The following is a 46,854-nucleotide window of genomic DNA, read 5'->3' on the forward strand; positions in this document are numbered from 1 at the left end:
ACGCCTTTTGCAGCTTGTACAATGATAGCCGCGTCTTCTTTTAGTGCTTCTGTAATTTCTTCAGAGCATACTGTAATTGTACGTGGTAAACCAGTTACCATGTCACGTCCGCGAATTTCAAGCTCTTCACTACGTGCACCTGGGAATACTGTACCAATTTTAATTTTAATATTTTCTGAAGTACGTTCTCCAATCAATAGCTTATACTTACGTTTAACGTAGTTTAAGATCTCCATATCAAACTTATCGCCAGCCATTTTGATAGAGGAAGAGGTAACAATGTCACCCATAGAAAGTACGGCAATATCTGTTGTACCTCCACCAATATCAACAACCATGTTTCCGCTTGGCTGGAAAATTTCCATACCAGCACCAACTGCAGCTACTTTTGGTTCTTCTTCTAAAAATACTGTTTTACCACCTGAACGTTCAGCAGCCTCACGAATTGCTTTTTGTTCTACAGATGTGATATTTGTTGGGCAGCAAATTAAAATGCGAGGTTTTGAAAGGAAGCTCTTCACGTCCAATTTGTTAATGAAATACTTTAACATTGCTTCTGTAATTTCGAAATCTGCGATTACACCATCTTTAAGCGGACGAATTGCCACAATATTACCAGGTGTACGTCCCACCATACTTCTTGCTTCTTCACCTACTGCTAATACTTTTCCACTATTACGATCAATTGCCACAACAGATGGCTCATTTAATACAACACCCTTACCTTTAACATGAATTAATACGTTAGCCGTACCTAAGTCAATTCCGATATCTCGCGCAAACATTCCCGTCTTTTCCTCCTCGATATTCAAAATCAGGTTACACCCGAATTCTTTTACACCTAATTTCTGATTTTATCATAAATTTAACAGAAACGTAATATTCGCAAAAAGAATTTTTCTGAAAAACATTACCGAATCTGTAAGGAATGTTTGCTGTTTTGCATTTATTGACGTACAGGCTTTTCTATATCTTCTTTTCTATACTTCTGCTTCGTTGCTTCTCCCCCTCTTAAATGACGAATAGACTTATGATAATCAAGAATTTCTTTCACTTCATTTGCGAGCTCTGGATTAATTTCTGGCAAACGTTCTGTTAAATCTTTATGGACTGTACTCTTTGATACCCCAAACTCCTTTGCAATTACACGCACTGTCTTTCTTGTCTCCACGATATACTTGCCAATCTTGATAGTTCTCTCTTTGATGTAATCGTGCACACCACTCGCCTCCCTAAATTGGATGTGAGAAGTGTGAAATGAGACTCGCTGCATACGACTATGAAGTAAATGTGAGTGCTGTTTGTAAGCGTTAAACATTCTTGGATTTATAATGAAAGGATTCACGATTTCTCACCTCAAACACTCTCTTTGCATTGGTTTATACCATTGTATTGCCCGCACTACTGATATATGCTACATGTTCACTATTTTTGCGGACTAAGTTAAGAAAAATTACGTTTTTTTGTGAGAAATACGTTAAAGATGACAATTATAGCGAAAAAAAGTGACACCTCTTTATAAAAGGTGTCACTCTTCTCGATCACAATCTTCTTTCAACAACTGATGGTGGGGAACTTCCTTCTTACCGGCAATATAATAATATAAAGCGAATAAAACAAACAATAAAATAATAGCAATCGACAGAACAGATAAAAATGACACAGTATCCCCTCCCTTTTGTAATATATATTCGAGAATCTCGTCATTTTTCCTTGTTATTGCAACTTTTTTCTCGAAATTGATTGTTTTTATATGAAAGTGAAAAAATCAGCTCTCCTAATGAGAACTGATTTTTTCACTTTATTATTCTTGTGAAGAAGAACCGTTAGATGATTCTGTAGAACCATTCGTTGATTTTTCTTCTTTTTGAGATTGCTCATCTTGTTTGCCATTCGTTTCTTTATCACTAGTCGAACCGCTTGTTGATTTCTCTTCTTTTTGAGACTTATCTTCTGTTTTACTTTCTGGTTTCGTGCTTGTTGACTTTTCTTCTTTTTGAGATTTGTCATCAGCTTTTTTACCAGAAGCATTTGTCGCCTTTGCAGCACCTGCATCAGCTTTAATTTCTGCTACTGATTTATTTAAATAACGCTCAGGATTCACAGCCACATTGTCTTTACGTACTTCAAAGTGAACGTAAGAACCTGCATCTTTATTCATTGCACTTAGACCTGATTTCCCTAACACTTCACCTTGCGCAACTCTTGCACCTTTTTCTACTTTCACACTGCCTAAGCTTTGATAAGATGCTGCTACACCATTTCCACTATCTACTGTTACAACATAACCAAGAAGTGAATCTTTTTCAGCTTTCGTTACTGTACCACTTAAAGCAGCTGTAACATCAAATTCTTTTCCGTTCTTCGCAGCAATGTCGATTCCTTTATTAGGGGAATATGTGTTGTTATAAAAGACAAGTGCTTTTTCTTGTTCCGCCTCTGATGCTGCATCTTCATAGAATTTCTTCTGTACTACTACTTCTGCATTTGCTGCAGCTGGCATTTTCACTACTTCTGAAGACTTTGTTACTGGTACTACTGGATCTTCCGTTTGTGTATACGGCGTTGCTTGATCTTGGTTCGGAGCTTTCTTTGGATTAGCTCCTTGGAACCATAGCGCAACCATTAAGATTACCGCTGCACAAGCAATGTATAGTGCCGGAAACACCCATCTTCTTTGAAATAAATGTACTACTTTTCGCGACTTTTTATTATTTCTTCCTCGCATTCCATCATCACCTCAGCAATCATTTTGAACAATATTCAATCATCCTATACAACCTATAACTAATTAATTTTCGACAAAATATGTGAAAATATGTATAGGAATTGCAAAATTTCCGAGGAAATGATAGAAAAAGGAAAAAACTGACCGTTTGAGCTCAGTTTTTAGTCCATTTGTTTCTTTCTATAAATGAAGAGCGTAATAACAAGTACTGCAACTAACCAAATAGTTATGTTCAATAAATTACTAGTAATTGCACTTAAACCTCCACCTTTTATAACACCGCTAACTGCAAGACCGATATGACGAGTTGGTAAATAATCGATTATTTTTGTAACGACTTCATTCTTCACAAACATTCCAATTAAATCACCGAAAAGAAATGTCATTAATATTGGTAATCCAATTGTTGATGTTTGCGGCACATTTTGAGCTAATAATCCAATACAAGTACCAATGAGGTTAAATATTAGCATTCCAAGAACAAAGATGAGTAATAATAATGCAAAATTACCTTCTAATTTACCTAAAATAAGTAGATTAATAAAACAGATTGCAACTGTAATCATACCTGTTAATGAACTTTTACCAATTAATACTTCAATAGATGATGCTGGTGATAGCATAAGAACACGAAGCGTATTTTTTTCCTTTTCTTCAGCGATAAGCATCGCCTGTACAAAGCCTCCAACCATAACTAACGCCATCGCAGTTAACGTACTTGCTCCAACTTCTCTCATATTATCTGAGCGACTAAATAATACCGAAAAGACAAGTGGCATTACCAACATAATTAAAGTTTGTGAATTCGTTTTAAAATCCTGTAACTCTTTCCGGAAAATCGCTGAAAATCGTCTCATTGAAAATGTCATTATAATCCCCTCCCAGTAACTTCAATAAAAATATCGCCTAACGTTGGTTCGTGCGAATGAATAGATAGTAATTCGCCTTTTTTCATCCATTCTGAAATGCGTTTTGCCCCTAATTCATCTTTTTTCACAATTTCTTTCTTCTTATCTGTTAACACAACTTGTATTTGATCTTTCGCATATTGCAAACGAAGGTTTTCTGGTGTATCAAGAGCTACTATTTCTCCTCCACATAGAAAGGCAATGCGGTTACAAAGCGTTTCTGCTTCGTCCATGTTGTGCGTTGTTAAGAAAATCGTTGTTCCTTCTTTATTTAAGTCTTTTAAGATTTTATGAATGTTTTGTACGTTTACTGGATCAAGTGCAGATGTTGGTTCATCTAAAAAGAGGATATCTGGTTTATGAAGAATTGCTCTCGCTAGTATGACGCGCTGCTTCATTCCTTTTGATAACTTTTTCACTTGTGTTTTTTTATCATCTAGTAAGTTCACTTGTGCTAACACTTCATCAATTCGTTCTTTTTTACAATCGTATAAGTCACAAAATAATAGTAAGTTATCATAAATGCTAAGTCTTTCATATAAGCCGCTATTGTCTGTTAAAATACCAATTCGTTTGTAATCGATGCTACTTGGTCCCGTAATGTCTTTCCCTAACACTCTTACTGTTCCAACGCTATGAAGCAATTGAGATGTTAATATTTTTACTGTTGTTGTTTTCCCGGATCCACTCGGTCCGAGGAATCCAAAGATTTCTCCTTGCTTCACCTCAATATTTACATTTCGAAGGGCCGTTTTTCCATCGAAACTTTTCATTACATCTTTCATTTCAATTGCCAATGTCATTTCGTCATCCCCTTTGTTTTTTCTTTTTATAGATGAAAGTCGCCTTAGCGCTTTTCGTTTGTTTGTTTCGCTTTTCTTGACTCAATCATATGAAAAACAAAGGGTTTACGCAGTAAAATACCGGTAAAAGGAGTATTTTTACCGGTGAACGAATCGTATTTTGAGCTTATTGGAGCATTTTTTATAGCCCAATTACACCTTTTAATTCATCCATTCGCCCTTTCGAAAGCGGAATCGAACTTTTTCTTTCATCATCCAAAATTAAACTGAAACTATTACGTGTCCACGTAATGACTTCTCGCACTCTTTGTAAATTAACAAGGTACGAGCGATGACATCTAAAGAAACCGAATCCTGTTAATCTCGTTTCTAGTTCACTTAATGTTAATGCACATACGAAATCGCCTTCACGAACGTGAATATGTGTTACTCCGTTTTGGGTTTCAATAAAATGAATCTCCATTGGGTCTAATAAAATGATTTTATCGTTCACTTTCGCTGGTATTCTTTCTAACTTCATTTGCGGAATCATTTGAACGACTTTTTCTCCATCCACTTCTTCAACTTCTTCTTGCTCAATTTCTACTTTTTTCACACCATCGTTATTTAATATGTATACATCTTCTGTTAACGAAAGGGCGTCCGATAAGAAAGATGACGTAATAAAGATTGCCTTTCCTTGCTCTTTCATTTTCATAATCGCTTTTCGAATAATAATTGTGCTCTCTGTATCTACGTTTTGCTCTGGTTCTTCCAAAATAACTAAATAAGGATTATGAATCATAACTCGCCCGATATGAAGACGGCGTTTCTCTGAAAAGGACAATTTTTCTATTTTAACGTTTAACTTATCTAGGAGACCGACATATTGTACTACTTCTTCTATACTCATATGTGATTCATAAAGCCCTAATAAGAACTTGAAGTATTCCTTCACCTTCAAACGGTCGTATGCTTCATCTTTCAAAAAACAAAAACCGATGCGTGAATATACTTTCTTTCCAATCGGCTCCCCTTCAAATAACACACTGCCCGAAGAAGCCTCTTCTTCTCCGATAATAATGCGATGCAACACTTTAGCTGTATGATTATTACACTGCAAAACAACACATTGTCCTTTTTCAACCTTCAATTCAACTGCCGGTAACTGGTTCGTCTTCCCTAATTGTTTCAACTCCAATAACGCCATTCTGTCTCCCCCAAATGTTTTTTTATCCTATTATACCAAACAATTAATGGAAAATTATGATATTTAATACAATGTTTTTATACTATATCAGCAAAGAAGACTATCCATCAGGATAGCCTTCTTCTCTATTTCTGCTCTACCATATAAGTCTTCAGCTGATCACGAAGTGCTCTTTTTAGGAATTTCCCTACAGATGTTTTCGGAATTTCATTTACGAATAAAATATCATCTGGCATCCACCATTTCGGGAATTCGGCTTCTAGTAAAGCATACAGCTCTTCTCTTTCTACTGCTTGTCCTTCTTTTAACACGACGCAAGCAACAGGACGTTCTTGCCATTTTTCATGCGGAACTGCCACAACAGATGCTTCTAATACGTTATCGTGTGACATTAAAGCATTTTCTAAATCTACTGAAGAAATCCATTCACCGCCGCTTTTAATTAAGTCTTTCGTACGATCAGCAATTTTAATAAATCCTTCCGAATCAACTGTAACGATATCTCCTGTATGGAGCCAACCATCTTTCATCGATTCCTCTGTACGCTCATCTTTATAATAGCTACCAGCGATCCATGGGCCTCTTAGGCAAAGTTCTCCCATTTCTTCCCCGTCCCACTTAACTTCACCGTCTTGTCCAATCACTTTCATTTCTAGCCCAGGGAATAAATATCCTTGGCGAGAGCGCAAGTTATAATATTCTTCTTTCGGTAAATCGCGTTGATATGATTTCGGACAATTAATTACAACAGCAGGACTCGTTTCTGTCATTCCATATATTTGTCTAAATGCAATTTCGTATTTCTCTTCATACGTACGAATCATACTTTGCGGAGCCGCTGATCCACCTGACCATATCGTTTTTACGCTACTAATATCATATGGATGCTTCTCAAGTTCCTGTAATAAGCCAATCCAAATTGTCGGCACGCCAGCCGTAATTGTTACTTTCTCACTTTCAATTAACTCCGCTAAAATTTCCGGTGTGAAATGCGGTCCTGGTAATACGAGTTTTGTCCCAAACCATGTACTCGCAAACGGTAATCCCCATGCATTAACATGGAACATTGGAACGATAGGCATACAAGTGTCTACTTCTGATATATTCCCGCCATCCGCAAGCCCAAGTGTATAACTATGGAGCGCAATACTACGGTGTGTGTAAACTACACCTTTCGGTTTTCCTGTTGTAGCTGATGTGTAGCACATACCGGCTGGTTCTTTTTCATCTAAATCTTTTACAAACGGAAATGTCTCATCGCCTTCTTCGAGTAATTGGTCATAATGATATGCTGGTGATAGTGTTGTGTGAGGTAGTTTATGATCGTCTGTCATAATAATAAAGGCTTTTATATGCGGGATTTCGTGTTGAATACTCTCTAACATGGGTACCATATCTTCGTCGACAAGAATGATTTTATCTTCTGCATGATTAATAATATATGAAATGTGATCAGCAGAAAGCCTTAAATTAATCGTATGTAGCACCGCTCCGATTCCTGGAATCGCAAAGTATGCTTCCAAATGCCTATGATGGTTCCAAGCAATTGTCCCTACTTTATCCCCTTGTTCAATTCCCATTTTCGTTAATACACTAGCAAGTCTTCTCGTCCGCTTTGCAATTTCTCCGTATGTTAATGTATGAATACGCGATGCAGTCCTTGAAACAACTTCCTTTTTCGAAAAATATTTCTCCGCTCGTTCCATCATGGACGGAATGAGAAGTGGTACATCCATCATCATTTTTCATTACCCCCTGTTATTATATTTTATATATTCACATAACTGTATTATAACACGTAGTATACAGGGTAACTTCCATTTATTTCTACAAATAATGACAAAAAGGACGTTCCAAAATTGAACTTCTGACTAAAGCTATTTTCTTCTTTGTTACGATTGCAATGATAATCGAATTTAAATCAACGCAAATTGAATTATATCGCACACAACTCTCATTATATCGACTTAACTGCAAAATACGACAAAAATAACCTACCTACCAACAAAAGAAAACCGTCCCAACTACCATTTGGGACGGCCTCTTTTTCACCCTACTTCTTCACCATTAATTTTCCTTCATAATCATTCATCGTCTTTATTTCAACGCCTTTATAATAATGGGCGACGATATCTGTATATTTCTTACCTTCCGCTGCCATGCCATTCGCTCCGTATTGGCTCATGCCAACGCCATGACCGAATCCTTTCGTTGTAACGATGATTTTATCCCCCTGTTGTTTCCACGTGAAGTCAGACGAGCGTAAATCTAATTTTTCACGTACTTCTTTTCCTGTTAATGTTTTTCCTTGAAACGCTACATCTTTTACTCGTTTGCCTTCTGTAAGGTCTTTAATATCGCCGACTTTTCCGTCCGCTAGTACTTTCACACCGAGACGTTTTTGAAAGTCCGCTACTGTAAATATTTGCTCGCTCGTAAATTTTGGAGATGCTTGATCCCACGGACTATCTACGCTTTTCAGGTACGGATAATCATTTCCCCAATAATCAGCTGCATTTTCCGTCCGGCCGTTACTCGTTGAGAAGAAAGAAGCTGAAATTGGTTTTCCATCATACGTTAAAACTTGTCCTGCGGTTTTCGAAACGGCTTCCTCGATTTTCTTTAAATTATTTTCGTAGTTATTACCCCATTGTTTCTTCAATTCTTCTTTGCTTTTGTACACTTGATCTTTCACCGTATCTGTCACGTCCGCATTGTTTTTCTTACCTCCGCTTAGCATACGCTGGACTACAAATGTTCTCGCTGCTAATGCCTGCGCCTTTAGCGCCTCTATTTCAAAGCTGGCATTCATCTCAGAAGCTACTACACCGGTCACATACTCCTCCATAGGTAATGTGTCTACCTTCTTCTGCCGATCACGATATACAGCAACCTGAACCGCTGTATCCACTTTCCCTGGAGCTGGTATACTTTCTATCGCTGGAGGAGTTTTAGAAGCTGCTTCTTCTCCTACTTTTGCTTTCGCAAACGGAATAACAAGAGCAGCAGGTACAATGATGACGAGCGCTATTAAAAGCGCTACTGTAATGAAAAGTGGCTTTGAAAATTTCATCCTATTCCCCCAATATAAAGTTGGCTTCCTTTCATCCTTATGAATCTATGGAATCTTTTAGAACATGCTTTGGGGTATCGATATAAAGTGAAATTTTAATGCGGTGAAGTTGTACTGACCACAAATAGCGAAATAAAACGAAAATTTTCTAAATATTTTTACTGAGACGTGCATAAGTATAGAATTTCTTGACTATAACAGTAATAGTAAAAAAAATAGCCCCTATGTCAAAAGACATAGAGACTATTTCAATTAAGCGTGAAGATCAGAAACTTCTTGTTCTGTCACTTCTTCTACTTTTTCGTTTACACGTTCAATAGTTGCACCTAATGCAGCTAATTTCTTATGGAAGTTTACATAGCCACGGTCAAGATGTTTTAACTCTGTTACACGAGTATAACCTTCTGATACTAAACCAGCTAAAATTAATGCTGCTGCTGCACGTAAATCAGTCGCGCCTACTTCAGCACCTTGTAAGCTGTTTGGACCGTTCATAATTACAGAACGACCTTCAATTTTAATATCAGCATTCATACGACGGAATTCTTCAACGTGCATAAAGCGGTTTTCGAATACCGTTTCAGTAATCATGCTTGTTCCTTCAGCTTGTAATAATAATGCCATCATTTGTGATTGCATGTCTGTTGGGAAACCTGGGTGAGGCATAGTTTTAATATCAACCGCTTTTAACTTATCTGGGCCGATAACACGTATACCTTCGTTTTCCTCAATAATTTTAACACCCATTTCTTCCATTTTCGCTGTAATTGAGCGTAAATGTTCAGGTACAGCATTTTCAATTAAGACGTCTCCACCAGTAATTGCTGCTGCAACCATGAATGTTCCTGCTTCAATACGGTCAGGAATAATAGGGTGGTTTGCACCATATAATTTATCAACGCCTTCGATACGAATCGTTCCAGTTCCAGCTCCGCGTACTTTCGCTCCCATCGCATTTAAGAAGTTAGCTAAGTCAACGATTTCTGGTTCTTTCGCTGCGTTTTCAAGGACTGTTGTCCCTTTTGCTAATGTCGCTGCAGACATAATGTTTTCTGTCGCGCCTACGCTTGGGAAGTCTAAATAAATTTTAGCTCCTTTTAGTTCTCCCTCTACGTACGCCTCAACAAAACCGTTACCAACTTTTACTTTTGCTCCCATTGCTTCGAAGCCTTTTAAATGTTGGTCAATTGGACGTGAACCAATTGCACATCCACCAGGAAGTGCAATACGAGCACGACCGTTACGTGCTAATAATGGGCCCATTACTTGGACAGATGCACGCATTTTACGTACATACTCAAATGGTGCTTCAATGTTTAATTCTTTAGAAGAATCGATTGTTACTTGGTTATTTTCAAATACGACTTCAGCATTTAAATGACGTAATACCTCGTTAATTGTGTATACATCAGACAAAACTGGTACTTCAGATAGTACATTCTTTCCATCACTCGCTAATAGGGCTGCAGCGATTATAGGTAATACAGCATTTTTTGCGCCCTCAACACGCACTGTGCCGTTTAACCGCTTTCCGCCACGGACGATGATCTTTTCCAAATTATTCCCCTCCGTGTCCTTTTTTCAGTATCTATTCACTCAATACTCAGAAGTTATGATCGGTGTGCCAACCACAATTATATCTTTGTTGTCTGTAGAACGTATTGCTATTTGCACATTTATTTTCTCTCTATTTATCGAAAGAGCGTCATTCCACTTTTTATTATATGCGGAGACTGACACAAATGCTCTTTCTTCTGTCTGTTCGATCGCTCTTGCTGAAAGATCTTTCAAAACCTGATTGGTTTTATTTTGCAAAACACCTTCAATCTTATCATTCAATACACCTTGAACACAAGTATAAATTGTAGGTTTTCCGTTAAAAATTTCATTCATTTTCTGAACGTACTTCGGGTCCCATTTCGCCCCGCTTACTTCAAATATAATGAAAGTGTTTTCTTTAGTATTTTCCTTAGTCCAAGTTACTACTACTCGTTCTTCATAGGAAGAAGATTTTTTATAGGATGTAGCTTTATATCCATCTGGAGATTGTTCTAATTCCCAACTTTCGATATTTGCCTTTTCCTTCACATCGTTTAACAATTTTTGAAACGTATGTATATTAGAAATTGTTTTTGTTTCTCGCGCTAACCATGACCACCGCTCTACTTTTGCATCATTCTTCTCTAAAGCCTTGATCATGCTCTCCATCTTCTGTTCATCGCTTATAGGTTTCATCTCTCTATATCCAACCAAAAATAAAACAACACTTAAGACAACGATAAGAATGGCTTTAAGCTTCAATTTCATCCCCTCCTATCCCCATTGTTAACGGAGATATGAGGTTCTATACACTTACTTTACTAAATACGTTAAACTCTTTGAATAGCCTAAATAATCAAGGAAAAAGTTACTGACAGATGTCCCAATTGCAATCGTAACTAGGATGAGTAATACTCTCGTCTGCATCACTTTCCCAGACTTCATTAAACGCTCAATATGAATACCTTGCAAGGCCCACCACGTAATAGTAATAAACAATAAATGCGAAACAATGGCAATCAGTGCTTGTTGCCCTAAAAGTTGTGCCAAAAAATCGACCCCTTTTTTGTTTGGCTACTACTTACGCAAAATGTAAAAACGATACCATAATAAGTAGGAGCCACACTTTTTCAAACGCGAATAGGCTTCTTACATTTCAAATCGTAATTTCCTCTCAAAAAACATATACTTATATACGTTTCCGTTTGCTGTTACTCCAAAATAAAAAGCGCAGAGTATGGACTCTACACCTTTTATTTTCACTATTGTACCACGTTCCCCAAGAAGAAGAAATCCTTCATTAATGGAAAATATTCATAAAAGAAATTGTAACCAATCATCGGCATAATTCCCAGTATTACAATCGAAATTGCACAAAAACCCATGACAATCTTTATATTTAACGGTAACCGAAGCTTTTCTTCTGCCCCTCCTGTGCGGAAAAACATTTGCTGTAATATCCGGAAGTAATATACAAATGAAACAACTGTTGTCCCCATCATAATAGAAGCTAATACGTAATGAGCAGGTTCAACATGGAGTGCCCCTAAAAAGATGTTAATTTTCCCGATAAAACCAGCTGTCCCCGGTATTCCAGCTAACGATAAAATAAAGATTGTCATCACTATAGCTGTAAATGGAGATCGCTTGTATAATCCTGTAAAAATCGTCATATTTTCCTTATCATTTTGTAAGATTAATCCGTGGATGATTGCAAATGCCCCTATATTCATAAGCATGTATGCAAGCATATAAAACCACATACTATCCATCGTGAACTGCGATAGCGCCACAAGAGGCACGAGCAAATACCCAGCGTGCGCGATACCTGAATAGGCAAATAGACGTTTTACGTTGTATTGCTTTAATGCTACTACATTCCCGATAATCATCGTAATACTAGCTAGCACAGCAATGTATATACTCATACGCCCGTACAAAGATTGTGCGTCTCCTTGGATTGCCACTCCTGCAAAAACCATAAGAAACAAACGCGTAATGAGTAGAAAACCAGCAATTTTAGAAATCGTTCCGAGAAAAGCAGTGACAGGTGTAGCCGCTCCCTCATACACATCCGGTGCCCACATATGAAAGGGAACTGTTGCAATTTTGAATGAGAGTCCAACAAGTAAAAGTAGAAATGCGAGAGCTAACAATAATTGAATGCCCCCGGCCAATCCTTGCGTAAATGCTTTTTGCATTTCCACTATGTTGGTCGATCCTGTAATACCGTATAAATAACTCATTCCAAAGAGCGTAATTGCTGTTCCAATTCCTCCGTTAATGACGTATTTCATTGCCGCCTCATTCGATGCACGGTTTCTTTTTCGGATGCCTACAAGAATGTAGGAAGAAAGCGAAAGCAATTCTAAACCGACGAATAGTGTGATGAAATCAACGCTCGAAGCCATGAACATCGCTCCAAGAAGCGCCATTAACATTAAGTAATAATATTCTCCCTTATCCCCGATAGGCTCCTTCTCGTCATCGCTCATTGCCATACATAAGACGAGAGCTGCCCCGATTAATAACAACGTTTTAAACCCTTTTGAAAATCCATCTAACACAAACGATCCATTTAAAATATCTCCCGCTGGTTCACTATATAGCGTAATTAATGACACGGCCGCTAATACGACAGCTGCGATTGCGCCAATCGCAACGTGCCTATGGTTCAGCTTAAAAAACAAATCACATATGGAAAGAAGGATGGCTGCCCCAAGAATAATGAATTCCGGCACCATCAGATGCCACGACAAGCTAAGTAACGTATTCATATCCATCCTACTTCACCCCCAATGTTTTCAACGTATTTTGAAGCGGATCCCCTAGCAGTTCTGGCATTACTCCAATTGCGATAATACAAACGAGAAGTAATATAACAGGAACATACTCCCATCCGTGTATATCAGATTTCGCTTCCCATTCTTTCTTACCAAATGTCACTTGAAGTGTCGCTCTTAATACGTATACAGCGGTTAAAATAATTCCAAGTACACCTACGGCAGCGATAACCGGTTTCCCTTGGAATAAACCGAGAAAGGCAAGGAATTCGCTAATAAATCCAGACATCCCTGGCATTCCAAGCGATGCCATTCCTCCCGCTAGGAAGAAGCCGCTAAGCACAGGAACACTTTTTGCGAGTCCACCAAGCGCTGTAATATCCGAAGTCCCAAAACGCTCTTCAATCATGCCAAGTAAGAAGAAGAGCAATGCCGCAATTAAACCGTGAGACACAACCTGGAACAGTGCCCCTTGCATACCTGGTGCATTTAACGCCGCAAGCCCCATTAATACAATGCCCATATGCGAAATACTAGAGTAAGCAAGCACCTTTCTAAAGTCCGTTTGGATGAGTGCTAGAAAGGCCCCGTACAATAAATTAATGACTCCTAAAATCGCAATTAGCGTTGCAAAATCACGAAAATGTTCTGGAAATAATCCTTTCCCAAAGCGAATAATACCGTATGCTCCAATTTTCAGTAAAACTCCCGCATGAAGCATAACTACAGCAGGATGCGCTTCTATGTGTACATTGACCATCCAGCGATGCAAAGGGAAAACAGGAAGCTTAATCGCAAAGGCCATCATTATGGCAAGAAACAAGCCGAACTGTAAGCTACTTGAGACAGCCATTCCTCCCCCAGCACCTACACTCGTTAATATTTCTTTAAGCTCCGTAATATTTGTTGTACCTGTTTTCGCAAATAAAACCGAGAAAACGATAAGTAAAATAGCTGATCCGATACCGTTATATATTAAATAACTATATGCAGCCTTTTCACTCGACAATTTCCCCCACTTGCCAATTAATAAAAACATTGGTGGCAGCGTAATTTCAAAGAAGATGAAGAACAGCATTAAATTTTGAGCAGCGAAGACACCGAGCATCCCTATTTCTAGCATGAGTAATAGCATGTAGAATGCTTTTAAATTTCGTTTAATGGAAAATGCCGCAATTGTTGCAAGCATTGCTAGTAGGGCCGTCAGCACCATCATTACAAGCGATAAACCATCAATACCAATCTCGTAATAAATGGAGAACCATCTTTTATCTACCGCTGTAAAATCCCCAAATTTAATCCATTTCACTTTCTCATCAAATATCGATAAACTCTTTCCTGAAGCATATGTACAAGCGAGGACGATAGCGATACCAAATGGAAGCGCCGTCCCAAATAAGCCAAGCGCTCGCACTGTACGCGATTCTTTTTTCGGCGTTAATACAAGCAAGAGAATCCCTAAAAGCGGGGAGAAAATGAAGAACGTTAATAGCAATCCATTCATCGTAAATCCCCTCCCGTATATAACAAAATAATTATGAGCACAGCGAGCGAAACGGCCGTTACAGTTCCGTACACTTGTACATTACCGTTTTGAAGCCGCGATCCTAGACGGCTCATGCCTTTAACCAATCCCGCAATTAAAACTGCAATTCCTTCTACAACGTATACTTCAAATAAACGAAGTACATGAGCGATTCCTTTCGTAATAGGAAGCACCGTAACATTGTAAAGTTCATCCACATAATATTTTTCTTTCAAAAGGTTATAAAGAGGCGTCCCTTCTCCGCCTGCCCAATCTCTAGAGATAGCTTTCTTACCATATATGAAATATGCGAGGGCAATTCCCGCAAATGAAACGAGCGTTGCAACAATCATAATCCAAACAGGTCCATGTACTTCCTGCACTTTGAATCCTACATCTTTCGTGAGCCAATCCCCAAGAAACGTTCCGAACCACGGTGTATTTATATAGCCTGCCACTACCGCAAGAACACCAAGGACAATCATCGGATACGTCATTGTGCGAGGTGATTCATGCACCTCTTCCTCCGTCTTCGTTTCCCCTGTAAAAACAAGAAAGTATAGACGGAACATATAAAATGCTGTTAGAAATGCCGCAATTACTGCTAAAACGAATAGAAAGTAATTGCCGTTCATCCAAGTCGCCACTAAAATTTCATCTTTACTAAAAAATCCGGAAAGAAGAGGAACACCACTAATTGCAAGTGTGCCTATTAAAAATAGTGCACCGGTTACTTTCATCTTTTTCTGTAAACCGCCCATTTTATTAATGTTTTGCGTATGGACTGCATGAATTACACTTCCTGCAGCCAAGAACAGTAATGCTTTAAAGAAGGCGTGTGTCGTTAAGTGAAAGACACCAGCTACATAACCAGCAGAGCCTAGCGCAAGCATCATATACCCGAGCTGACTAACTGTAGAATAAGCAAGAACCCTCTTAATATCCGTTTGTACAAGACCAATAGAGGCCGCAAAGATTGCGGTGAAAGCCCCAACGATTGCAACAGTTTGCATCGCTACCACACTTGCTGAAAATAGCGGGAACATCGTCGCTACTAAATATACGCCGGCTGCAACCATCGTTGCTGCGTGAATAAGCGCCGAAACAGGCGTCGGTCCTTCCATTGCATCTGGTAACCACGTATGAAGCGGAAACTGGCCCGATTTCCCCATCGCACCGACAAAAATTAATATCGCCGTTATTGTAATCATAGAAGGAGAGAGGTCGCCCGTATGAATCGCTTTAAAAATCGCGTCATATTCAAAACTACCTGCATGCCAAAAAATTAAAATCATCCCAATAAATAGCCCAACATCCCCAATGCGTGTCATAATAAAAGCCTTTTTCGCAGCAGCCTTCGCTTCTTCTTTAAAGAAGTAAAAACCGATGAGTAGAAATGAACCGAGTCCTACTAACTCCCAAAATATATAAAGCTGTAATAAATTCGGCGATATAACTAGCCCAAGCATCGCAAATGTAAAGACCCCTAAATATGCATAAAAGGTTGGTAATCTTTCCTCCCCTTTCATATAACCTTTTGAGTACACATGTACAAGAAAACTCACAAGCGTAACGATAAACAACATTAAAGCTCCTAATGCGGTAACTTCAAAACCAAATGATATATCTATATCTCCTGTTCTAAGCCATACCCACTTATGCTTCACTGCCTCGGATGAAAACCGTTCTATTAGTACCACTACCGCGGAGAGAAAGGATAGAAAGGTAAAGAAAATACCTAGTACACTACTTCCCTCTCTAATTTTCTTCCCGAACATAATAAGTATCAAAAACGAAACAAGCGGGAAAAGCGGTATGAGCCATGCATAATCGATCATTGTTTCCTTCCCCCTTTTCGGTCACAATGCTATCCTTTGAGCGTATCCATCTCATCTACATGAACTGTCGGGCGATTACGGTACAAAGCAATCAAAATTGCAAGCCCTACCGCTGCCTCCGCTGCCGCTACAGACATCGTAAACAGCGAAAAAATTTGTCCTGTTAAATTCGGAAACAAACCTAATTTACTAAACGCTACTAGATTTAAATTAGCGGCGTTTAACATCAATTCAATACAAACTAATACAATTACTGTATTTCGCTTTGTTAAAGCTCCAAATAAGCCGATGCAAAACAAAATAATCGCAAGTGTTAAATACGCAGAAGCCGGAACGCTACTCATGGGAATCCTCCTCTCCCTCATCCTTCTTCGCAAGGATAATCGCTCCTACAAGTGCTACAAGTAAAATAACTGAGGTTAATTCGAATGGAATAATATATTTTGAATAGAGAAGTGTACCGATTTGAAGTGTGTTATTTTCATGGAGAGGTAAACTTCCTTGTGTGCTTTGATTTGAAAAATCGATACTATTAACAGCGAAATACATAACTGCTCCAAATGCTACAACCGCAAAGAAGATAATCCATTTTCGAAGAGTAAGGCGCGATTCATTTTCCGCATTATGTTTCGTTAACATAATGCCAAAAATCATAATAATAGTGATCGCACCAGAGTAAAGTAAAATTTGTGCAACTCCAATAAATTCGGCCGATAAAAGAAAGTACAAACCTGCAATGCTAAGGAATGTAAGCACAAGGGCCAGCATCATATGCATTACTTTCGTTAAGTTCAGCATAAGAACGCCGCCGATAATCGCAGACAAGGATAGGATAAAGAATGCTACAAACTCGCCATTCATGCTTTATTCTCCTTCCTGACATTTTCGTCGTTTTCGTCGAGCCACTGCAAATTTTTAAATAAATCATCACGTGAATACTCTGCGAGTTCGAAGTTATTCGTCATTACAATTGCCTCTGTCGGACAAACTTCTGTACATAAATCGCAAAGAATACAAATTTCAAAATTTATATCATACGTGTCGATAATTTTCCCTTTTTTCGTAGGATCAGGATGTTTTTTTCCCGTTAATTGAATGCAATCTGTCGGACAAATATTAGAACACTGATTACAAACAATACATTTCTCTGGATAAAACTTTTGAATACCCCGAAAGCGGTCTGGTAATGGTAACGGCTGATTCGGATAATCATACGTCACCTTTTTCTTACTTAAATTACTAAGCGTATATTTTAACCCTTTAAATAGTCCCTTCATCTCTTACTGGCACCCCCTTTATAGATTAGAAGAATAGCTCCTTAATCAATGCCGTTAAGAAAATATTTGCAAGTGCGATCGGTAATAATACTTTCCAGCCAAACTCCATTAACTGGTCACCTCTTATACGCGGGAACGTAACGCGGAACCAAATTAACAGAAAGACCACACTGCTGAATTTCAAAGCAAACCATACGGATCCTGGAATAAATCCAAGGAACATAACTGGGTTCCAGCCTCCTAAAAAGAGTACTGTAATTAAAGATGCCATCCCGAAGAAATACACATACTCTGAAAGCATGAAAAACGCCCAGCGAAACCCTGAGTATTCCGTATGGTATCCAGAAACAAGTTCTGACTCCGCTTCAGGTAAATCAAACGGCGTCCTATTTAACTCTGCAACTGCCGCAATTAAGAAAACGACGAAACCAATCGGCTGTGCGAAAATGTACCATACCTTCTCCTGCGCCGCTACAATCTCATTTAAATTAAGGCTACCTGCTAACAAAACGACGCCAATTACACTCATCACAAGTGGAATCTCATAAGAAATCATTTGCGCTGCTGCGCGCATCCCTCCTAAAAGGGAATATTTATTATTTGATGCCCATCCCCCAGTTACAACTCCAATCGTCGTAATCCCAGAGACAGCAATGTAATACAGCAATCCTACGCCAATATCCGCGAACTGAAATTTATCAGTAAACGGTATAACCGCAAGCACCATAAATGCTGGTGCAAATGCAATAACAGGCGCTAATATAAACAACGGTTTATCTGCAGCTTTCGGAATACTATCTTCTTTTAATAATAATTTCAAAACATCAGCTACCGTTTGTAGTAAACCAAATCGGCCTCCAACTTGGTTTGGTCCAATCCGCCCTTGCATAAATCCCATCACTTTCCGTTCCGCCAAAATACCGTATGTAACGAAGCCAAGGACTGCAAATAATAGAAGCACCGCTAATCCGAAAAAAATAAAGAAATTCGTCCAGCTTGAAGGTGATTGTAAGAGCGTCTCAATCATTAGCCATCAACCTCCCCAAGTACAATATCAACTCCACCTAAAATCGTAATTAAATTGGCGATGTTCTCACCTTTCAATAACTTCGGTAAAATTTGCAAATTATAAAAAGACGGTCTGCGAAATTTCAAACGGTACGGCTCTTTCTTTCCATCACTAGCAATATAGCAACCAATCTCTCCCCGCGGTGACTCTATACGGACAAACGCTTCTCCCTTAGGTGCTTTAATAATTTTCGGCACTTTTGCCAGCACGGCTCCATCTTTTGGGAACTGCTCAGCTGCTTGCTCGATAATTTTTAATGACTCCTCAATTTCCTTCATCCGGCAAACGTAGCGGTCCCACGCATCTCCCGTGCTCCCAACAGGGATATCAAAGTCAAAACGATCATAAATAGAATACGGTTCATCTTTGCGAAGATCAAAGTGGACTCCCGTGCACCGCAAATTTGCGCCGCTTAAAGAATACGAGATCGCCTCTTCCGCGCTATATACGCCAACGCCTTTCACACGATTTAAAAAAATTTCATTTCCGCTAACAAGGTCGTGATAACCTTCCAATTGCTCTCTCATATACGGAACAAACTCTTTCACCTTTTCAATCCAGCCATCTGGCGCATCCCACTTCACGCCGCCAACTCTCATGTAGTTGAAAGTAAGCCTTGCACCACACAATTCATTTAATAAATTAATAATCATTTCCCGTTCACGAAACGCGTATAAAAATGGACTAACCGCTCCTATATCAAGAAGATTCGTCCCCCACCAGACGAGATGACTCGCAACCCTTCCCAGCTCCATCGCAAGCACACGTAAGTATTCAGCACGCTCCGGAATCTCAAGTCCCATCATCGTCTCTACAGCATGGCAAATGACGTAATTATTCGTCATCGCTGATAAATAGTCCATTCGATCTGTATACGGGATAATTTGCGTATACTGCAAGTTCTCAGCAATCTTTTCTGTTCCGCGATGCAAATACCCGATAACTGGTGTAGCCTCTTTAATAATTTCCCCGTCAATCTTAATTACAAGCCGAAACACACCATGTGTACTCGGGTGCTGCGGTCCAACATTTAAGAGCATCTCTTCCGTACGGATCACAAGCTACACCTCCACATCATACGGTTCATAATCTTTCCTAAGTGGATACCCTATCCAATCATCCGGCATTAAAATACGAGATAAATTCGGATGACCTTTAAATACAATACCTAGCAAATCATACGCTTCACGCTCCGGCCAATCTGCCCCTTTCCAAAGCGGCGTCACCGATTCTACTTGCGGCGCTTCCCTATCCAGCTTTACCTTCACTGCTACTGACTGTTTCTTTCCATATGAAAATAAATGAACATATACTTCCATATGTGTCACAAAATCCGTCGCATGTAGCTCTGACATATAATCAAAAGCAAGTCCCTCATGCAATCGCATTAACTCCATCACTTCATAATATTTTGAAGGCTCCGCCACAAGAGTTGGAACATCTTTTGAAAGCTTATTAATATAGGAATCTACTAATGCATATTCCCCTAACTTCTCCTTAACAACCTCCACATATTGATTTAAATATGGTTGGTTAACTGATGGTTCTTCCTGCTGCGGCTCATCTTCTACCTTATTTACAGCTCCCCTTGCTCTTGCCGCAGCAGCGGCTTTCGCTTTTGCGGCTGCAATAGCCTTTGCTTTTTCATCTCCAGAATTCCCATCACCTTGCGAAGATTTTGCTTTTGCTAGTGCTGCTGCTTTTGCCTTTGCAGCTGCTACAGCCTTCGCCTTCGCTTTTTCTTCGTCCGTTACTTCTTCTGTTCCTTCTCGCTTTTGCTTCGCTAGTGCCGCCGCTTTTGCCTTTGCGGCTGCTGCGGCCTTTGCCTTCGCTTTTGCTTTTTCTTCGTCCGTTACTTCTTCTGTTCCTTCTCGCTTTTGCTTCGCTAGTACCGCCGCTTTTGCCTTTGCGGCTGCTGCAGCTTTCGCCTTCGCTTTTGCTTTTTCTTCGTCCGTTACTTTTTCTTTTGCTTCTTCTACATTAACTTTTTTACCTTTTGGTAGCGCTTTCTCTTTTTCTCGATGTTCTCCTTCAAGTTTAGACATTTCCGCCTCATGTTTCGCGGCAAGACGTTTTCGCGCTTCCTCTTTCGCATGACGGGCTGCTTCTCTCTTCATACTTTCTAAGTCTTTATTTGGATCACTCATTTATTCGTCACCTGCTTCCCTGTCTTCGCCTCGTAACGAATTTTTTCTTTTAATTTATTAATTCCATAAATTAAAGCGGCAGGGTTTGGTGGGCATCCAGGAATATATACATCAACTGGTACAATTTGATCTACACCTTTCACAACCGCATACGAATTCACATACGGACCACCAGCTGTTGCACAAGATCCCATCGCAATTACCCACTTTGGTTCAGGCATTTGATCATATAAGCGCCGAACAATAGGCGCCATTTTCTTCGTTACTGTTCCTGACACAATCATGACATCCGATTGTCTTGGTGACGTCCGAAAAAATGACCCAAATCGATCTAAATCGTAATGTGATGAACCTACTCCCATCATTTCAATCGCACAGCATGCCAGTCCAAATGTCATCGGCCATAAAGAGTTGCTCCGCGCCCATCCCTTGAGCTGTTCCAGTGTAGAAAAAAAGATATTCCTTTCTAATTCCGCTCGCTCCTGTGGGTGTAATTCCTCAAAATTTATAACCATTGTAACACCTTCTTTTTCCAAGCATACGCTAATCCAACCAACAACATCACAACAAAAATGAGCATTTCAATCAGTGCAAATAAACCCAGCTTGTCATATGCAACAGCCCATGGATATAAAAATAAAGTTTCTACATCAAAGATGACGAACAATAAAGCAAAAATATAATAACGAGCATGAAACCGAATATTTGCATCATGAAAAGGCTCAATTCCACTCTCATACGTCGTTGCTTTCGCTGCACTCGGTTTATTTGGACGCAGCATTTTCCCTAATGTAAGAGCCACTACCGGCAGCAATATACCTAATAGCAAGAAAATCAAAACAATCATATAACTATTTTCATATACACTTGCCATTGTGAAACCCTCCCCCCTGAATTAAGAACAAGTTCACATAGTAAACAATATGTCTTACTTGCATCATTTATTATTTTTAAATTTTTCTAAATAATGAAACTATTTTAATCATTATATCAAACTTCAAATTCCTATGTCGATATATTAGGGACAGAAACAACAATTAATACTTGCTAAACAAATCTATTTTTACAACTCATTATAAATGTGTAAAATAAATATAGAAATTCTATATATTTTTCAAGCAATCCTAAAAAACATAAACTACAAAAGGTGGTTCTTATGTATATACAGTGGGTGATATAAATGACAAAACAAGCACACGTAAGTATTCTTATAAGCATTTCAGTATTGTATATAGCTATTCATTACGTATCAATGTCCTTTTTATATGAGTACGCACTCCCATTTCAAATATTAACTAGCATCAGTACCATATTAATTGATATTACAATTTTCAGTTATATATTTTATTTTTCAAATGTAAAACAAGGGTTATCTCGTTTGTTTTGGATAACATTAACTATCGGATCCTTCTCTTATTTTATCGGCGATATAGTAGTTGCTTATCAACGCTTAATTCTGCATGACTACTATACATTCGTTGATCCATCAGACTTTTTTTACTTATTATTTTTAATTAGCTTTGCATTTGCCTTTCTATATGAAATTATTTATGGCCGAAACTTATTGGAACAGCTTTCTACGATATGTGATATTTGTATTATTGTTACAGCTCAATTTACTTTAAGCTACTATTTGCTTATCGAAAGAACCATTCATATTTTCACAACATCATATATCGACATGTTTGTTCAACTCACGTATCCAATGGCTGATTTACTCTTTCTTTTAATAGGAATCAATCTTTTATTTAGACCATTATTCTTACTACCAAAACAAGTTGGTGCTCTTCTTGGCAGTGCTTTAATTTTGTATGCTACTACGGATGCTATTTATGCTTATATAAAATACTTCCAGCCTGAGCACTCTATGTTCACAGTTGCTCCATTCTATCAAGTAGCTTTAGTATTGGTAGCAATCGCTTGTATACTTCACATAAAAGAGCCTGAAAAACAAGAACAAGTATTACTAACACCTCGATTGGGTGAATCCATCCGATTATCATTACCGTATATTTCTGTAGTGATGCTTATTGTTTTTATATTGGTCGAAAATGTTTTTGCACCTATCTTAGTAATTGGACTGATGGTAACCTTCGCCTTCGTTCTCATACGCCATATGTTAGTCCGAAGACAAAATAAAATATTATTGCTAGCACAAATGCAATTCAACTCGGAACTCGAGAAACAAATTGAACTACGTACAGAAGATTTAGTAGAACAAAAAAATGAGTTATATCATAACCAACAAATGTTTAAATCTTTATACGAGCATCATCCAGATCCAATTTTCACATTAGATTTGTATGGTAATTTTCTAAATGTGAACAACGCTGGAACTACTTTACTCGGTTATCAAACGAATGAATTATTAAACCAACCATACTATTCACTTATGTATGAAGAAGATTTGGAAGAAATCATTAATGCCTTTCATCACGTAAAAAAAGGGAACTCTATTTCTTTAGAAATACGGGCATATCATAAAAATAAAGATATTTACTATTTGCATGTTACGGCTGTTCCCATCTTTCTAAAGGAGCATATTTCTGGGGTCTATTTAATGATTAAAGATATTACGGAAAGTAAACAACAACAAGAACAAATTAACTTCCTAGCATATCATGATACTTTAACGGAGCTTGCAAATCGTCGTTCATTTCATCAACATTTAGAAAAAGCGATTGCACAAGCAAAAATATCGAAAAGACCTTTTGCTGTTATGTTTATCGACCTAGATCGCTTTAAAGTTATTAATGATACCCTCGGTCACCGAGTAGGGGATCTCCTATTAATTGCAGTAGCAAAAAGGCTCGAACGAATATCGACACAGAATATGAAACTTGCTCGACTAGCTGGGGATGAGTTCACAATCCTTATCGAAAATTATAACAAAAGAACAGATGTACAAAGGATAGCTGATATGATTGTAGTGGCCATGAACGAACCATTCGAAATCGAAAATCAACATTTACACATCTCACCGAGTATCGGGATTGCCATATACCCTGAAGCAGGCGAAGACCCACTGTCTATTTTGCAACATGCCGATATGGCCATGTACGAAGCAAAAAATAAAGGGAAAAATCGTAGCTCTCTTTACACGAAAGAACTATATAAGAAAATGGAACGAAAAGCTCGAATCGAAAAAGACTTGCCACTCGCTTTAGTAAACAACGAATTTTATCTCGTCTATCAACCCCAAATTGATACGACAACAAATACAATTATCGGTGCTGAAGCATTAATACGTTGGAAACATCCACTATTAGGTGACATTTCACCATGCGAGTTCATTCCAATTGTAGAAGAGACACCACAAGTCGTTCCGCTTGGACATTGGGTGTTAAGAGAATCTTGTCGTCAACTAAAAATATGGAAAAGTTTTGGATACACAAACTTAAAAATGAGTGTCAATTTATCAGCGAGAGAATTTCAACAAAATCAATTAATCGAAAATATTTCACGAATACTAAAGAACGTTGAGATTGATCCGAAAGATGTAACACTTGAACTAACAGAACGAATTGCGATGATTGATGAAAAAGAAACATTATCTAGACTAAAGCAATTAAAAGAATATGGTATTCAAACGTCCATCGATGACTTCGGTACCGGCTATTCTTCTCTTGCTTATTTATCAATTTTCCCTATCGATACATTAAAAGTACCAAAAGAATTTACACAACTAGCCGATCATCGACCTGAAGAAAGAGCCATCGTTTCCACTATCCTTTCTCTGGCAAATACTTTAAATCTCTCCGTCGTTGCTGAAGGAATTGAAACAGAAAAACAGCTTAAATTTTTGAAAAAAAATAACTGTAAATACATGCAAGGTTACTATTTCAGTAAACCTCTAACAAGTAAAGAATTTATAAGATTTCTACAAAAAACACCCAGTATGAACCAATAGTTCACACTGGGTGTTTTTTTATCCCGCTATTTGCGGGCGATGAAACTAATAATCAGCGGGATACCCCCCACTGATTAAAGTTTCACTTTATAGTGTTGGAATTTTTTTCTCGTAATATTCTTCTGCAATCTCTTCGTAAAAAGCTGCTGACGTAGTATAAAAATATGGAATTAACCATAAAAATCCAATCCCTAATGTAATACAACTCAATATAAACCAACCAATAAAACTTAAACATAAAATGAAATACTCCATTTTATGTCCGTCCATCATACGACGGCTTTCTGTAATAGCTTGATTTATGGAATACTCCGGATGATCATTTATTATAAAGTAAGTCATTGCATAAGAAAATGATTTAATAATACCTGGAATAATAAATAGTAAGCACCATAAGAAAATATAAATGTTTACTAATATATATAATAAAAATGACTTTATAAACTTACTTCCTTCTGTAAACCATCTGAATATATGCCCAATACGCGCTTCTTTTTCACGAATTAAATGTAGCGCTAAATAATAGCCACCTAGCGTTAATGGACCTACCAGAAATATTGTAATAACGTCTACTGTAAGTGAGTTATTTACTTCTTTCCAATCCCAAACCTGAGAGAAAATGAAATCAATACTAAAACTAAAAGCTGACATAAGAATCGAAATAAGTAATGTTGCCCCAACAGCTAATCCCCATTTTCCTTCTAGTGAGTCCAGCGCTTCTCCTTTTAAATCACTAATCATACTTGGCCTCCTATACGTAACAATTCTATTAGTATAGCATGTTCTTACCGCAATTCATCTTTTGAAATATAGCGATAAAAATGAGATGTCGTTGTACCCATATACGGACTAAGCCAAAGAAATCCTATTCCAAGAGTAAAAATCGCTAAGATAGCCCATCCTATGAAGCTAAGCCATAAAAGAAATAAATCTAGTTTATGCCCCTTCATAAGGTTCTTACTTTCTTTCATCGCCTGTGAAACACTATATTCTGGTTTTTCAACCATCACATAATACGTCATCGAATATGAAAAATACAGAACAGTCATACCAACGATGGAAATAGCTAATAGTACGAAGAAAGCAATCGCAAACGATGTATTCCCTTCTTCACCTAAAAATGCGAATAGTCCTAATAACAACATCGGAATCCATGTACCTGTATATAACAAAATCGCAAGCATTGCCCACATTGTTTTCATCATTCTTTTAAAACCACGAAATCCTTCGAATAAGTGATCCACTGTAGCACCTTCTCGTTTACTAATCTGTAGACATACATTCGTATAACCGTATGATGTAATACCACACGATGCGTTACTCAAAAGTATCATGATACAATAAAATACCCCAAAGGTAATACCTGCTCCAATTGATATTGTTTCCCTTTCAATTGAACCAGCGAAGCTAACAATTAAAAAAAATATAATAAGTCCTGGAATTAAAAGTATAAACATTGCAGCCATTGAAACAACATAACTTAAAATAAAATATAAAATCGTCGATCCAACACCTAAGCCCCATTTCCCCTTCAAGGAATGTAATGCTTCTTGTTTCATTTCACCGATCATTTGTTCATCTCCTTTATAAAATATAAATTGCTCTATATTCTCTACTTACACAAGCAATAACATAATTATACCATTTTTGTTAATTCATTCATAAACAACAATAAAAATCCGTGAAGGCGAAGCCCTCACGGATTTTTATTTCATATCGGAAACGTTTAAACGGTTCACAGCACGCTGCAAGGCCATTTCTGCACGTCTAAAGTCAACATGTGCTTGTTTATCTTGCATACGTTGCTCAGCGCGACGTTTCGATTCATTTGCACGATGGATATCGATATGGTTTGCTTCTTCAGCAGATGATGATAATATAGTTACTTTATCTGGACGAACTTCGATAAAGCCACCACTTACTGCTACATAATCAGTGTGCCCACCATTTTTCAGACGAACCGCACTAATTTTTAATGGTGCAACAGTTGGAATGTGACCTGGTAAGATCCCCATTTCCCCACTCTCTGCTTTTACGCTTACCATTTCTACTTCTTTTTCGTAAACCGGTCCATCAGGAGTTACAATACTGACTGGAAATGTCTTCATAATTCGTCCCTCCTAAGGCCTTACGCCATCATTTTCTTCGCGTTTTCAATAACTTCTTCAATGCTACCTACTAAGCGGAATGCATCTTCTGGAAGGTCATCATATTTTCCTTCTAGAATTTCTTTGAAGCCACTAACTGTATTTTTTACAGGTACATAAGAACCTTTTTGACCTGTAAACTGCTCAGCTACGTGGAAGTTTTGAGATAAGAAGAATTGAATACGACGAGCACGATGTACAACTAACTTATCTTCTTCAGATAACTCATCCATACCTAAGATAGCGATGATATCTTGAAGCTCTTTATAACGCTGTAAAGTTTGCTGTACTTGACGAGCTACTTCATAATGCTCTTCTCCTACGATTTCTGGAGAAAGTGCACGAGATGTAGATGCTAATGGATCTACGGCTGGGTAAATACCCATTTGTGTTAAACGACGCTCTAAGTTTGTTGTTGCATCTAAGTGAGCGAACGTTGTAGCTGGTGCTGGATCCGTATAGTCATCGGCTGGTACATATACCGCTTGGATAGACGTGATAGATCCTTTATTTGTAGATGTAATACGCTCTTGTAATTGACCCATTTCTGTTGCAAGTGTTGGTTGGTAACCTACCGCAGATGGCATACGACCAAGAAGGGCAGATACTTCAGAACCTGCTTGCGTGAAACGGAAGATGTTATCGATGAACAATAGTACGTCTTGTCCTTGCTCATCACGGAAATGCTCAGCCATTGTTAAACCTGTTAATGCAACACGTTGACGTGCTCCAGGTGGCTCATTCATTTGTCCGAATACCATCGCAGTTTTCTTGATTACGCCAGAATCGCTCATTTCATGGTATAAGTCATTACCCTCACGAGTACGCTCACCTACACCAGCGAATACAGAGATACCACCATGCTCTTGTGCGATGTTATTGATTAATTCCTGAATTAATACCGTTTTACCTACACCGGCACCACCGAATAGACCGATCTTACCACCCTTAATGTAAGGAGCAAGTAAGTCTACTACTTTAATACCAGTTTCAAGAATTTCTACTTTAGTAGATAATTCTTCGAATGCAGGTGCTTGACGGTGAATTGGATCACGGTGTACATCCGCAGGAAGTTCACCATCTAAGTCAATTGCATCACCTAATACGTTAAATACACGACCAAGTGTTGCATCACCAACTGGTACAGAGATTGCTTTACCAGTATCTTCTACTTCTGTGCCACGAACAAGTCCATCTGTGGAAGACATTGCAACTGTACGAACTGTGTCATCACCTAAATGAAGTGCAACTTCAAATGTTAAGTTAATGCTTGCTCCGTTTTCGTTGCTTTGTTTTACCGTAAGGGCGTTGTAGATTTCTGGTAGCTTTCCGCCATCAAACTTAACGTCTACAACCGGACCCATGATTTGCGTAACGCGCCCTTTATTCATCGGGTTCCCTCCTAGCTTTCTTTTAATTAGCCAGCTTTCTAAGAGAAGTCGGCTTTTAATTTTTTATTAGTTTATAGCGTACGCGACTCTCCTAAAAGAGCCGCTTCCACTTTTTATTGAATCTAGCTCCGATGGCTAGAAGGGTCGGTCATTTCACCCCTTCTGAGCAAGCCACCTACGCTTTTTATTACTATTCTAACGCTGCTGCTCCACCAACGATTTCCGTAATTTCTTGCGTAATCGCTGCCTGACGTGCACGGTTGAATGAAAGTGTAAGTGAATCGATAACTTCCATTGCGTTGTCTGTAGCACTCTTCATTGCTGTCATACGCGCTGCGTGTTCACTTGCTTTACCGTCTAGTAATGCACCGTACACTAAGCTTTCTGCGTATTGTGGCAATAATACTTTTAAAATTTCTTCTTCAGAAGGTTCGAATTCATAAGCTGTCGTCGGTTTGTCAGACGCCACATCAGTAAGCGGTAAAATTTTATTTTCCGTTACTTCTTGTGAAATTTTACTTACATAATGGTTGTAGTAAATATACAGCTCATCATAAGCACCATCTGCGAACATCGCAATTGCTCGAGAAGCAAGATCTTTAATATCAGTAAATGATGGGTGGTCAGATAATCCAACTACTTCATCAATGATGTTAAATCCGCGACGTTTTAAATAATCACGTCCTAGTCGGCCAAGCACAATAATTGAATATTGGTTTGAATCCATATTATGACGTTCACGAATCACGTTACTAACTGTACGTAATACGTTACTGTTATAACCACCTGCTAGTCCGCGATCAGATGTAATAACGATGTATCCTGTACGCTTTACAGGACGCGCATTTAGCATTGGATGATTAATTCCTTTACTTCCTTGCGCAATGCTCGCTACTACTTCTTGAATCTTTTCCATATACGGAACGAAAGATTTAGCATTTTGCTCTGCACGGTTTAACTTAGATGCAGATACCATCTCCATCGCTTTCGTAATTTGGCTCGTTTTCTTTGTCGAGGTAATCTTCGCTTTTATATCGCGTAAAGATGCCACAGGTTTTCACCACCTTTTTTCCAGAAGTTGGCACGATTAGTAAGAATCCTCTTCCTAATCTACGTTGCAAGATATTCTTGCTCATGATTGAAGGAAAAGAATAGGTGCACCTACTCTTTTCCTTTACATAACCGTCAGCAATCTCAGAAATTGAGATGCCTATATATATTATCTAGCTCCAGCAGCTTGACGAGCCGCTTACGCTTTTATTATTCAGAAGCTACGAATACTTTTTTAAATCCGTTAATTGCTGCTGCAAATTTGTCGTCATCCGCAAGTTTCTTAGTTGTGCGGATTTCTTCTAATAAGTCAGTCGCATTTGAATCTAACCAAGCATGGAATTCTTCTTCGAAACGAGTGATATCTACTACTGGGATATCATCTAGGAATCCACGTGTTAAAGCGTAAAGAATGATAACTTGTTTCTCTACACGTAACGGTTTGTGTAATCCTTGTTTTAATACCTCAACTGTACGAGCACCACGGTTTAGTTTCGCTTGTGTTGCTTTATCAAGGTCAGAACCGAACTGAGCGAACGCTTCTAACTCACGGTAAGATGCAAGGTCAAGACGAAGTGTACCTGATACTTTACTCATCGCTTTAATCTGAGCAGATCCACCTACACGTGATACAGAAGTACCCGCATCGATCGCTGGACGTACGCCAGAGAAGAATAGGTCAGATTGTAAGAAGATTTGTCCATCCGTAATCGAGATTACGTTTGTTGGGATGTAAGCTGATACGTCCCCTGCTTGTGTTTCGATGAAAGGTAGTGCAGTTAAAGAACCGCCGCCTCTTGCATCACTTAATTTTGCTGCACGCTCTAATAAGCGAGAATGTAAGTAGAATACATCCCCTGGATATGCTTCACGACCTGGAGGACGACGTAATAGTAATGAAAGCTCACGGTAAGCCGCTGCTTGTTTTGATAAGTCATCATATACTACTAATACGTGTTTACCATTGTACATGAACTCTTCACCCATTGTTACACCAGCATAAGCAGCTAAGTATAATAATGGAGCTGGTTGAGAAGCTGATGCAGTTACAACGATTGTGTAATCTAATGCACCGTGCTTACGTAGTGTTTCTACTACGTTACGTACAGTTGATTCTTTTTGTCCGATAGCTACATAGATACAAATCATATCTTCATCTTTTTGGTTAATGATTGTATCAAGTGCAACTGCTGTTTTACCTGTTTGGCGGTCACCGATGATTAACTCACGTTGACCACGGCCAATTGGTACAAGAGCATCGATCGCTTTAATACCTGTTTGAAGTGGCTCATGAACAGATTTACGATCCATTACACCTGGTGCTGGACTTTCGATTGGACGAGTGTTTGTTGTATTGATTGGGCCTAAACCATCAACTGGTTGACCTAATGGGTTTACAACACGACCGATTAGTTCTTTTCCTACTGGTACTTGCATGATGCGACCAGTACGACGAACTTCGTCACCTTCACGAATTTCTGTGTAAGGTCCTAAAATAATGATACCTACGTTGTTTTCTTCTAAGTTTTGTGCTAGCCCCATAACGCCGTTAGAGAACTCTACAAGTTCACCAGCCATAACGTTATCAAGACCATGAGCACGCGCGATACCGTCACCAACTTGGATAACTGTACCAACATCACTAACTTCGATTTCAGACTGATAGTTCTCGATTTGTTGCTTTATCAGTGCGCTAATTTCTTCAGCTCTGATGCTCATGTGCTTCACCCCTATCTATTCTTCATTAATTCACGTTGAATACGTGCTAATTTTCCTTGTAAACTTCCATCATAAATGCGATTTCCAATACGTACTTTAATTCCGCCTAGTAAATCTTCATCTACAACATTTTTCACGCGAATTGCATCTTTTCCCGTTCTCTTTGCAAATGCTTCTGCAACGTTAAGCTTCTCTTCTTCAGATAGAAGACGAGTAGAATATACAGTTGCATCCGCTACGTTACGTTCTTCATTAGCAAGAACCACATATTCATCTGCAATTTCAGGTAAGATTTCAATGCGCTTGTTATCAATTAAAATATATAACGTATTTAAAATAGATTCAGAAACAGATCCGAATACGTTTGCAATAAACGTTTTCTTCTGCTCTTTTGAAATGTTCGGTTGCGTTAAAAAGCTATGTAGTTCTCCGTTCTTTACATAAACGTTTTGTACAAGGCGTAATTCCTCTTCAAACATTTCTAATACGTGTTTTTCTTTTGCAATTTTAAAAAGAGCGACAGCATAACGTTTTGCTACAATCCCATTGCTCATCGCGCTTCTCCTACTTCTTTAATATAATCGCGAATTAACTTCACTTGATCTTCTTCTTTTAACTCTTTTTCAATTACTTTAGAAGCAATTTGAACAGATAAAGAAGCGACTTGTTCTTGTAAAGCAGCAATCGCTTGCTCTTTTTCGCGTTGAATTTCTTGTACAGCAGATGCTTTAATTGATTCTGCTTCTTCTTTCGCAGCAGCAACAATCACATCTTTTTGATCTACAGCTTGTTTTTTCGCTCTTTCGATTAACTCTTGTGCTTCAACACGCGATTGTTTTAACATTTCACGTTGTTCTTCTACTAATTTCTTCGCTTCAGCGTTACTTCTTTCTGCAGCGTCGATTTCACTAGTAACATGCTCTTCACGTTCTTTCATAATTCCCATTAAAGGACCCCACGCAAATTTGCGTAGCATTACTAATAGAAGTAAGAAAATGAACAATGTATAAGCAATCGTTCCAAATGGAATGGCAGCCCCTAATAATAAAGTTGGCACAAGGATTCACTCCCTTCAAAATATCTAAATTGATCATATGAAAAAAAAAGACATACGTTTCGTTCATAAAGCAATGGCGAAGAAAGTTCAAAAAACACTCTTCGCCATCTATGTAAGGGGAGTCTCCCTTATTTGTTCATTACGATGAAAGCAATAACTACACCGATGATTGGAAGTGCCTCAACTAAAGCAACCCCGATGAACATAATTGTTTGAAGTGCGCCTTTTAATTCTGGTTGACGAGCAACACCTTCGATTGTACGTGATACGATAAGACCGTTACCAATACCTGCACCTAATGCTGATAAACCAATTGCAATTGCAGCTGCGATTACACCTAAACTCATTTAATTTGTCCTCCTTTGTATTATAAAAAATTAAATTTTTTCTTACTTAAATTATATTAATGGTCATGGCTTACTTTATGAGCCATATAAACCATCGTTAACATAACGAAAATAAATGACTGGATTGATCCAACGAATACGCTGAATCCCATCCATGCTAACATTGGTACAAGTGCACCTAATGCTCCAAGGAATGATGCTCCGCCTAACTTAGCAAGTAATCCTAACAGGATTTCACCTGCATAAATGTTACCGAACAAACGAAGACCTAACGTTAATGTGTTAGCAAACTCCTCAATAACCTTTAATGGGAATAAGAATTTCATAGGTTGGAAATAACCTTTAACGTATTCTTTCGTACCCTTCATCTTAATTCCATAATAATGGGTGAGGGTAACTACCATCACGGCTAATGTTAATGTAACTGCTGGATCAGACGTTGGTGATCTCCACCATGCAATATGTTCGCCAGCCTCAACTGTTGAATACATGAATGGTAAACCAAGGAAGTTCGATACGATGATAAACATGATAAGCGTAACGCCAAGCGTTAAGAAACGTCCACCTGTTTTCCAGTCCATCGTACTATTGATAATCCCTTTCACGAAGTCAAATACCCATTCCATGAAATTTTGCATTCCTGTTGGGCGAAGAGCTAAACTGCGAGTTCCGATAACAGCGATTAAGAAAACAATAACTGCTGCTACAGTAACCATCATAACTGATGACAAATCGAACGTTAAACCTAGAAATTTAACTAATTTACCGTGTTCCACTAGTAATTCACCTCTCTTCCCTGCTCTTATACTCTAAATAAAGAAAATCTATGATCATGACAAGGTATCCTGTCAGCAATCCTACACCTAGGCCCCACATCGCAATTAACTCTTGATATTTGGCTGCAAATAAAATTAATAACCCAATCGTCGCGAATCTCGAATATGTACTTACCGCTGTTGCCTTAAACTTCACGTTTTCCCCATTTGTTACGCGATCTAATAGCTTGTCTGTTCTACGTGCAATGATGCGCAAACTAAGAAAACTGAAAATCGTTCCGATAATCAGCCCAAGAAATACATCCTTGTAAGAGGTAAATCCCCATCCTAGCACTAGAAGCGCAAGCAAGTAGTACATATATTTCTTTTGTCTTTGGACAAGTCCATGTACGTCTATCATCATTGCTCTCCCGAATAGTAATGTCGAATGAGTCGAATCATTGCGTATATCCCTGTTCCTAAACCGAGTAATAACCCTATAATAAGAAACAATGGAAACGTTCCAACCTTATTATCAATCCATTGCCCACCAAAGATTCCAATAAGAATAGAACCGACTAACTGAGCAAGAATTCCTGACATTAAAGCATATGCTTTTATATGGCTGCGATCGTTTTTTTGCAAGGATTCATCCCTCCAATATGTAACCCTCATTCACGATGTGTTAATAATAACTCATTTTTCTGCATAAATTCTATACAAAATAAAAAGTTTACATTTTCGTCACGGAATAGATGTATTTTTGTCACTGAAAGCCCTACCATCTATCCCCGTTGTTAGCATACAATAGGGTATTAACAGTGTCAACGAGAAATCGTAAAAAATCAAAAAATTTGAGTATTAGTCATTTACTCCCAAAAATGAAAACGTTCCCCTTCTAAATACTGGTTAGTGATATGCAATTTCTAACAGTTTTCTCTTTATAATAGAAGGAAATGTTCACAAGTTTGTCACTATTATATTTTTAAGATATAGCGCTTTCCTTCCATAATATAGTGTTCCCAAGACGTAAGACTTCTATATTATATGTGATGTGTATGCAACTTATGTTGTATAGACCCTGTATATTTATCTCCCCCTCCCCCGCACGCTCAGGGCGAAAAAAAAGACGAGCGGGGACTCCCCTCTCGTCTGTTGTCTTACTTCGTTCCGAATAAACGGTCACCAGCATCACCAAGACCTGGAACTACATAACCATGGTCATTTAGCTTCTCATCTAATGCCGCTACATAAATATCAACATCAGGATGCTCTTCTTGTACTACTTTTACTCCTTCTGGAGCAGCTACGATACACATTAATTTAATTTGCTTTGCACCGCGCTTTTTCAGAGAATTAATTGCTTCAGCTGCAGAACCACCTGTTGCTAGCATTGGATCTAGTACGATAAAGTCACGCTCTTCTACATCCGTTGGAAGTTTCACATAGTATTCTACCGGTTGCAATGTTTCAGGGTCACGGTATAAACCAACGTGTCCTACTTTTGCTGCTGGAATTAATTTCAGAATTCCATCAACCATTCCTAAACCTGCACGTAAAATCGGAATTAAACCAAGTTTTTTACCAGCGATCACTTTTGTTGTCGCTTTGCTTACAGGCGTTTCAATTTCAATGTCTTTAAGTGGAAGGTCGCGAGTAATTTCGAAAGCCATTAAGCTTGCTACTTCGTCCACTAATTCACGAAAATCTTTCGTACCTGTATTCTTATCGCGAATATATGTAATCTTATGTTGAATTAACGGGTGATCAAATACATACAGTTTTCCCATGTGAATCTCTCCTTTAGATGATATTCATGCGTTTACACGCTTTTTTACACTATTTACGATTGTAAAGAAAACGTTACTAATATTCAAGGGCAAATTTGGCAAAATCATGATTTTGTGATGAATCTATCTAGTATCTTTACCAATTATGGGAGGTGTATCCTTCATTATATCGCCAAAATTTATTCATCATTTGTATACATACTTTAAAAACAATATATGTCCAAAAAAAAGACTACTAAAACAATTACGTTTCAGCAGTCTTTTTCAATCTATTATAGATCTGTATACATTGGAAATTTGCTCGTTAACGCTTCTACACGTTTACGCGCTTCTTCTAATGCAACTTCATTCTCATGATTTTTTAATGTATAAGCAATTAGTGCTGCAATTTCATCCATTTCTTCTAAACCGAAACCACGAGATGTTACAGCTGCCGTACCGATACGCACGCCGCTTGTTACAAATGGGCTTGCTGTTTCAAATGGAATTGTATTTTTGTTCACTGTAATACCAACTTCATCTAATACGTACTCTGCTACTTTACCTGTGATTTCTAAGTTACGAACATCAATCAAGATTAAGTGATTGTCTGTTCCATCAGAAACAAGTGTAAGTCCTTCTTTTTGAAGGCCTTCAGCTAAGCGATTCGCATTATTAATGATATTTTGTGCATATGTTTTAAACTCATCTTGTAGTGTCTCACCAAATGCAACAGCTTTTGCAGCAATTACGTGCATAAGTGGACCACCTTGGATACCAGGGAAGATTGATTTATCAATTTGTTTTGCAAATTGCTCTTCACATAAAATCATACCACCACGTGGACCACGTAATGTTTTATGTGTTGTCGTTGTAACGAAATGTGCATGTGGTACTGGGTTTGGATGTAAACCAGCAGCTACTAAACCAGCGATATGTGCCATATCAACCATAAAGTATGCACCCACTTCATCTGCAATCTCGCGGAATCGTTTGAAATCGATAACACGAGGATATGCACTTGCACCTGCAACGATTAATTTTGGTTTATGTTCTTTCGCTTTTGCTAATACATCATCGTAATTAATACGGTGAGATTCAGCATCCACGCCATATTCTACGAAATTATATTGTACTCCACTGAAGTTAACAGGGCTTCCGTGTGTTAAGTGACCACCATGAGATAAATTCATACCAAGTACTGTATCGCCTTGCTCTAAAATTGTGAAGTATACTGCCATGTTCGCTTGTGCACCAGAATGTGGTTGAACATTTACATGCTCTGCACCAAAAATTTCTTTCGCGCGATCACGTGCGATATCTTCAACTACGTCTACGTGCTCACAGCCACCATAGTAACGTTTTCCAGGATATCCTTCAGCATACTTATTCGTTAAAACAGAACCTTGCGCTTCCATTACCGCTTCACTTACGAAATTTTCCGAAGCAATTAACTCAATCTTTGAACGCTGTCTTCCTAGTTCTGCCTCAATTGCAGCAAATACCTTTTCATCTTGACGTTTTAAATGATCCACCAAAATCCCCCTTTTCTGAACGAATTACATCGATTCCCAATAGTTTTTTCTCATTTATTCAGAAAAAACGAAAATTCAGGTTGTAATTCTTTCGAACCTTCATGTTTTCAACTACATTCTAACATGACTTTCTATATCATAAAAGAAAAAAAAAGACCGAAATCGGTCTTTTCTTTCTTCTATTATAAAGTCAGACTACATACCTTTTATCTTTCGATATAAAGCTATTATGCGACTTTATAATTTTTCACGTTTAACGGCAAGGAATAACTTCTTCATTTGCCGCATAAACAGCACGTGCTCCACCTATTAGTTTTCCACGTGTTTTCGCCATTGTTACATGCGCATTTCCTATTTCCTTCACACTTGTACGAACCGGAACAGCTACATGTTTTAAATGCATACCGATAAATGTATCGCCGATATCCATTCCTGCATCTGCTTTAATAAACTCAATTACTACCGGATCTTTAAAATTGTGATACGCATACGTCGCTAATGCACCACCTGCTGATCTAACAGGCGTAACTGTTACAATTTCAAATTGATATTTCATCGCTACATCTCTCTCAACTACTAAAGCACGATTTAAATGCTCGCAACATTGAAACGCCAATTCAATACCTGTTCGCTCGTGAAATTGTTTTAATTCAGAAAAAATCGCCTCTGCCACTTCCATCGTTCCTGATGTTCCAATTCTTTCACCTAGCACTTCGCTCGTGCTACATCCCACTACAAAAATTTGGCCACTTTGCAGCGTGGCTTGTTCTTGGAAATCAGAAAGCGACATTTGTAGCTGTTCTCTTACCTTTACGATTTCTGTCATTACGCCTCTTCCTTTCACAGGTTGGTTCACCAAATTATATTTCATACTATTTATAGTTAGAATCTATTACTTTGTTTCGTACGTTTTAATTTTTCCTACGCGGTTTTCGTGACGGCCACCTTCATAGTCAGTTGTTAACCAAATTTTTGCGATATCACGCGCTAGACCAGCCCCAATTACACGCTCGCCCATAGCTAGCATGTTAGTGTCATTATGCTCTCTCGTCGCTTTCGCACTAAAAGTATCATGAACTAACGCACAACGAATACCGTTTACTTTGTTTGCCGCGATTGACATGCCAATGCCTGTCCCACAAACTAAAATACCACGATCTACTTCACCATTTGCGACCATTTCTGCTGCTGGAAACGCAAAATCAGGGTAATCAACAGAACCAGCTTCACATTCACAACCTAAATCAATATATTCAATATTTAATTCTTCTAATAAACTTACAAGTTCTTTACGGATATTCATACCGCCGTGATCAGATGCTACTACTACTTTCATTTTTACCCCTCCAAAGTTTCAATCAATTATCTTCATTTCACACTCGCTTCCTTGATGGAACGAAGTGATCTCCAATATCGTATTATACACGAAACATTAACCTTCTGAATGTTTTTTCAGGAAAGTTTGTACAAGTTTTTCCATCTCTTCTAGCGTTTCTTTATAAATAGAAAGCGATCCGCCAAATGGATCTGAAATATCCTTACTTATACCCTCAGCTAATCCATATAATGTATCCAATTTCTTTTCAACACTCGGATAATGTCCAAGTACAATTTGCTTATGGTTTTCCGTCATTGTTACTACAATATCCGCCCAATCAACCAAAGTTTCATTTACCTGCTGCGCGGCATGATCGATTGCAATCCCCTTTTCAGCTAAAGCTTCCTTTGCACGTACCGACGCATCGCTTCCAGGATAGGCGAAAACACCAGCAGATTGCACTTCAAATTTACCTTCTCCGTAATGACGAAGCAAAGCCTCAGCCATCGGACTACGGCATGTATTTCCAGTGCAAACAAATAACACTCGTTTCATCTAAACCCACCCCTTTTTTTCTGTTTCCTACCATTTATCATAGCGTACATTAGAATAGAACAAAAGAAATGTGAATATACGAAAGGCGCATTTCTCTTATATTTTTTCTAAGAAAAATGCGCCTTATCCACATATATGTGAAACCCTATTTCCAAGTGCCCAAAGTATTTTACCATACATGATGAGCACACTACAAAACAAAATAAGGAATCCATTTCATACGAAACAGATTCCTTTCATACAATAATTATTTCATTGTAACTTTCATTACTTCTGTTGAACCTTTTGTAGCTGTTACACCTACAGTTGTCTTAATAGACTCAGCTGCATCTGTGTTTGTAATAACGATTGGAGTAATTGTACTTTTCGCTTTTTCACGAATTAATTCTAAGTCGAATGAGATTAATTTATCTCCAGCTTTTACAGCTTGTCCTTCAGAAACGTGAGCTTCGAAACCTTCACCTTCCATTTTTACAGTTTCTAATCCAACGTGGATTAAAATTTCTGTACCGTTTTTCGCTTTAATTCCAATAGCATGTTTCGTGTGGAATAATTGTACGATTTCACCATCAACTGGAGATACAACTACACCTTCAGTAGGATCGATTGCAACACCGTCACCCATCATACGACCAGCGAATACTGGATCTGGTACTTCTTCAATATTTTTCACTGCTCCAGTTAATGGAGCTACGATTGTTTCTTCATTTGTTTTTGAACCAAAACCGAATAATTTTTTAAACATAGGATAGTCCTCCTTATAATTTACCTAAAAGTTTATAGGGCAATCTCTATTCAAGATCGAAATACACGTAAGACTTCATACTTCGAATGTTATACTGTAAAAACGCTTTCGAAATAAATTATGCCATTACTACTAGACTCTTATTGTAGCGCCTCACAAAATTCCAGTCAATTCTGATTGTCTGAATAACAATAAGAAGTTAACTTCTACTTATATTTTCTCTTTTTTTCACTTACTTGTCTAGAGGTCTTTACAACATTTTATTTTTTGTTGTTAATTTGTAAAATTTCTTTCATAATTTCTTCAAAATACACTTGACTAAAGTAAGTAACTATTTTATTATTACTTACATAAGGTAAGTTAATAACTTTTAGGAGGTTTTTAAAAATGATGGATTTCGGTCTTCTTATTATTCGTCTTATTATAGGTATTACATTCATGGGTCATGGTGCTCAAAAATTATTTGGTTGGTTCGGTGGTTACGGTTTAAAAGGAACAGGTGGCTGGATGGAGTCAATCGGTTTACGTCCTGGTGTATTCATGGCATTTATGGCTGGCGCAACTGAATTATTAGGTGGTTTCTTATTCGCATCAGGTATTTTCACTGCAGTTGGTTCACTATTTATCGTTGGAACGATGTTAATGGCAATCTTCACTGTTCACGGAAAAAATGGTTACTGGGTAACACAAAACGGATATGAGTATAATTTAATGCTAATCGCTGTTGCTGTTGGTGTAGCTTTAATCGGACCTGGCGCATACGTTTTACTTTAATATTTATCTCGATTTCAAGATGTTTACTTAAAAAGAGATTACTTCAGTATAATTGAGGTAATCTCTTTTTTACATCATTAAAAAAATATTATTTCCAGCAGGAGTTTTCCACTAACATCTTGTAAACAAACAATAAGTCGTCATATTCAGAAAGGGGATTACAAACATGCTATCAATTAATCCAAACGAACAAACTGAAAAAGATAATTACAAATTACTTACAGGAAGTATCATTCCACGCCCTGTCGCTTTCGTTACTTCTGTAACAAAAGACGGCGTATTAAACGGCGCACCCTATAGCTACTTCAATATCGTCGCAGCCAATCCACCAATTATCTCAGTTTCCGTACAACGAAAAGAAGGAAAACCAAAGGATACTTCCCGAAACGCAATCGAAAAAGGCGAATTTGTCGTACATATTTCTGATGAATCTTACGTAGAAGCAATTAACGAAACGGCAGCTAACCTACCTCCTAATGAAAGTGAAATCGAATTAGCAAAACTAACACCGATCGACAGTGATGTCATTTCAGTACCTGGGGTGAAAGAAGCAAACATTCGAATGGAATGTGTATTAGAACGTGCTATCCCGCTCGGCGGAACTGAAGACTCACCAGCTTGCGACCTACTAATTGGCCGCGTCGTTCGCTTCCACGTCGCAGAACACTTATACGAAAACGGTCGCATTCACGCAGAAGGACTAAAACCAGTAAGCCGCCTAGCAGGACACAACTACGCAAAACTAGGAGAACAATTTGAATTGGTGAGGCCTGTTTAAAAGCGGAAGCGGCTCGCTCAGAATCGCAGGACACTTCGATCGAGAGAGCTCCATCACCCAAATATAAAATCCCCCGCTAAAAGCGGGGGATTTTTTCACTGTAATTCTTCCTTCTTCTCCTCTAATGCAGGTAATTTCTCTTTTTTAGATTTACCAAGCTTTATTACAAAGAAATATAAGGAAAGCAATGTAATAAGAAAAACAATTAAAAACGGGTATGGAGAATAAAAAGTACGTGCTGCCTCCGTTTTTCCTGCAACAAACTTCAATGACTCAATATCTAAAAACTCGGCAAACATCTGTACACCGAGCATACTAAACCAAAAAACAAAAAAACTAATAATAATACCAAAAACTTGCTTCAATCTCGTCATTCATCTCATCCTTTCTATATTTGCAATTTTTTAGTGCGATCAATATAGTACAAACAAAACTATGTACAGAAAGGAGTCATCTTACCATTCACGAATTAATTTAATCCAACCTAACATCGAAATTCGCAAAATAATACCCAAAATTATAAGTCTTCTTAGCCATCGAGGAAAGAAGGTTAAAAACTTAACATACCATCCCCATAACTTGTTCATAATTCCTTCCTACATAAAATTATATAGGAAAAAGGATATATAATCCAAATCCAACTAGAATGATACCACCTACTATTTCACCATATGTACCAAGCATACCTTTCGCATGTCTACCAATTAATAAGCCAACCCATGCCAATAGCATGCTTACAAATCCAAACAGTAATATCGTAATAATCGTCTGCGCACCATAAATCCCAAGACTAAGACCTACTGAAAAACTATCTATACTGACACCAAATGCAAATACAAATAAACTAATTCCAATTGGAGCAGTTCTAGTCTCTTCGCCTTCTAAAATAGACGAATATACAATATAGAACCCTAGTCCAATTAATAAAATAGCTCCCGCAAAATTCGCGACATCCCCATACCTCTCTGATAGAAAACGTCCTAGTACCATTCCAATAAACGGCATAATAATATGAAATATCCCTATCGTCATACCGATATAAAGGATTTGTCTTAACTTTAACGTTACCATCCCCATACCGAGGCTCACTGAAAATGCATCCATCCCTAGGGCGAATGCCATAATTATTAAAGGTATTAGCTGTTCAAGCGTCATTCATGTCCCCCCTCGGACGTGCTACTTCACAATATGCTTATCCGAGGAGAAATATTCTGTTTGCTAAAGGTACATTATCATTCAGTAATAATATGATGTCCCGCTGCTTTTGTTAAACGATTCATAATTGCATTTCCTATTCCTTCATTCGGGAATGATTCACTAAAGATAACATCTACTTCACTTGCATCAAACGTTCTAAGCACATCATATAATTTAGTCGCAACGCTAGCTAAATCACTTCGCATACCACAAGATAATACAACATCAGCACTATATACATGTTGATACTCTTCGGTCGTTAATACACCTACTTTAAATCCTTCTTTCTTTTTCTCATCCACAATACGCTGAATAAACTCACGGGATCCTTCAACAATACTAAGTGGTGCTTTCGGTGCATAATGTATATATTTCATTCCCGGTGATTTCGGTTTTTCTTTCTCATCCTTTAAAGCTGGATCTAAAGAAACATTTCCTATCACTGCTTCTAATTGCTCCTTCGTAATCCCACCAGGACGTAAAATCGTCGGAATGTCGCTCGTACAATCAATTACAGTTGATTCAACGCCTACTCCTGTTGCCCCGCCATCAACGATACCAGCAATTTTCCCGTTTAAATCTTCATACACATGAGAAGCTAATGTTGGACTTGGACGTCCAGAACGATTCGCACTCGGTGCTGCAACAGGCACGTTTGCTTCTTCAATAAGAGCGAGCGCTACTGGATGATCTGGCATCCTCACTCCAACTGTATTAAGTCCCGCCGTAACCCTCTCTGAAATCCCTTCTTTTCTCGGCAAAATGATTGTTAATGGACCTGGCCAAAAATGCTCCATTAACTTTTCTGCAACCGGTGGAATTTCTCTTACAATACCATCTAACTGAGATTTTGTTCCTATGTGGACAATCAGTGGATTATCACTCGGTCTCCCTTTCGCTGCAAAAATTTTCGCTATCGCTTCGTCGTCCATTGCGTTTGCTCCTAACCCATATACCGTTTCTGTCGGGAAGGCTACCGCTTCATTTTCTCTTAATAATCTCGCTGCTTCTTTTAACTGTGGATAAAATTTTTTTCTTTCCACAACATTATCCACAACCCACATATTTGTATGCATTTTTTCCCACGTCCTTTTCTACCATGAAATACTTGTCTATTTTTAGTTTACTATGAGATTTATCCAAAAGACAAACAAGGTTTATCCACAAAATGTGGATAAACCTTGTTAATCCGTGGATAACTTTGTGAATAGCTGACAATTTAGTATTATTGCATTTGGCTCTTTTATATTTTTACAAAAGTGTTCTAATTGTCGAATTCCCTCTGGAACTTTCTCTTTCTCTATAATGACAAAGTTGAAAAACTGAAAGATTGTCACAGATTGTGGATGGTTTGTGAGTAAGTACAATTGTCGAATATTTTTTTCTTTCATATACTGCAAAAACATTTCAAAAAAATATAAGAAAGTCTGCTTATCCACATTAGGTGTGAATAAACAAGAACGAATAAGTGCATCTTCTTCACTTTGTTCATATCCAATTACAGCTCGTATTTCTCCCGCCTCTTCCAAAATCATAAATTGCGCGTACAACTCATTTATTTTATCATCTTTTTTATTAGCTTGTCCGAAAAAAGAATGCAATCTTTCCACATCTGCTTTCGTAGCAAAATACACGTTCTTCATAGTAAATCCCTCCTCATTTTTATATATGAGGAGGGATTTACTAATAGTACTATTTAGAGAATAAAGATGTAAAAGCTTCGACGATAAATAATTTAACCTCTGGTTTTTCTTCTTCCTCTTCTACTTTTACATACTCATTTTGCTTTTCTTGTTTTTGCTCCACAGATTTCTCCACTTTTTCCACAGGTTTTGTTTCTATTTTTTTTACAGGCTGTTCTTCTACTTGCATTTCATTTTTCACTACTTTCTTTTCAGGCGCTGTTACCTTTTCAGCTTTTTCCATCTTTACTACTTTCTTTTCTTTCACCTTATCATCTTTCTTCTCCGGTACATCCATTAATTCCTCATCTGATTGTTCCACCGGCTCTTCTTCAGGAGATTCAGCTTTCACAACATGTTCTTCTTTCCTTACAGCTGTACCACTCGAAAAATCTAAGAAACACATCGGTGGAAATAATACACACCACCAGTTTGCACCTTCACCTTTTCCAATTGTAATAAGTACCGCTTCATATTCTCCTGCTGGATAAATAAAATTCCCATATACCTTTGTAGGAAACTTCACATTCTTACCGAATTCCACTTGAAAAGTCTCTTTACTTCCTTCTCCTTTCAGCGTATTCGCCACTGTCTTTTCAATTTCAGGAATATGATTTTGGATTACTTTTTGAGCTTCTTCAAATGACGTTAAATCCGCTACCCATCCATCGATTTGCGCTTTCACTTCATCACGTACTTTACGTTTTAATGCCTGATCTTTATCGGAATCACTATTAGCTAAAATACGTAATCGAACGGCCTCTTTCGGAATAACAGTAGGCCCTTTTGCATCAGCTTTCATATATCCAAACTGCACAAGTAACTGTGCACCAATTAATAATAAAAGAAAATAAGCAATAACTTGTTTTTTCATTTCCTCCACCGTCCCCTCTAGAAACAGTGTGGACAGAGTTACTTCTTTCTAAACTATTAAATTCAAAATCTATATAAATTTTTTCAAAAAAATAGAGTAAGGTTTTAACCTTACTCCATCTCTGCAAATACCATGCGATCTTTTCCATTAATATCAAAGACAACTTCAACGTGAGCGTGCGGGAAAGTTTGCTGTAATAATGCTTTTACATCTTCACCTTGCCCTACACCAATTTCAAACGCCACAATCGCCTTTCTCTTTAATACGTTCGGCAATTCCTCCATAAAACGACGATAGAAATCTAGTCCATCTTCACCGCCAACAAGCGCCCTTTTCGGCTCATGCTCTTTCACAACAGTAGAAAGACCACGCCAATCTTCCTCCGGTATATACGGAGGATTTGAAACAACGACATCTAACTTCTGACCAGTTTCATAAAACGGAGACAGTAAATCACCGTGATAGAACGTTACTTCCGCTCCTAAAGCCTTTGCATTTTCTTTTGCAACTTCAATCGACTCCTGTGCAATATCTACCGTATACACATGAAGATTTTTATTTTCTAAAGCGAGCGTAATAGAAATCGCACCACTACCTGTGCCAATATCCGCTACATGAAGCTCCTCATTACCGAAATGACGCTCAATTCTCTCTAGGACTCCAACTATAAGTTCCTCTGTTTCTGGCCTTGGTATTAATACTTCTTCATTCACAAAGAACGATCGTCCATAAAACATTTCATAACCAATCATATATTGAATAGGAATACCTTCTACATGCTTGTGGATAAACTCCGTAAAGCTTGTCTCTTGTTCCGCAGTTATTTCTTCACGCATATTCATGAGCATTCCTGTTCTGTTCGTCTTTAATACATGACAAAGGACAATTTCTCCCGCATTCTCATCTCGTCCATTTTCTTGTAAAAAAGAAGAAGCCCATTTCAGGGCTTCATAGACACGCATTACTCAGCTGCCTCCATCTTTTGCGCCTGATCTTCCATCACTAAGGCATTGATGAAATCATCTAACTTACCTTGTAGGATTTGATCTAGCTTTTGAATCGTTAAGCCGATTCGATGGTCAGTAACACGGTTTTGCGGGAAGTTATACGTACGAATACGCTCTGAACGGTCTCCCGTACCAACAGCTTGTTTACGGTTTTGATCGTACTCAGCTTGTGCTTCTTGTCTGAATTTATCATAAACACGTGCACGTAATACTTTCATTGCTTTTTCTTTATTCTTAATCTGTGATTTCTCATCCTGACAAGATACAACTACACCAGTCGGTAAATGCGTTAAACGTACCGCTGACATCGTTGTATTAACGCTTTGTCCACCAGGACCACTAGAAGCGAACGTATCAACACGAACATCTTTTTCATGAATATTAATTTCTACTTCTTCCGCCTCTGGTAACACAGCTACCGTTGCTGTAGATGTATGAATACGTCCACCAGATTCCGTTTCAGGAACACGTTGTACACGGTGAGCGCCATTTTCGAATTTCAGTTTCGCGAAAGCACCTTTACCGTTGATCATAAAGATAATCTCTTTATATCCACCTAATTCTGTATAGCTAGCCTCAATAATTTCAGTTTTCCAACCTTGTACCTCAGCGTAACGACTATACATACGGTATAAGTCACCGGCAAATAAAGCCGCCTCGTCACCACCAGCTGCACCACGAACCTCAACGATAACGTTTTTATCATCATTAGGGTCTTTAGGAACAAGTAAAATTTTCAGACGTTCTGATAATGTTTTCTCTTGTCCTTCTAATTCAGAAACTTCTTCCTTAACCATTTCACGCATCTCAGCGTCTAACTTATCTTCTAACATTGCTTTTGCATCTCGTAATTGCTCACGAACATCTTTATACTCACGGTACACCTCTACCGTTTCCTGCATATCAGATTGTTCCTTTGAATACTCACGAAGCTTATTTGTATCGCTAATAACCTCTGGGTCACTTAACAATTCATTTAACTTCTCATAACGATCTTCTACAGCTTGCAAACGATCTAACACACCATTCACCTCTACATCCTAGTATCTAATACAAATAGTATATGGTACTTAATCAAAAAAACGCAAATTATATTTAAAAGCGGAGCCGACTGCTTAGGTCCAGTGGCTAAGGTTCTCTCGCACAGAAGACGCTTTTTGTCTTCTCGTGCGGGAGGTTCTTAGACTCAAGGACCTAGGAGGCGGAGCTAGATAATATTTAAAAGCGAAAGCGGCTCGCTCAGAATCGCAGGACACTTTCAGCTCTCGACCTTGAAGCGCTTTTTGCTTCGAGCGAGTGAGCGAAATGGCCGGAGATTCTAGCCGCTGGAGCTAGATAATATATTTAAAAGCGAAAGCGGCTTGC

Annotated in this window: 52 protein-coding genes (1 of these 52 running past the window's edge); 3 read left to right on the forward strand and 49 right to left on the reverse strand. The window is 38.2% G+C overall.

The window, feature by feature from the left end:
• The 23 genes from mreB to nuoA form a co-directional block, all read right to left on the reverse strand.
• Positions 1 to 785 carry the 5' portion of a rod shape-determining protein gene (gene mreB, locus BAU27_RS00815; protein ID WP_071769873.1) on the reverse strand. It extends 217 nt beyond the left edge of the window, so only the first 785 of its 1,002 coding nucleotides appear in the window; its start codon is at positions 783 to 785; the stop codon falls past the left edge of the window.
• A gap of 161 nt (positions 786 to 946) precedes the next feature.
• Positions 947 to 1,219: a sporulation transcriptional regulator SpoIIID gene (spoIIID, locus tag BAU27_RS00820; protein WP_000544010.1), complete on the reverse strand. Its 273-nt coding sequence runs from the start codon at positions 1,217 to 1,219 to the stop codon at positions 947 to 949.
• Between the two features lie 309 nt (positions 1,220 to 1,528).
• Positions 1,529 to 1,663 (reverse strand): hypothetical protein, encoded by a 135-nt coding sequence (locus BAU27_RS00825; RefSeq protein ID WP_044738197.1) that lies wholly within the window; start codon positions 1,661 to 1,663, stop codon positions 1,529 to 1,531.
• Positions 1,664 to 1,804: 141 nt separating this feature from the next.
• Complete coding sequence (spoIIQ, locus tag BAU27_RS00830) at positions 1,805 to 2,728, reverse strand: stage II sporulation protein SpoIIQ (protein ID WP_071769874.1); 924 nt, start codon at positions 2,726 to 2,728, stop codon at positions 1,805 to 1,807.
• 161 nt (positions 2,729 to 2,889) lie between these two features.
• On the reverse strand, positions 2,890 to 3,597 hold the full coding sequence (locus tag BAU27_RS00835; protein WP_071769875.1) for an ABC transporter permease: 708 nt from the start codon (positions 3,595 to 3,597) through the stop codon (positions 2,890 to 2,892).
• Entirely contained in the window at positions 3,597 to 4,439 is an 843-nt protein-coding gene (locus BAU27_RS00840; RefSeq protein ID WP_000170828.1) for an ABC transporter ATP-binding protein, read from the reverse strand. The genes BAU27_RS00835 and BAU27_RS00840 overlap by 1 nt, the downstream gene beginning before the upstream one ends.
• A 181-nt stretch (positions 4,440 to 4,620) precedes the next feature.
• A complete protein-coding gene (locus tag BAU27_RS00845; protein ID WP_001185947.1) occupies positions 4,621 to 5,628 on the reverse strand; it encodes a LytTR family transcriptional regulator DNA-binding domain-containing protein in 1,008 nt (335 codons plus the stop codon).
• A gap of 125 nt (positions 5,629 to 5,753) precedes the next feature.
• On the reverse strand, positions 5,754 to 7,370 hold the full coding sequence (locus BAU27_RS00850) for a long-chain fatty acid--CoA ligase (protein WP_071769876.1): 1,617 nt from the start codon (positions 7,368 to 7,370) through the stop codon (positions 5,754 to 5,756).
• A 311-nt stretch (positions 7,371 to 7,681) separates the two neighbouring features.
• Positions 7,682 to 8,701, reverse strand: coding sequence for a stage II sporulation protein D (spoIID, locus tag BAU27_RS00855; protein ID WP_071769877.1), 1,020 nt, complete (start codon positions 8,699 to 8,701; stop codon positions 7,682 to 7,684).
• 252 nt (positions 8,702 to 8,953) lie between these two features.
• Positions 8,954 to 10,258, reverse strand: coding sequence for a UDP-N-acetylglucosamine 1-carboxyvinyltransferase (murA, locus tag BAU27_RS00860; protein ID WP_071748397.1), 1,305 nt, complete (start codon positions 10,256 to 10,258; stop codon positions 8,954 to 8,956).
• A gap of 39 nt (positions 10,259 to 10,297) precedes the next feature.
• Positions 10,298 to 11,002 (reverse strand): YwmB family TATA-box binding protein, encoded by a 705-nt coding sequence (locus BAU27_RS00865; protein ID WP_483295351.1) that lies wholly within the window; start codon positions 11,000 to 11,002, stop codon positions 10,298 to 10,300.
• A 51-nt stretch (positions 11,003 to 11,053) separates the two neighbouring features.
• Positions 11,054 to 11,290, reverse strand: a complete 237-nt coding sequence (locus BAU27_RS00870; RefSeq protein WP_071734725.1) for a DUF1146 family protein — start codon at positions 11,288 to 11,290, stop codon at positions 11,054 to 11,056.
• A 212-nt stretch (positions 11,291 to 11,502) separates the two neighbouring features.
• A complete protein-coding gene (nuoN, locus tag BAU27_RS00875; RefSeq protein ID WP_071769894.1) occupies positions 11,503 to 13,017 on the reverse strand; it encodes an NADH-quinone oxidoreductase subunit NuoN in 1,515 nt (504 codons plus the stop codon).
• A 7-nt stretch (positions 13,018 to 13,024) separates the two neighbouring features.
• The gene (locus BAU27_RS00880) at positions 13,025 to 14,527 is read right to left on the reverse strand and encodes an NADH-quinone oxidoreductase subunit M (RefSeq protein WP_071769879.1); all 1,503 of its coding nucleotides are present in this window, start codon (positions 14,525 to 14,527) and stop codon (positions 13,025 to 13,027) included.
• Complete coding sequence (nuoL, locus tag BAU27_RS00885; RefSeq protein ID WP_071769880.1) at positions 14,524 to 16,386, reverse strand: NADH-quinone oxidoreductase subunit L; 1,863 nt, start codon at positions 16,384 to 16,386, stop codon at positions 14,524 to 14,526. Before nuoL ends, BAU27_RS00880 begins: the two co-directional genes overlap by 4 nt.
• Positions 16,387 to 16,415: 29 nt before the next feature.
• A complete protein-coding gene (gene nuoK / locus BAU27_RS00890) occupies positions 16,416 to 16,730 on the reverse strand; it encodes an NADH-quinone oxidoreductase subunit NuoK (protein ID WP_000100081.1) in 315 nt (104 codons plus the stop codon).
• Positions 16,723 to 17,247 carry an NADH-quinone oxidoreductase subunit J gene (locus BAU27_RS00895; RefSeq protein WP_001012819.1) on the reverse strand — a complete coding sequence of 175 codons (525 nt, stop codon included), beginning with the start codon at positions 17,245 to 17,247 and terminating at the stop codon, positions 16,723 to 16,725. The genes nuoK and BAU27_RS00895 overlap by 8 nt, the downstream gene beginning before the upstream one ends.
• Positions 17,244 to 17,663 (reverse strand): NADH-quinone oxidoreductase subunit NuoI, encoded by a 420-nt coding sequence (nuoI, locus tag BAU27_RS00900; protein WP_000677191.1) that lies wholly within the window; start codon positions 17,661 to 17,663, stop codon positions 17,244 to 17,246. The genes BAU27_RS00895 and nuoI overlap by 4 nt, the downstream gene beginning before the upstream one ends.
• A 25-nt stretch (positions 17,664 to 17,688) precedes the next feature.
• The gene (nuoH, locus tag BAU27_RS00905; protein WP_071748393.1) at positions 17,689 to 18,690 is read right to left on the reverse strand and encodes an NADH-quinone oxidoreductase subunit NuoH; all 1,002 of its coding nucleotides are present in this window, start codon (positions 18,688 to 18,690) and stop codon (positions 17,689 to 17,691) included.
• A complete protein-coding gene (nuoD, locus tag BAU27_RS00910) occupies positions 18,690 to 19,790 on the reverse strand; it encodes an NADH-quinone oxidoreductase subunit NuoD (RefSeq protein ID WP_071769881.1) in 1,101 nt (366 codons plus the stop codon). Before nuoD ends, nuoH begins: the two co-directional genes overlap by 1 nt.
• A gap of 3 nt (positions 19,791 to 19,793) precedes the next feature.
• Positions 19,794 to 20,879: an NADH-quinone oxidoreductase subunit C gene (locus BAU27_RS00915; protein WP_071769882.1), complete on the reverse strand. Its 1,086-nt coding sequence runs from the start codon at positions 20,877 to 20,879 to the stop codon at positions 19,794 to 19,796.
• Positions 20,876 to 21,394 carry an NADH-quinone oxidoreductase subunit NuoB gene (gene nuoB, locus BAU27_RS00920; protein WP_000236333.1) on the reverse strand — a complete coding sequence of 173 codons (519 nt, stop codon included), beginning with the start codon at positions 21,392 to 21,394 and terminating at the stop codon, positions 20,876 to 20,878. Before nuoB ends, BAU27_RS00915 begins: the two co-directional genes overlap by 4 nt.
• Positions 21,385 to 21,753 carry an NADH-quinone oxidoreductase subunit NuoA gene (gene nuoA, locus BAU27_RS00925; RefSeq protein WP_000179270.1) on the reverse strand — a complete coding sequence of 123 codons (369 nt, stop codon included), beginning with the start codon at positions 21,751 to 21,753 and terminating at the stop codon, positions 21,385 to 21,387. The genes nuoB and nuoA overlap by 10 nt, the downstream gene beginning before the upstream one ends.
• A gap of 306 nt (positions 21,754 to 22,059) precedes the next feature.
• On the opposite strand from nuoA, the gene BAU27_RS00930 reads away from it, so the two are divergent.
• Positions 22,060 to 24,789 carry an EAL domain-containing protein gene (locus BAU27_RS00930; protein WP_071769883.1) on the forward strand — a complete coding sequence of 910 codons (2,730 nt, stop codon included), beginning with the start codon at positions 22,060 to 22,062 and terminating at the stop codon, positions 24,787 to 24,789.
• 87 nt (positions 24,790 to 24,876) lie between these two features.
• Here the strand turns inward: BAU27_RS00930 and BAU27_RS00935 are convergent, their stop codons facing one another.
• The 19 genes from BAU27_RS00935 to BAU27_RS01025 all read right to left on the reverse strand — a co-directional run bounded on the left by BAU27_RS00935 (position 24,877) and on the right by BAU27_RS01025 (position 39,177).
• Complete coding sequence (locus BAU27_RS00935; protein ID WP_071769884.1) at positions 24,877 to 25,530, reverse strand: DUF975 family protein; 654 nt, start codon at positions 25,528 to 25,530, stop codon at positions 24,877 to 24,879.
• A 44-nt stretch (positions 25,531 to 25,574) separates the two neighbouring features.
• Entirely contained in the window at positions 25,575 to 26,360 is a 786-nt protein-coding gene (locus BAU27_RS00940; protein WP_071769885.1) for a DUF975 family protein, read from the reverse strand.
• Between the two features lie 135 nt (positions 26,361 to 26,495).
• The gene (gene atpC, locus BAU27_RS00945; protein WP_002123795.1) at positions 26,496 to 26,897 is read right to left on the reverse strand and encodes a F0F1 ATP synthase subunit epsilon; all 402 of its coding nucleotides are present in this window, start codon (positions 26,895 to 26,897) and stop codon (positions 26,496 to 26,498) included.
• 20 nt (positions 26,898 to 26,917) lie between these two features.
• Positions 26,918 to 28,327: a F0F1 ATP synthase subunit beta gene (atpD, locus tag BAU27_RS00950; protein ID WP_002123794.1), complete on the reverse strand. Its 1,410-nt coding sequence runs from the start codon at positions 28,325 to 28,327 to the stop codon at positions 26,918 to 26,920.
• A 190-nt stretch (positions 28,328 to 28,517) separates the two neighbouring features.
• The gene (gene atpG, locus BAU27_RS00955; RefSeq protein WP_000157703.1) at positions 28,518 to 29,378 is read right to left on the reverse strand and encodes a F0F1 ATP synthase subunit gamma; all 861 of its coding nucleotides are present in this window, start codon (positions 29,376 to 29,378) and stop codon (positions 28,518 to 28,520) included.
• 209 nt (positions 29,379 to 29,587) lie between these two features.
• On the reverse strand, positions 29,588 to 31,096 hold the full coding sequence (atpA, locus tag BAU27_RS00960; protein ID WP_000027511.1) for a F0F1 ATP synthase subunit alpha: 1,509 nt from the start codon (positions 31,094 to 31,096) through the stop codon (positions 29,588 to 29,590).
• A gap of 11 nt (positions 31,097 to 31,107) precedes the next feature.
• Positions 31,108 to 31,650, reverse strand: coding sequence for a F0F1 ATP synthase subunit delta (gene atpH / locus BAU27_RS00965; protein WP_071744069.1), 543 nt, complete (start codon positions 31,648 to 31,650; stop codon positions 31,108 to 31,110).
• Positions 31,647 to 32,153 carry a F0F1 ATP synthase subunit B gene (atpF, locus tag BAU27_RS00970; RefSeq protein ID WP_001142619.1) on the reverse strand — a complete coding sequence of 169 codons (507 nt, stop codon included), beginning with the start codon at positions 32,151 to 32,153 and terminating at the stop codon, positions 31,647 to 31,649. Before atpF ends, atpH begins: the two co-directional genes overlap by 4 nt.
• 128 nt (positions 32,154 to 32,281) lie before the next feature.
• Positions 32,282 to 32,500, reverse strand: coding sequence for a F0F1 ATP synthase subunit C (gene atpE / locus BAU27_RS00975; RefSeq protein WP_000052064.1), 219 nt, complete (start codon positions 32,498 to 32,500; stop codon positions 32,282 to 32,284).
• 56 nt (positions 32,501 to 32,556) lie between these two features.
• Positions 32,557 to 33,276, reverse strand: a complete 720-nt coding sequence (gene atpB / locus BAU27_RS00980; protein WP_048542682.1) for a F0F1 ATP synthase subunit A — start codon at positions 33,274 to 33,276, stop codon at positions 32,557 to 32,559.
• 7 nt (positions 33,277 to 33,283) lie between these two features.
• Positions 33,284 to 33,676, reverse strand: a complete 393-nt coding sequence (locus tag BAU27_RS00985) for an ATP synthase subunit I (protein WP_000567600.1) — start codon at positions 33,674 to 33,676, stop codon at positions 33,284 to 33,286.
• Complete coding sequence (locus BAU27_RS00990) at positions 33,676 to 33,900, reverse strand: AtpZ/AtpI family protein (protein WP_001171218.1); 225 nt, start codon at positions 33,898 to 33,900, stop codon at positions 33,676 to 33,678. The genes BAU27_RS00985 and BAU27_RS00990 overlap by 1 nt, the downstream gene beginning before the upstream one ends.
• Before the next feature lie 26 nt (positions 33,901 to 33,926).
• Positions 33,927 to 34,040 (reverse strand): DUF4024 domain-containing protein, encoded by a 114-nt coding sequence (locus BAU27_RS00995; protein ID WP_033712414.1) that lies wholly within the window; start codon positions 34,038 to 34,040, stop codon positions 33,927 to 33,929.
• A 375-nt stretch (positions 34,041 to 34,415) separates the two neighbouring features.
• Positions 34,416 to 35,045, reverse strand: coding sequence for a uracil phosphoribosyltransferase (upp, locus tag BAU27_RS01000; RefSeq protein WP_000517536.1), 630 nt, complete (start codon positions 35,043 to 35,045; stop codon positions 34,416 to 34,418).
• Between the two features lie 272 nt (positions 35,046 to 35,317).
• Positions 35,318 to 36,559: a serine hydroxymethyltransferase gene (glyA, locus tag BAU27_RS01005; RefSeq protein WP_071769886.1), complete on the reverse strand. Its 1,242-nt coding sequence runs from the start codon at positions 36,557 to 36,559 to the stop codon at positions 35,318 to 35,320.
• Positions 36,560 to 36,812: 253 nt separating this feature from the next.
• Positions 36,813 to 37,385, reverse strand: coding sequence for a TIGR01440 family protein (locus tag BAU27_RS01010; protein ID WP_071744066.1), 573 nt, complete (start codon positions 37,383 to 37,385; stop codon positions 36,813 to 36,815).
• Positions 37,386 to 37,451: 66 nt separating this feature from the next.
• Positions 37,452 to 37,895 carry a ribose 5-phosphate isomerase B gene (gene rpiB, locus BAU27_RS01015; protein ID WP_000869917.1) on the reverse strand — a complete coding sequence of 148 codons (444 nt, stop codon included), beginning with the start codon at positions 37,893 to 37,895 and terminating at the stop codon, positions 37,452 to 37,454.
• Positions 37,896 to 37,991: 96 nt separating this feature from the next.
• Entirely contained in the window at positions 37,992 to 38,432 is a 441-nt protein-coding gene (locus BAU27_RS01020) for a low molecular weight protein arginine phosphatase (protein WP_071744065.1), read from the reverse strand.
• 247 nt (positions 38,433 to 38,679) lie between these two features.
• Entirely contained in the window at positions 38,680 to 39,177 is a 498-nt protein-coding gene (locus BAU27_RS01025; RefSeq protein WP_002016294.1) for a PTS sugar transporter subunit IIA, read from the reverse strand.
• Positions 39,178 to 39,564: 387 nt separating this feature from the next.
• Between BAU27_RS01025 and BAU27_RS01030 the strand changes: the two genes are divergently transcribed.
• Both BAU27_RS01030 and BAU27_RS01035 read left to right on the forward strand, forming a co-directional pair.
• On the forward strand, positions 39,565 to 39,951 hold the full coding sequence (locus BAU27_RS01030; RefSeq protein WP_071769887.1) for a DoxX family protein: 387 nt from the start codon (positions 39,565 to 39,567) through the stop codon (positions 39,949 to 39,951).
• 166 nt (positions 39,952 to 40,117) lie between these two features.
• Positions 40,118 to 40,729 carry a flavin reductase family protein gene (locus BAU27_RS01035; protein ID WP_071769888.1) on the forward strand — a complete coding sequence of 204 codons (612 nt, stop codon included), beginning with the start codon at positions 40,118 to 40,120 and terminating at the stop codon, positions 40,727 to 40,729.
• A gap of 95 nt (positions 40,730 to 40,824) precedes the next feature.
• On the opposite strand, the gene BAU27_RS01040 is transcribed toward BAU27_RS01035, so the two are convergent.
• The 7 genes from BAU27_RS01040 to prfA form a co-directional block, all read right to left on the reverse strand.
• Complete coding sequence (locus BAU27_RS01040; protein ID WP_000197479.1) at positions 40,825 to 41,103, reverse strand: DUF3935 domain-containing protein; 279 nt, start codon at positions 41,101 to 41,103, stop codon at positions 40,825 to 40,827.
• 232 nt (positions 41,104 to 41,335) lie between these two features.
• Positions 41,336 to 41,884, reverse strand: coding sequence for a manganese efflux pump MntP (locus BAU27_RS01045; RefSeq protein ID WP_071769889.1), 549 nt, complete (start codon positions 41,882 to 41,884; stop codon positions 41,336 to 41,338).
• 77 nt (positions 41,885 to 41,961) lie between these two features.
• Positions 41,962 to 43,002, reverse strand: coding sequence for an L-threonylcarbamoyladenylate synthase (locus BAU27_RS01050; RefSeq protein ID WP_071769890.1), 1,041 nt, complete (start codon positions 43,000 to 43,002; stop codon positions 41,962 to 41,964).
• A gap of 108 nt (positions 43,003 to 43,110) precedes the next feature.
• Complete coding sequence (locus BAU27_RS01055) at positions 43,111 to 43,569, reverse strand: GNAT family N-acetyltransferase (protein WP_071769891.1); 459 nt, start codon at positions 43,567 to 43,569, stop codon at positions 43,111 to 43,113.
• Between the two features lie 49 nt (positions 43,570 to 43,618).
• Positions 43,619 to 44,491, reverse strand: coding sequence for a stage II sporulation protein R (gene spoIIR, locus BAU27_RS01060; RefSeq protein ID WP_139254596.1), 873 nt, complete (start codon positions 44,489 to 44,491; stop codon positions 43,619 to 43,621).
• A gap of 101 nt (positions 44,492 to 44,592) precedes the next feature.
• Positions 44,593 to 45,444, reverse strand: coding sequence for a peptide chain release factor N(5)-glutamine methyltransferase (prmC, locus tag BAU27_RS01065; protein WP_071769893.1), 852 nt, complete (start codon positions 45,442 to 45,444; stop codon positions 44,593 to 44,595).
• Positions 45,444 to 46,511, reverse strand: coding sequence for a peptide chain release factor 1 (gene prfA, locus BAU27_RS01070; RefSeq protein ID WP_002094338.1), 1,068 nt, complete (start codon positions 46,509 to 46,511; stop codon positions 45,444 to 45,446). Before prfA ends, prmC begins: the two co-directional genes overlap by 1 nt.
• Positions 46,512 to 46,854: the final 343 nt, after the last annotated feature.

It is taken from the genome of Bacillus sp. NH11B, assembly GCF_001884205.1.
GTDB lineage: Bacteria > Bacillota > Bacilli > Bacillales > Bacillaceae_G > Bacillus_A > Bacillus_A proteolyticus.

Excerpts from the sequence above, each read along its gene's own strand:
- spoIIQ (WP_071769874.1), bottom strand. The coding sequence starts at position 2,728 with ATGCGAGGAAGAAATAATAAAAAGTCGCGAAAAGTAGTACATTTATTT.
- BAU27_RS00835 (WP_071769875.1), bottom strand. The coding sequence starts at position 3,597 with ATGACATTTTCAATGAGACGATTTTCAGCGATTTTCCGGAAAGAGTTA.
- BAU27_RS00840 (WP_000170828.1), bottom strand. The coding sequence starts at position 4,439 with ATGACATTGGCAATTGAAATGAAAGATGTAATGAAAAGTTTCGATGGA.
- BAU27_RS00845 (WP_001185947.1), bottom strand. The coding sequence starts at position 5,628 with ATGGCGTTATTGGAGTTGAAACAATTAGGGAAGACGAACCAGTTACCG.
- BAU27_RS00850 (WP_071769876.1), bottom strand. The coding sequence starts at position 7,370 with ATGATGATGGATGTACCACTTCTCATTCCGTCCATGATGGAACGAGCG.
- spoIID (WP_071769877.1), bottom strand. The coding sequence starts at position 8,701 with ATGAAATTTTCAAAGCCACTTTTCATTACAGTAGCGCTTTTAATAGCG.
- nuoN (WP_071769894.1), bottom strand. The coding sequence starts at position 13,017 with ATGAATACGTTACTTAGCTTGTCGTGGCATCTGATGGTGCCGGAATTC.
- BAU27_RS00880 (WP_071769879.1), bottom strand. The coding sequence starts at position 14,527 with ATGAATGGATTGCTATTAACGTTCTTCATTTTCTCCCCGCTTTTAGGG.
- nuoL (WP_071769880.1), bottom strand. The coding sequence starts at position 16,386 with ATGATCGATTATGCATGGCTCATACCGCTTTTCCCGCTTGTTTCGTTT.
- nuoK (WP_000100081.1), bottom strand. The coding sequence starts at position 16,730 with ATGAGTAGCGTTCCGGCTTCTGCGTATTTAACACTTGCGATTATTTTG.
- BAU27_RS00895 (WP_001012819.1), bottom strand. The coding sequence starts at position 17,247 with ATGAATGGCGAGTTTGTAGCATTCTTTATCCTATCCTTGTCTGCGATT.
- nuoI (WP_000677191.1), bottom strand. The coding sequence starts at position 17,663 with ATGAAGGGACTATTTAAAGGGTTAAAATATACGCTTAGTAATTTAAGT.
- nuoH (WP_071748393.1), bottom strand. The coding sequence starts at position 18,690 with ATGATTGAGACGCTCTTACAATCACCTTCAAGCTGGACGAATTTCTTT.
- BAU27_RS00915 (WP_071769882.1), bottom strand. The coding sequence starts at position 20,879 with ATGAGTGATCCAAATAAAGACTTAGAAAGTATGAAGAGAGAAGCAGCC.
- nuoB (WP_000236333.1), bottom strand. The coding sequence starts at position 21,394 with ATGGTTATAAATTTTGAGGAATTACACCCACAGGAGCGAGCGGAATTA.
- nuoA (WP_000179270.1), bottom strand. The coding sequence starts at position 21,753 with ATGGCAAGTGTATATGAAAATAGTTATATGATTGTTTTGATTTTCTTG.
- BAU27_RS00930 (WP_071769883.1), top strand. The coding sequence starts at position 22,060 with ATGACAAAACAAGCACACGTAAGTATTCTTATAAGCATTTCAGTATTG.
- BAU27_RS00935 (WP_071769884.1), bottom strand. The coding sequence starts at position 25,530 with ATGATTAGTGATTTAAAAGGAGAAGCGCTGGACTCACTAGAAGGAAAA.
- BAU27_RS00940 (WP_071769885.1), bottom strand. The coding sequence starts at position 26,360 with ATGATCGGTGAAATGAAACAAGAAGCATTACATTCCTTGAAGGGGAAA.
- atpC (WP_002123795.1), bottom strand. The coding sequence starts at position 26,897 with ATGAAGACATTTCCAGTCAGTATTGTAACTCCTGATGGACCGGTTTAC.
- atpD (WP_002123794.1), bottom strand. The coding sequence starts at position 28,327 with ATGAATAAAGGGCGCGTTACGCAAATCATGGGTCCGGTTGTAGACGTT.
- atpA (WP_000027511.1), bottom strand. The coding sequence starts at position 31,096 with ATGAGCATCAGAGCTGAAGAAATTAGCGCACTGATAAAGCAACAAATC.
- atpH (WP_071744069.1), bottom strand. The coding sequence starts at position 31,650 with ATGAGCAATGGGATTGTAGCAAAACGTTATGCTGTCGCTCTTTTTAAA.
- atpE (WP_000052064.1), bottom strand. The coding sequence starts at position 32,500 with ATGAGTTTAGGTGTAATCGCAGCTGCAATTGCAATTGGTTTATCAGCA.
- BAU27_RS00985 (WP_000567600.1), bottom strand. The coding sequence starts at position 33,676 with ATGATAGACGTACATGGACTTGTCCAAAGACAAAAGAAATATATGTAC.
- BAU27_RS00995 (WP_033712414.1), bottom strand. The coding sequence starts at position 34,040 with ATGGTAGGGCTTTCAGTGACAAAAATACATCTATTCCGTGACGAAAAT.
- upp (WP_000517536.1), bottom strand. The coding sequence starts at position 35,045 with ATGGGAAAACTGTATGTATTTGATCACCCGTTAATTCAACATAAGATT.
- BAU27_RS01010 (WP_071744066.1), bottom strand. The coding sequence starts at position 37,385 with ATGACAGAAATCGTAAAGGTAAGAGAACAGCTACAAATGTCGCTTTCT.
- rpiB (WP_000869917.1), bottom strand. The coding sequence starts at position 37,895 with ATGAAAGTAGTAGTAGCATCTGATCACGGCGGTATGAATATCCGTAAA.
- BAU27_RS01020 (WP_071744065.1), bottom strand. The coding sequence starts at position 38,432 with ATGAAACGAGTGTTATTTGTTTGCACTGGAAATACATGCCGTAGTCCG.
- BAU27_RS01025 (WP_002016294.1), bottom strand. The coding sequence starts at position 39,177 with ATGTTTAAAAAATTATTCGGTTTTGGTTCAAAAACAAATGAAGAAACA.
- BAU27_RS01030 (WP_071769887.1), top strand. The coding sequence starts at position 39,565 with ATGATGGATTTCGGTCTTCTTATTATTCGTCTTATTATAGGTATTACA.
- BAU27_RS01035 (WP_071769888.1), top strand. The coding sequence starts at position 40,118 with ATGCTATCAATTAATCCAAACGAACAAACTGAAAAAGATAATTACAAA.
- BAU27_RS01040 (WP_000197479.1), bottom strand. The coding sequence starts at position 41,103 with ATGACGAGATTGAAGCAAGTTTTTGGTATTATTATTAGTTTTTTTGTT.
- BAU27_RS01045 (WP_071769889.1), bottom strand. The coding sequence starts at position 41,884 with ATGACGCTTGAACAGCTAATACCTTTAATAATTATGGCATTCGCCCTA.
- BAU27_RS01050 (WP_071769890.1), bottom strand. The coding sequence starts at position 43,002 with ATGCATACAAATATGTGGGTTGTGGATAATGTTGTGGAAAGAAAAAAA.
- BAU27_RS01055 (WP_071769891.1), bottom strand. The coding sequence starts at position 43,569 with ATGAAGAACGTGTATTTTGCTACGAAAGCAGATGTGGAAAGATTGCAT.
- prmC (WP_071769893.1), bottom strand. The coding sequence starts at position 45,444 with ATGCGTGTCTATGAAGCCCTGAAATGGGCTTCTTCTTTTTTACAAGAA.